A 56,406-nucleotide genomic window follows, 5' to 3' on the forward strand; every position below is an offset into this window, starting at 1 on the left:
ACTCGGGCGGATGCCAAAATGCTCGGCGAAAACCGTCGCCAGCATGATGTGCGGCGAGACCGTCGAGTAGCCGCAGAGGACGCCGTCGATCTCGGCGCGCTTCAGCCCGGCGTCGTCGAGTGCGGCCTGCGCTGCTCTGCTCATCAGGTCGAGCGAGGACGAGCCTTCGTGCTTGCCGTAAGGTGTGAGGCCGACGCCGGTGATGAAGCTCATGGGCGCACCTGTGCATCGTCATTCGGGGGCGGTGAACGGGTCACACCATCGCGGACCATGGCGGCGATCTCGTCGGCGGAATAGCCGATCTCACGTAGGATCTCCGCGCCGTGCTCGTTGAGCTGCGGTGCCAGCCGCACCGGCTCGGCCTCGGTCTCCGACCAGTTCGCTGTCACCTTCATGCTTCGGATCGGGCCCTCGGTCGGATGGTTCACGACCGGGAAGAAGTTCGTCGCCTCCAGATGCTCGTCATGCAGGATCGATGTGAGGTCGTGCATCGGCATCACGGGCACGTCCGCCTTGGTCAGCAGATCGATCCACTCCGCCGTCGTGCGCGCCTCAAAAATGCGCGCGAGCTCGGCGTAGACGACGTCGATGTTGGCGGCACGGCCCGCGAAGGTCGCGAACATCGGATCGGCGCGCAAATCGTCGCGCCCCGTCGCCTTGAAGAAGTTTTCCCACTGCTTGTCGTTGTAGACGATGACGCTGAGATAACCGTCCGACGTCTTGTAGGGCCGGCGGTCGCGCGAGAGGTGGCGGGCATAGCCGCCCTTGTCGAGCGGCGGCTCGTAGGTGAGCCCGCCCATGTGGTCACCCATGACGAAACCCGCCATGGTCTCGAACATCGGAATGTCGACGCGCTGGCCGCGCCCGGTGCGATCGCGATGCACGAGGCTGGCGCAGATCGCGCCGACGGCGGTGAGGCCGACGATGCGGTCGACCAGTGCGTTCGGCACGTAGCGTGGCACGCCGTCGCCAGTCTGCGCCATCAGCGCCGGCAGCGCGGTGGCGCCCTGGATCAAATCGTCATAAGCGGGCTTTGCGGCATACGGACCGTCCTGCCCGAAGCCGAACACACCGGCATAGACGAGGCGCGGATTGATTTTTGAGACGACGTCATAGCCGAGCTGGAGCCGCGCCATGGCCTGCGGGCGGACATTGTAGACGAGAACGTCGGCGTCCTTCAAAAGCCGCAGCACGGCATCGCGCCCCGAAGGCTTCTTCAGGTCGAGACAGATCGAGCGTTTGCTGCGGTTGGTGTTGAGGAACACCGGGCCCATGCCGGCGTGACGCATCGGGCCGATCAGGCGGGTAACGTCGCCATCGAGCGATTCCACCTTGATGACGTCAGCGCCGTAGTCGCCGAGCATCTGGGTGGCATAGGGCCCCATCAGCACGGTCGTCATGTCGATGACCTTGACGCCCTTCAGCGGCCCCATCGTTCACTCCCGATTGCGCGGGCTCGGTCGGCCCACGATTTCGGTCCAGCTAACGGCAGCAGCTGGGCGCGCGCAAGGGCAGCCGGGGTATGGCCGCATGCGCGGCGGGGCGAAACGGCCGCTATTTCTTCTGGCGGGATTCGCGGACCTTCAGCAGCCGGTCGAGCTCGTCGTTCTGCGCATTGATGCGATCGGCGATGCGAGCCTCGTTCTGCTCGCCCGAGGCGGCCGCCGCCTGCTCGATGAGCTGCCGGATATTGTCCTCGAGGATCGCGATGCGATCGTTGAGTTGGTCCAATGAGAGGTAGTCGTCGTTGCTCATGATGCACCTGCAAATCAATCAAGAGCCGTAGGGTGGGCAAAGCGAAGCGCGCCCACCATGATCTAGCGCAAAGGCCGTAGGGTGGGTTAGCCGAAGGCGTAACCCACCTCTTTGCTTTCCACGCATAGGGCGAAATGGTGGGTTACGCTAGCGGACTGCGATTCGCGCAGCCGCCAGCTAACCCACCCTACAAGAAACTTACTTCAAGGGCTCCAGCACCGAGACGTAGTTGGCGACGGCCGCGCCGCCCATGTTGAAGATGCCGCCGAGCTTGGCGTTCTTGAGCTGCATGCCCTCGGGCGCCTGGCCTGCGAGCTGCATCGCGGTCATCACATGCATGGAAACGCCGGTGGCGCCGATCGGATGGCCCTTGGCCTTCAACCCGCCGGACGGATTGACCGGCAGCTTGCCATCCTTGAGCGTCCAGCCTTCCTTGATGGCGCGGGCGCCCTGCCCCTTCGGCGTGAGGCCCATCGCTTCGTACTCGATCAGCTCGGCAACCGTGAAGCAATCATGGGTCTCGACAAAGGAGAGATCGGTGAGCGCCACGCCCGCCTTTTCCAGCGCGCGCTGCCAGGCAACCGTGCAGCCCTCAAACTGGAGGATGTCACGTTTGGACATCGGCAAAAAGTCCTGGGCGTGCGCGGTGGCGCGGAAGCCGATCGACTTGCTCATGCCCTTGGCAGTCTCGGCATCGGCCAGCACCAGGGCGGCTGCGCCGTCGGAGACGAGCGAGCAGTCGGTGCGCTTCAGAGGACCCGCGACATACGGGTTCTTCTCGCTTTCGGCGCGGCAGAACTCGAAGCCGAAATCCTTGCGCATCTGGGCGAAGGGATTGGCGACGCCGTTCTTATGGTTCTTGGCCGCGATCAGCGCCAGCGCATCGGACTGGTCGCCGTATTTCTGGAAGTAGGAGCTGGCGATCTTGCCGAACACGCCGGCGAAGCCGCCGACCGTGTCGCCGTCTTCCGGCAGGTAGGATGCCTTCAACAGGTTCTTGCCGATCTCGGCGCTCGGCGTGCGCGTCATCTGCTCGACGCCGACGACCAGCACGATTTTAGCCGCTCCTGCGGCGATCGCACGCACGCCCTGGTGCACGGCGGCAGAGCCCGTGGCGCAGGCGTTCTCGACCCGGGTGGTCGGCTTGAAGCGCAGTTTCGGGTCGGCCTGGAGCACCAGCGAGGCGGTAAAATCCTGCGGCGAAAAGCCGGCGTTGAAATGGCCGAGCACGATCTCGTCGACGTCGGAAGCGGAAATGCCGGCATCCGCAATCGCCTCATTGGCGACGCGCGTGACGAGGCTTTCGACGGTTTCGGTGTCGAATTTGCCGAACGGCGTATGCGCCCATCCGACGATGCTGGCGGTCATGGTCATTCTCCCTGGGTCTCCTACTGACCTAAGTCTTAGCCGATCGATGGCAAGACTTCACGCGGCTTTCAGGGCCTTGAGCGTGCGCTCACAGATGGCAGTTATGCCGGCCCAGTTCCCGGCCCTGATCTCCGCCGTCGGGCACAGCCAGGAACCGCCGACCGCCACCACGTTCGGCTCGGCAAGCCAGGTCGCTGCATTGGCCTCGCCGACGCCGCCGGTCGGGCAGAACCGCACATTCGGGAACGGACCGCCGAGCGCGCGCAGCCCCTTGATGCCACCGGCCTGCTCGGCCGGGAAGAATTTTGCGAGGTCGAGACCGTGCGCCAGCGCCATCATCAGCTCGGAGGCGGTGGCGATGCCCGGTGCGAACGGCAAGGCGCTGTCGGCGGCAGCCTTCAAGAGATCGGGGGTCAGGCCCGGGCTGATGCCGAACTTGACGCCGAGCTTCTCGACACGGGCGAAGTCGGCCGGATTGAGAATCGTGCCGATGCCGACGATCGCCTCGGGGACTTCGGCCATCATCGCCCTCGCTGCCTCGATCGCAACAGGGGTGCGCAAGGTCACCTCCAGCGTGCGGACGCCGCCGGCAACCAACGCACGCGCCAGCGGCACAGCATCCTGGATACGCTCGATGGTGAGGACGGGAATAACGGTCGCGGCCTTGAACAGCGCGACGAGGTGGTTCTGTTGGGCGGTCGTGGTCATCGTTGTCGCTTCTTTACTTGGTCGCCTGGCGAGAGGTCGCCGGCCGGTGCCGCTTCTTCGGCGGCATGGCATAGCCCGGAATGATGGCGCCGGGATAGCAGATCACGAGGCTCGCCAAGCGATGGCCGGCCTGCGCGGCCTCGACCGGCTCGGAACCGGCAAGCCGGGCGGCGATATAGGCCGCGGCAAAACTGTCGCCAGCGGCGGTGGTGTCGGCCACGGGCCTGGTCATGGGTTCGGCGCGGACCTCGCGGGTGGCCCCGGGGAAGCGCAGCAGGCTGACGGGCTCGGCCAGCCGGAACACCAGTTCCGGGCTTGGGATCCGCGCCATCAATTGGTCATGGCTCTCGCCCGGATAGAGCGCGAGCAAATCCTCGGTCGAGGTCAGCACAATGTCGGCGGCCGCGAAGGCCGCGGCAAAGACCTCGCGGGCGACGTCGCGATCGGGCCAGCCGCGTGCGCGAAAATTGGTGTCGAACACGAAGCGGGTGCCGAGCAGGCGCGCGCGCTTGATCGCCGCGAACAGGCGCTCGCGCCCGGCCGCATCGTAGATCGAGAGCGTGATGGCGGAGAGATAGACGATGTCGTAGCTCATCAGCGAGTTGAGGAGCTCGTCCGTCTCCGGCAGATCCATCAGCCGGCGCGCCGCCGCACTGTCGCGCCAGTGGAAGAACTGCCGCTCGCCCCTCGCATCGAGCTGGATCATGTAGAGGCCGGGCAGCTTGCCCGGCAGGCGCACAACGCGCCTCGTGCCAACGCCCTCCGCGGTCCAGGCCGCGATCATCTCATCGCTTAAGGCATCATCGCCGAGTGCGGTGAGATAGTCGACCTTGACCTCGAGCCGCGCGAGATAGACCGCGGTGTTGAGGGTGTCACCGCCGAAGCCGCGCGAGTACAGGCCACCGCCCTGCCCGGCAGACTGTCCCGCGGATTGTCCCCCTTGGGCCTGCCGGAGCTCGACCATGCATTCGCCGATGCAAGCAACGCTCGCCATCACTCTACCCGCTCAGTCACAGATCACGCGACGAAATTGCCGCCAAGCTCGTCTTCGATGTGAATGCGGATGATGTCGTCAAAGGTCCTCTCGGCGGTGGTGAAGCCGAGTTCGAGTGACCGCTTTGCATTGAAATTGCGCGGCCAGCCGCCGACGATACCGACGATGAAGGGATCGGGCTCCCGCTTGATGCGGGCGGCGACCTTGTCGCCGGCAACCCGCTTCAGCGCCGCGATCTGCTCGCCGACCGTGGCCGACAGGCCGGGCATGGTGAGGTTGCGGCGCGGGCCGACGGTGGCGAGATCCATGGTGCCGGCATGGAGCAGGAAGCCGACGGCGGAGCGCGGCGTGGCGTGCCAGTGGCGAACGTCCTCGGACACCGGCAGGATCACGTCCTTGCCGGCCAGCGGCTCGCGCAGGATGTTGGAGAAGAAACCGGATGCCGCTTTGTTGGGCAGGCCGGGCCGGATGCAGATGGTCGGCAGGCGAATGCCGATGCCGTCGAGGAAACCGCGGCGCGAATAGTCGGCGAGCAGCAATTCGCCGATCGCCTTCTGGGTGCCGTAGCTGAGCAGCGGCGTGTGGAAGAACTCGTCCTCGATCGCCTCCGGGAACGGCGCGCCGAACACTGCGATCGACGAGGTGAAGACCACGCGCGGCTTGTAGCCGCCGCCCACGAGCCGGACGGCGTCGAGCAGCATCCGCGTGCCGTCGAGATTGATGCGGTAGCCCTTGTCGAAATCGAGCTCGGCTTCGCCCGAGACGATCGCCGCGAGATGGAAGATCACGTCGGGGCGGCCGGCGATCAGCTTTTCTGCTGCGCCAGGCACGGCGAAATCGCCTGACACGGTCTCGACGGCGAAACCGGCCTTTTCCGGCTTTTTGGGCTCGACCACGTCGTGCATGGTCAGCTTGGTGATCTCGCTCTTGCCGAGCCGGCCGTCGCGCAACAGCCGTTCACACAATTTGCGGCCGACCATGCCGGCGGCGCCCAGAACCAGAATGTGCAAGAGCCTACTCCTTCTTATTGGCCGGAACGCGCCGCTTCCGGCCCGTTCTCTTGGCGCGCTCTCAACGCAGGCCCCGCGATCATTCCTTCACGGCGCCGGTCATCGCCGACACATAGTACTCCACGAAGAAGGAATAAAGGATAACTACGGGGACCGAGCCGGTCAGGGCTGCCGCCATCAGCGCGCCCCAATGGTAGACGTCGCCATTGACGAGTTCGGTGATCGCGCCGACGGGGATGGTCTTGTTCTCGGACGAGGAGATGAAGGTCAGCGCGTAGATGAACTCGTTCCAGGACAACGTGAAGGCGAAGATGCCGGCCGAGATCACCCCCGGCAGCGATAGCGGCAGCGTGATCTTGGTGAGGATCTGGAGCCGCGTCGCCCCGTCGATCAGCGCGCACTCCTCGAGCTCGTAGGGAATGGTGCGGAAGTAGCCCATCAGCAGCCAGGTGCAGAACGGGATCAGGAATGTCGGATAGGTCAGGATCAGCGCCAGATTGCCGTCGAACAGGCCGAGCTGGAACACGATCGCGGCGAGCGGAATGAACAGGATCGACGGCGGCACGAGGTAACCAAGGAAGATCGCCAGGCCAACGTAACGCGAACCCTTGTAGCGCAGCCGCTCGATCGCGTAGGCCGCACACACGCTGGCAAACAGCGAGATGCAGGTCGAGGACACCGAGACGATCACGGTGTTCCACATCCATTGCGGATAATCGGTCTCGAAGAACAGCTTCTGGATGTGCTCGAACGTCGGATGCAAGATCCAGAACGGATTGTACTTCTCGTAGTCGTACATCTCCGCGTCCGGCTTGAATGTCGCAACCGCCATCCAATAGAACGGGAACAGCAGGAAGAACATGATCAGGCCGAGCGGAAGGTAGACGCGGAGAAACCTCCGCGGAAAACTCTCCAGGTAGGACATTCCGACGCTTTGGTCGTCCGCGGTGGTCATGGTCAGTCCCTTCCGCCCTGCTGCCAGCGGGAGCGCTGAAGTCCGAAGAAGCTGAGCAGGATCGCCGCAACCAGGAACGGAATCATCGCGTTCGAGATTGCCGCACCCTCGCCGAGATTGCCGCCGGTGATCGCGCGCTGGAACGACAGCGTCGCCATCAGGTGCGTGGCGTTGATCGGCCCGCCCCGCGTGATGGTGTAGATGAGCTGGAAGTCGGTGAAGGTCATCAGCACCGAGAACGTCATCACCACGGCGATGATCGGCGACAGCATCGGCAGCGTGATGTGACGGAAGCGCTGCAAATTGGTGGCGCCGTCGAGATTGGCGGCTTCATAGAGCGAGGGCGAGATCGTCTGCAATCCCGCGAGCAGCGTGATCGCGACGAAGGGCACCCCGCGCCAAATATTGGCGACGACCACCGACCAGCGGGCATTCCAGGGATCACCGAGGAAATCGATGTAGCGCGTGATCAGGCCGGCCTTGATCAGCACCCAGGAGATGATCGAGAACTGGCTGTCGTAGATCCACCAGAACGCGATGGCCGAGAGCACGGTCGGCACCACGAAGGGCAAGAGAACGATGGCCCGGATCATCGACTTGAACGGCAGCCGCTCGTTGAGCAGCAGCGCCAGGTAAAGCCCGACGGCGAATTTCACGATGCTGGCAGCCACCGTGTAGAAGATGGTGTTGAACACCGACAGCCAAAACACCGAATCCTTGGAGAGCGAGACGAAGTTCGCAAAGCCGATATAGCGCCCGGCGCCGCCGATCTTGGTATCGGTCATGCCGAGCCAGAAGCCCAGCGCGAGAGGATAGGCGAGAAACAGAATGAGAATGGCGATCGCCGGCACCATGAACATCGCGCCGAGAAAGTTCCGGCTTTCGAACGCCCTGGACCACAGGCTGCTGCGCTTGACCTGCGCGGCGATCGGCTCAGCCATAACTGCCATGTCGGACTCTCCTCACGGAAACGACGACGGCGGCGCCCAGCGAGCTGGACGCCGCCGTCTGTGGCTGATCAGACCTGGTAGTAGCGCTTGGCGCGCTCGGCGGCGCGGGCGGCTGCTTCCTTCGGCGTGGCCTGTCCGGAGGCCGCTTCCGCGAACATGTCGACCACGACGAAGTCGCCCATGACGGCGGCCGAGGCATATCCGAGATCACCGGCATAGCCGTTGTCGCGGCAGCGCTTCAGGCAGTCGCGGTACGGTGTGATCTTGGGATCGGAGGTCCACACCGGATTGTCGTTGTAGGCCGGCAGCGGCGGCGAAACGTAGCCGTTGGAGGCGACCTCCCACGCGTCGTAGTTCTCCTTGTCCATCATGAACTTGATGTATTCCTTCACCGACTTCGGGTACTTCGAGTGCTTGTAGCCGTAGTAGACCAGCACGTTCTGCTGCTCGGTGGACACGCCGACGGGACCGATCGGCATCGGCGCGTGGTCCATGTCCTTGGCGATCTCCTGCTGCTTCGGATCGGGCGAGTTCTTGCCGACCGTCCAGATCGAGATGCCGTTCAGGGTCAGACTGAGTTCGCCGTTGAGGAACGCCTTGTTGTTGTTCGAGTCGTTCCACGACAGCACACCCGGGATGAACGTCGCATAGAGCTGCTTGACGTATTCGAGCGCGGCGATCGTCTCCGGCGAGTCGATCACGACCTCGTTCTTGTCGTTGACGACCTTGCCGCCGAACGCCCACAACGCCCACTGGCACCAGCCGTTGGCGTCGCCGGTGGCATGGCCGAGCGCGAAGCCGGCCGGCGTGTTGTTCTTCTTCAAGGCCTGGCACAGCTTGAGGAAGCCGTCGGTATCCTTGGGGAATTGCTCGAAGCCCGCAGCCTTCACGTGGCTGATGCGGTAGTTCAGGCAGCCGCCGGTCGCGCCTTGCGGGATAGCGATCCAGCTGTTGCCCTTCTTGCCGTAGCGCTCGGCAACCGGATACCAGCCGCCATACTGCTTGCCGAGATAGTCGGCGATGTCAGTCATGTCGATCAGCTTTTCCGGGAATTTGTGCGGATCGTCGAGCGTGCCGATGATCAGGTCGGGACCGGCGCCGACATTGGCGGCGACCGCAGCCTTCGGACGGATGTCCTCCCAGCTCTCGGCCTCGAGCTTCACCTTGATGCCGGTCTTTTCCGAGAATTTCTTGGTCTGCTCGGCGAACTTGTCGAACTCGGCCTGGATGAACTGCTTCCAGCGCAGCACGCGAATGGACGCATTCGGCTCCGGCGTGTTGGTCCACTCCGCTGCGCGGACTGGCACGATGCCGGGGCCGGCGAGCAATGCTGCGCCGCCCAGGCTGGCTTTAAGCACACTACGCCTGTTGAAATCGCTCATCGTTCTCTCCCTGATTTTTTATATTTGTATTGGTTTGGTCTTACGTCGCTACATGCGTTTACCGGTCGGCTCATCAAACAAGTGAACCAGGGACGGGTCGGGCTTCAGCCTGATCTTGTCGCCGGGATTGAACTGGTGGCGTTCGCGAAAGATGGCGACAACCTGCTCGCCGCCGACCTTGGCAAACACCTGAGTCTCCGAGCCGGTCGGCTCGACCACGACGATCTCGGCCTCGGCGCCGTCGTCAGCGATGGTGAAATGCTCGGGACGGACGCCATAGACCGCGGGCCGACCGTCGGACGCGGTCGGCGCAGTCGCGAGCGGCAGCTTGACGCCGTTCGGCCCCTCGAAGGTGGCAACACCGTTGACCCGCACGTGGCCCTTGAGGAAGTTCATCGCGGGGGAGCCGATGAAGCCGGCGACGAACTGGTTTTCCGGCTTGTCGTAGAGCTCGAGCGGCGTACCCATCTGCTCGACGATGCCGTCATGCATGACGACGATCTTGTCGGCCATGGTCATGGCCTCGATCTGGTCGTGGGTGACGTAAACGGTCGTGGTCTTCAGCCGCTGGTGCAGTTCCTTGATCTCGGTGCGCATGGCGACGCGCAGCTTGGCATCGAGGTTCGACAGGGGCTCGTCGAACAGGAACACCTGCGGATCGCGCACGATGGCGCGGCCCATGGCGACGCGCTGGCGCTGGCCGCCGGAGAGCTGGCGCGGATAGCGATCGAGCAGCGGCGACAGCGCCAGAATTTCCGCGGCGCGCTTGACGCGCTTGTTGATCTCATCCGAGCCCGCATTCCGCAGCTTCAGCGAGAAGCCCATGTTCTCGCCGACGGTCATGTGCGGATAGAGCGCGTAGTTCTGGAACACCATCGCAATGTCCCGCTCCTTGGGCTGGACATTGTTGACGACGCGGTCGCCGATCGAGATCGTGCCGGAGGTGATGTTCTCGAGGCCTGCGAGCATGCGCAGGAGCGTCGACTTGCCGCAGCCGGAGGGGCCAACCAAGACGACGAACTGACCGTCCTCGATCGGAATCGAGACGCCGTGCAGGACTTCAAAGTTGCCGAACGATTTCCGCACGTCGCGGATTTGCACAGACGACATCTAGCTCCCTCCTCCGACTCGACGACGCAACTGTCGCGCCGCCACCGTCTTGTTTTTTCTGAACTTCGCCGAAACGAAGCCCGGTCTTAGCAGGCGACATTGTCGGCAGTTTGTGCGGTTTTGGCAATTTGTCTTTGGTTAGTCGTTGCTGGTAGCGCTGTCAACGTTCCTTTGTTTGCGGGAGTGACTGTGTTAAGAGCAGCAAATGGGTCGAAAGCGCACCAAGTCTGGCAAAATCCGGCTGGCGGAAGTCGCCGAACTCGCTGGCGTCAGCCCGATCACCGCCTCCCGCTTCTTCCGCAATCCCGAGGCGCTGTCGGTCGCCAAGCGGACGCGGGTCGACAGCGCGGCCAGAGAGCTCGGCTACGTGCCCAACCTTGCGGCACGCGCGCTGGCTTCGCAGCGCACCGAAGTGATCGGTGTCTTGATTCCGTCACTGACCAACAACGTATTTTCCGACGTGCTACGCGGCATCTATGACGCCTCCGAAGGCAGCCGGTATTCGATCCAGCTCTCCAACACACGCTACAGTATCCTCCAGGAGGAGAAACTTCTGCGCATCTTTCTTGCGCAGAAGCCGGCCGGGCTGATCGTCACCGGCATCGATCAGACCGCGGAATCGCGCGCGATGCTCGAGGCCACCGACTGCCCGATCGTGCAGATCATGGAGATCGGGCCGAACCCGGTCGACATGATGATCGGCTTTTCGCACTATGATGCAGCGCGCGCGGCGATCGCCCACCTGTTCGGACAAGGCCACCGCAAGATCGGATTCGTCGGTGCGCGCATGGACCCGCGGGTGCAGCGGCGGCTCGACGGCTACCAGGCCGCCATGAAGGACGCAGGCCTGTTCGACCAGCGCCTGATCGTCGCCACCGCAACGCCAACCTCCGTCACGCTCGGCGGCACGCTGTTCACGGATCTCCTGGCCAAGTCGCCCGATCTCGACGCCGTGTTCTGCGCCAATGATGATTTGGCGCTCGGCGTGCTCTTCGAATGCCGCCGCCGCGAGATCGCGATCCCCGAGCAAATCGCGATCATCGGATTCAACGACCTCGAATTCATGGCGTCCGCCGTCCCGACCCTCACCAGCGTGCGCACCAACCGCTATGAAATGGGCCGGACCGCCGCCACCATGCTGATCGACGCGATCGAAGGACGGCGCCCGGAGCGGCCGGTGCTCGATCTCGGCTTCAAGGTGATGGAGCGCCAGAGCTCGTCGTTGCGGCGTTCGGACAGCAGGCCAGCCCCAACCGGCGCGGGCGCCGCGAACAAAATGGTAGCGTTACCAAGTGGCCATGATTAGTATCGGACTTGTGAGGAAACGACCCGCCAACGGGCAGGCAGACCATCGCTCACGCCGTTGGGCATCGCACAAGCCGACACGCTAAAACGGACGCCGGTGCGTTTGCATTGCAGGAGAAACCAATGACAAAAAAGCCAACCAATGGGCACCCGCCCGCCGGTAACGGCACTCGCCGCCATCTTCGCTCGCAGGAATGGTTCAACAACCCGCATAATCCGGGCATGACGGCGCTCTATCTGGAGCGCTATTTGAACTACGGCCTGACCCGCGCCGAGCTCCAGTCCGGCAAACCGATCATCGGCATCGCGCAAACCGGCAACGACCTCTCCCCCTGCAACCGCCACCATATCGAGCTTGCGCATCGCGTCCGCGAAGGCATCCGCGAGGCCGGCGGCATTGCGATGGAATTCCCGACCCATCCGATCCAGGAGACCGGCAAGCGCCCGACCGCGGCGCTCGACCGCAACCTTGCCTATCTCGGCCTGGTCGAGATCCTCTACGGCTATCCGCTCGATGGTGTGGTGCTGACCACCGGCTGCGACAAGACCACGCCCGCCTGCATGATGGCGGCAGCGACCGTCAACCTGCCCGCGATCGTGCTGTCGGGCGGCCCGATGCTCAACGGCTGGCACAATGGCGAACGCACCGGCTCCGGCACCATCGTCTGGAAGTCGCGCGAGCGGCTTGCCGCCGGCGAGATCGACTATGACGAGTTCATGGAGATCGTGGCCTCATCGGCGCCCTCGGTCGGCCATTGCAACACCATGGGCACCGCCTCCACCATGAACGGGCTCGCCGAAGCGCTCGGCTTCTCGCTGCCGGGATGCGCGGCAATCCCCGCGCCCTATCGCGAGCGCGGCCAGATCGCCTACGAGACCGGCAAGCGCGCCGTCGAGATGGTCTGGGAGGATCTGAAGCCCTCCGACATCCTGACCCGCAAGGCGTTCGAGAATTGCATCGTGATCAATTCGGCGATTGGCGGCTCGACCAACGCGCCGATTCACATCAACGCGCTCGCCCGCCACATCGGCGTGGAGCTGTCGATCGACGACTGGCAGAAGGTCGGCCACGACGTGCCGCTGCTCGTCAACATGCAGCCGGCCGGCTTCTATCTCGGCGAAGAATTCCACCGCGCCGGCGGCGTGCCGGCGGTGGTGCGTGAATTGATGAAGCACAAGCGCATCCACGAGGACGCAGTCACGGTCAACGGCCGCGGCATCGGCGAGAACTGCGCCAATGCGCCGAAGCCGGACAATGATGTGATCTGGGCTTACGACAAGCCGCTGGTGAAGGACGCCGGCTTCCTGGTGCTGAAGGGCAATCTGTTCGATTCCGCCATCATGAAGACCAGCGTGATCTCGAAGGAGTTTCGCGACCGCTATCTCAGCAACCCCAAGGACCTCAACGCCTTCGAGGGCCGCGCCGTCGTGTTCGAAGGACCGGAGGACTACCACGAGCGGATCGACGATCCCTCCCTCGACATCGACGAGCGCTGCGTGCTGTTCGTCCGCGGCACCGGCCCGATCGGCTATCCCGGCGGCGCCGAGGTCGTGAACATGCAGCCCCCGGCAGCGCTGATCAAACGCGGCATCCACTCCCTGCCCTGCATCGGCGACGGCCGCCAGTCCGGCACCTCGGGTTCGCCGTCGATCCTGAATGCTTCACCCGAAGCCGCCGCCAATGGCGGGCTTGCGATCCTCAAGACCGGCGACAAGGTGCGCATCGACCTCAACAAGGGCAGCGCCAATATCCTGATCTCGGACGACGAGGTGAAGAAGCGCCATGCCGAGCTCAAGGCCAATGGCGGCTTCAAGCATCCGCCGAACCAGACGCCGTGGCAGGAGCTCTACCGCAACACCGTCGGCCAGCAGTCGACCGGCGCCTGCATGGAGCTTGCCACGCGATATCAGAACGTCGCCGGCACGTTCGGCGTCGCGCGGGATAATCACTGACAGCCACACCGTCATTGCGAGCGAAGCGAAGCAATCCAGTCTGCCTCTGCGGAGAGACCCTGGATTGCTTCGTCGCAAGAGCTCCTCGCAATGACGTGGGGTTGGCATTCGAATGAACACAAGGGAAAAGAAAATGGCAGACCGCCTCAAGGGAAAGCGCGCCGTCGTCACCGCCGCAGCAGCCGGCATCGGGCGCGCCTGCGCCATCGCATTCGCGCGTGAAGGCGCATCCGTCATCGCCACCGACATCAATGAAAGCGGCATCGCGAGCCTGGTCAAGGAAGGCATCGCCGAGACGGCAAAGCTCGACGTTCGCAACACCGCCGACGTCAACGCCTTCGCCAAGCGCATCGGCAAGGTCGACATCCTGCTCAATGCGGCGGGCTTCGTGCACCACGGCACCATCCTGGATTGCTCCGAAGAGGATTTTGACTTTTCGTTTGACCTCAACGTCAAATCGATGCACCGGACCATCAGGGCCTTCCTGCCCGAGATGCTGGCAGGCGGAGGTGGCAGCATCGTCAACATCTCGTCCTGCGCGGCGCTGCGTCCGCCCGCCAACCGCTATGTCTACAGCGCCTCGAAGGCCGCGGTCTCGCTGCTGACGCGCGCGGTCGCGCTCGACTTCATCACCAAGGGCATCCGCTGCAACAGCATCTGCCCCGGCACCGTCGAGACGCCCTCGATGCTCGACCGCGCCGCCGCGCAGGGCCCGCAGGGCAAGGAGATGTTCGTCTCCCGCCAGAAGATGGGCCGGCTCGGCACCGCCGACGAAATCGCATCCATGGCGGTCTATCTCGGCAGTGACGAAAGCGCCTTCACCACCGGCGTCGACCTCGTCGTCGACGGCGGCTACATGCTCTGACGTCCAGGAACAAGGCCTCCAGCATGAACAAGATCGATCTCGACGGCCGCGTCGCCATCGTCACCGGTGGCGCGCAGGGTTTTGGCCGCGCCATCGTTCAGCGCTTCGTCGCCTCGGGCGCCAAGGTGGCGATCTGGGATTTCGATGCGGCGCTGGCGGAGAGGACCGCCAAGGAAATCGGCGGCGACGTTCGCGTTTTCAAGGTCGACATCACCGACACCGCAGGCGTCGAGCAGGCGCGCGACGCGACCCTTTCCGCCTTCGGCAAGATCGACATCCTCGTCAACAATGCCGGCATCGCCGGCATCAACAAGACGGTCTGGGAGACCGATCTCGATGAATGGCGCAAGGTGCTGCGCATCAACCTCGACGGCCCCTTCATCTGCTGCAAGGCGATCGTGCCCGAAATGCTCAAGCAGAAATACGGGCGGATCGTGAACATTGCCTCCATCGCCGGCAAGGAAGGCAATCCCAACGCCTCGCACTACTCGGCCTCCAAGGCCGGCCTGATCGCGTTGACGAAGTCGCTGGGCAAGGAGCTTGCCCAGCATGACATCCTCGTGAATGCGGTGACGCCGGCGGCGGCAAAAACCGCGATCTTCGACCAGATGACGCAGCCGCATATCGATTTCATGCTGTCGAAAATTCCCAAGGGTCGCTTCGTGCTGGTCGAAGAGCTCGCCGCGATGGTGGCCTGGCTTGCGTCCGAAGATTGTGCCTTCTCCACCGGCGCGGTGTTTGATATTTCTGGTGGACGGGCAACCTATTGAGAGAGCCATGATCCGGGAGGGTGGATGCCTGTGCGGCGCGGTGCGGTTCAAGGCGGAGGGCGACCCGCTCAACGTCCGCATCTGCCACTGCCGCAACTGCCAGAAGGCGATGGGCTCACCGTTCTTCGCCCGGGCGCTATTTCCGCAGACCGCACTGAGCGTTGAGGGAGAGACCGGGCGCTATCCATCATCGGAGAATGTCGATCGCGTCTTCTGCAAGCAATGCGGCACGCGCCTGTTCTCCTGGCGGCGCAACGGCACCGCCGCCGGTGTCGCGCTCGCAACCTTCGACGACCGCAACGCGTTTGCGCCGACCGAGCACATCTGGGTGCAGGAAAAGCCGGACTGGCTGAATCTCGACGACGGCCTGCCGCAATATCAGACGACGATTCCGTCCTGACGGCAAACACCTGCCGGGCAGCACTGACGGTTCGCCGTAGCGGGGGAAACGTGTTACGCCGAACTCATCAGGCACGAACCGGGCCCTCCGCAATTGAACATCTCCCTCTATGATCTCTCCGTCTGGGTGCTGCCGCTGCTGCTCGCCATCACCTTCCACGAGGCCGCGCACGGCTTCGTCGCGCACCGTCTCGGCGACAACACCGCCTGGCAGCTCGGACGCGTCAGCTTCAACCCGTTTCGGCACATCGACCCGTTCGGCACCCTGATCCTGCCCGCGATGCTGCTGTTTGCGCATTCGCCGTTCCTGTTCGGCTATGCCAAGCCGGTGCCGGTGAATTTTCGCAATCTCAACAACCCGAAACTGGACATGGTCTGGGTGGCGCTGGCCGGTCCCGTCACCAATATCCTGCTGGCACTGGTGGCGGCCCTAGCTGTCCACGCCCTGCCACTTGCGCCCGCGAACTCGGCGCAATGGATCGCCGACAACCTCAAGAACGCGATCCTGATCAACGCCGTGCTGGCGGTGTTCAACATGATGCCGATCCCGCCGCTCGATGGCGGACGGGTTGCGGTCGGGCTGTTGCCCCGGCCGCTCGCCCTGCCGCTGGCGCGGCTCGAGCCGTTTGGCATGCTGATCCTGATCGTGCTGCTGATCCTGCTGCCTTTGGCGGGTTCCCAGTTCGGTCTAAATCTTGATGTTATTTCAGCAATACTGCGAACGTTGACCGGTTATGTGATTCAGGCTGTTCTCTTGCTGACCGGCAATGCGTAGTTGAAGCAATACACTTGAAGACAAAGCCGAAGGGCTAGAGGCCAACTTGGTCAAAGCTGCCGATATGCTGATCGCGCGACGCGCCGACACCCGTGCCCGCGCCGATTTCGCCACCTGGAAGATGATGGCCAAGCTGAATGGATTGTCCGCGCTGCCTCCGGACGCACAGGGCTTCCTCGCCGGCTACAAGAAGCTGCTGGAGCAGACGAGCGAGGCCGAGGCGACCGAGGCCACCATCGCCGAACTCTATAAGTCCTACTATCTGGAGATGGGCGGTGCCGGGAACCCGCCCGACGTCCGCACGCGGTCGCCTGAGCCTGTGGCGGACAATGTTACCGCCTTCCGGCGCCCGGCCCCCAAGCCGAAGAAGACCGGCTTCTTCGGGGCGGCCGCGGTTGGCGGAACCCAGAAGCGCCCGCTCCCGGTAGCGCTGATTTTCGCCTGCCTGGTCGTGGTCTACGTCTCGATCAAGTACTACTGGCGCTAAGGCGGCCGCCGCGACGCGGCCTCAGCCCTTTCCGGCCTTCTCGTTCTTCCTGAAGATCACCGGCAGGACGAATGTCAGCCCGTCGTCCGCGACCAGCGGCGGCGGCGTCGGCACGGGATCGGAGCGCTTGACCATTCCGATGGCCGCGTCGTCGAAGGCCGGATCGCCCGAGCCCTTTTCGATGACGACCGAGACCACATGGCCGAGCCGGTCGAGCGTCATCCGAACCGAGAGTTCTGCCGCCTTGAACAGGCCCTTGGGGTAGCGCTTGTGCCGGTCGAGATGCGCGACCAGATCCTTTTCCCACCCCTGGCGAATGCGAACCGAGCGATCGCTCTTCTTCTCCACGTCGGAGGTCGGCATCGCGGTGGCTTCAGCGGCGGGCGAGGCCACCGAGGCAGCCGTCGGGACCACTGATTCCTTGGTTTCCTCCTCGACCGGCTTCTTGGTCTCGTTCATCGTCACGGCCCGGTCGGCGTCCTCGGCCTCCATCGGGATGTCCTTGGGAAGGCTGCTCTCCTTCAACTCCGCCTTCTGCTCGGTCAGCTCGGGTGATGCGACAGACTCGTTCGAGTCCGGTCCCGGCGGCAGCTCGCTGGGCTCGCCATTGGGCGACATCGCCTCAAGTCCGACCTCGATACCTTGCGGGTCTGCGATGACGTCCGGCTCGTCGGCGCGCAGATTGGCGAGCGCAAGCGCTGCGCCGCCGAGATGGAGCGCGACAGCGACCAACGCGGCGAGGACCCACGGCAATCGGGACGACTTCAGATCGAGATCGGACATCGGCTTCAGGCCTTGGTCACGGCTTCGGTGGCGTCGCCGGCGGCGGTGCGGCCCCCGGGACGCCCTCCAGCGTCACCAGCTTGACCTTGGAATAGCCTCCCTTGTTGAGGAACTCCAGCACCTCCATCAGCTCGCCATAGGGCACCGCGCGATCGGCGCGCAGGAAGATGTATTTGTCCTTGGCCATGTCCGGCGTGTTGTCGAGCGCACTGACCAGATCGACACGCTTGACGAAGGTCTCGCCGATTGCCACGGAAAGATCCGGCTTGATGGTGACATAGGTCGGCTTGTCCGGCTTCTTCTGCGGCGTCGATGTCGACGTCGGCAGGTCGATCGGCAGATCGACCGTCGACAGCGGTGCTGCAACCATGAAGATGATCAGCAGGACCAGAATGACGTCGATGAACGGCGTGACATTGATGTCATGCGTTTCGGTGAAATCGTCGTCATCGACGTCGTTGTCTGCGATCGAAGCGCCCATGGTTCACTCCGCCGCGCGCGAATGCACGCTGCCATGGCTGCGGTCGAGATCGCGCGACAACAGCCGCGCCGACGCGCCGGAGGCGCGGCTGACGAGCTCGAGATAGCCCTTCGTCATGCGCGCGAAGTGATTGTAGATGATCACGGCGGGGATCGCGGCAACGAGGCCGATCGCGGTGGCGAGCAGCGCCTCGGCGATGCCGGGCGCAACCACGGCGAGGTTCGTGGTCTGCGACTTCGAGATGCCGATGAAGCTGTTCATGATGCCCCAGACCGTACCGAACAGGCCAACGAAGGGCGACGTGGCGCCGATGGTCGCAAGCACGCCCATGCCGATGCGGATGCGCCGCTGCTCCGCGCGCACGATCTCGGCGAAGCTCGAGGCCGCACGCTCCTTGATGCCGGTGTCGCTGGAGATGCCGGCCGACATCCGCGCCTCGCGCAGCGCTGCTGCGAGGAAGGACGGCAGGACGCCCTCCTTGGCGCCGAGCGCCATCTGCGCTTCCGCAAGCGACCGCGCCTCGGCAACCTTCTTCAGCGCCGAACGCAGCTTGGCGGAGGCGACCGACAGTTCGACCGACTTCGCGATGAAGACGGTCCAGGTCATGAGCGATGCAAAGGCAAGCCCGATCATCACCCCCTTCACGATGATGTCCGCCGACATGAACATCACCCAGGGCGACAATTCCTTCATGGCTGGCGCAACGGCCGATTTCAAATTGCGACCGCTCGCCTCGGCCTGTGCTGCGTCGGAGGCCGGGGCCGTCACCGCATCGGTCGAAGAAGCGCCGGGCGCCGCGGTAGCGGGCGTCGAGGCCGCCGCCGTCGATGGTGCGGCCGGCGTCGCCACGCTTGGCTGTGCCGCGGTTGCGGAAGCAGCCGCAGGCGGTTGAACCGCCGTGGGTGCCTGCACCGCCGGCCGGGCTGGCGCCGCCGGCTGGGTTTGTGTCTGGGCAGAAACGGGGACTGCGAGCCAGGTGACCGTCAGCAGCACGGCTGCGGCGAAGCTTGCGTGGAAAGATGTGATCTTCATACTTCGGCCCAGTAGCGAATGAGGTTGTGATAGATACCCGTCAATTTGACCGTTTCGGGATCGTCACGCCCGAGTCGTTGCACCAGCGCCTGAATGGCGGTGTCGAGGTCAAAGATCATGCTGCGGGCTTGATCGTCCCGTACCATGCTCTGAAGCCAGAAGAAAGACGCAACCCGCGTTCCCCGGGTCACCGGGGTGACCAGATGGAGGCTGGTCGAGGGATAGAGCACGCAGTCCCCCGCTGGCAACTTGACTTCGTGCGAACCGTAGGTGTCCTCGATCACAAGTTCGCCACCGTCGTACTCCTCGGGCTCGCTGAGGAACAGCGTGACCGACAGGTCCGTGCGGATGCGAAGACCGGTGAGCCGGTCGCCGCGGATGGCATTGTCGACGTGGAGGCCGAAATGGTGGCCGCTGTTCGCCGCATAGCGGTTGAACAGCGGCGGAAAGATCTCGAGCGGGATTGCGGCAGCCAGAAACCGCGGATTCGACGTCAACGCCGAAATAATGCGGTTGCCCAGCTTGCGCGCGACCTCGCTGTCAGGAGGCAACTGCTCGTTGCGCTTGACCATTGCTGACTGCGCGCCCGCGGTGGAACGGCCGTCTTCCCATTCGCTGGCGTCCATGATGCGGCGGAACTCCGCCACATCTTCCTTGCTCAGGACGCCGTCTATGCATGTCAGCATGGCACCTCTTTATGTCTCCATCAGTAGCGCGCCGACAGAACCAGATAGGCGGCGCGTCCCGGTGCTTCCAGCACGAAGGGCGCAGCGCTCTGGTACAGCGCGTCGTAGTAGCGCTTGTCGAAGATGTTGTTCACGAACAGCTTCACCTGCCAGTTCTTGTTGATCTTGGCTTCCGCGAACACGTCGAAACGCCAGTAGCTCGGGATCGACGTGCCCTGGTTGGCCGCGAGCAAGGTGCCGCCGTAGATCTTGGAACGGTAGACCGCCTGCCCGCCCAGTTCCCAGATGTCGTTGATCTGATATTTCGAGAGCATGCTGAAGGACTGATGAGCAATATTCGCGAGCGGCAGGCCGACATTCGTTGGGTAGAGCGCCGTGTTGGGCGACGGTGCCAGCGACTTCGTGACCTCCGATTGCATCAGCACGAGGCCGCCGAACACACTCCATTTGTCGGTGATCTTGCCGCCGACGCCGAGATCGATGCCGCGAATGCGGTAGGCTGCGCCCGCCGTGATGCAGGACACGGTCGTTGTTCCGGCCGGCGGCGAATACGAACAGCCGGCCGGTATTTTGGCCGCTGGCGTCGCGGCGGTGATATTTTGCGCTTCGCGCGCATTTTCCTTTTCGGTCTGGAACAACGCCGCCGTCACGAGCAGACGACGGTCAAAGAGCTCCCACTTCGTGCCGATCTCAATCGCCTTATTCTTTTCCGGCCCGAAGATCTGGGTATTGCCGCCGGCGAGCACCGGATTGATGCCGCCATAGGCAGTGCTCGTACCATCGAACTCGGCGCCGACAGGATTGGCCGAAGTCGCATAGGCAGCGTAGACGCTTCCGTTCGGCAGCGGCTTCAGGGTCAAACCGAGGTTGAAGTCGGGAATGCCGAACTGGGCCTGCTGGCTGCCAGAGGTCGTTACACCTGAGATCGTGCCGTAGCCGGAAGTCTTGATCGAGTAATCGTCGTAGCGGAAACCGCCGTTGAGGATCAGGAGGTCGCGATAGTTCGCGCTATCCATCACGTAGCCGCTGACGGTCTCAATTCCGATCTTGGTTGGCCTGCCCGTGAGGCCTCCCGGTATCGGGAACGGATTGTCGGTGGCTTGCGGATTAAAGACGCTGACGCCGGACGTCGATCCGCTGCCGGTGAAAACTGTCGTCCCCGTCGTGATCTCAGAGCCAAGCCCCGTATAGCTATCAATCGACGATCGTTCATTGTCGTATTCGATGCCTGCAAGCAACGTATGCCTGAAGCCGACATAATCGTTGAACTTGTACGTCGCCTCGGTCTGATTGGCGAACACGTCCGTTGCCTGGTAGCGGCTCTGCGGGTTTGCAGTCAGCGTATAAGCCGTAAACGGAGCGCCAGCGGCCAGCGTCGGCGATTCCGGCAGCGTGCCGATATAGTTCTGCGTCGAGTGCGATTCCCGGATCTTGTTGGTGAGCAACAAATCGGGCGTGATCTGGACTTCCGCATTGATCGTGCCGATGTCCTGCCCGGTCCGATAAAAGTCGCGATTGACGAAGCCGTAGAAATTGTTGCGGTTGACGCCGAAGTCCGGGAACGGACCGCCAGCTGTCGATGTCATGCTCGGCCGGTAATACGGCACGCCGAAATCGGGAATGCCGGTCAGCTCTGTGTGGATGTAGTTGCCGGTGATCGTGATTGCGTCGGTCGGCTTCCAAGTCGTGGCGACGAAGGCACCATCGCGATTGTCCTTAACTCGGTCTCGGCCCGCGACATCCGCATCCTGGAACAGACCGCCGGCACGAATCGCGAGCGTCGGGTTGATCACCTGGTTGACGTCGAGCGTCACACGCTTGGTCTGGTCGGTGCCAAACGTGGTATCCATGTTATAGAAGCTCTTCTCCGTCGTCGCCTGCTTGGTCACGATGTTGATCGCACCACCGGCGACACCGCGTCCGGCGAAGGTCGAGCCGGGACCGCGCAGGATCTCGACCTGCTCGGTGAAGAAGTTCTCGCGGACACTCACGCCGGAATCGCGCACGCCGTCGATGAAGATGTCGTTGCGGGCATCGAAGCCGCGGATGAAGAAGCGGTCGCCGAAGGCGTTGCCACCCTCGCCCGTGCCCAATGTGACGCCGGCGGTGCTGAGGATCGCCTGCTTCAGTGTCGTGGCGTTCTTGTCCTCGAGCACATCCTTTGTAAGCACCGTGATCGATTTTGGCGTATTGAGGATTGGCTCAGGGAATTTGCCCGATGCCTGCACCCGAGTGGCCATGTAAGGCGCGGCGGGATTTGCGTACGGATCGCGATCCGCAGCCGGTGCATTCGTCGGGACGACCGGTGCCGTTGCAGCCTGCTGCCGCTGCGCCGCCCGCCGCAGCGCATTGCGCGCGCGAACCTGATCAGCCGTCGGCTTCGAAGCTGCAGGACGCGGCCGCTCCTGCGGCGCATCGACTGTCACGGGAGGCAGGTTGGACTGCTGGGCCTGCGCCCCGCTTGAAACCGACGCGACGGCAATCAAACTCGCGACGGCAGAAACAGTCCTGCCGGTTGCCGCGTCGAAATTGTCGCCTAGTGATCCCCGTGCCGCGGTCGAACGCAACGACCGCGGAGCCCTTGCCGTACCCATCTGACGCCCCACTTCATTTCTGCAATATGTCGCATTGCGACAATGCGACACATTGGTCGTATCGAGCGGGGCATATGGGGTCAACGCAATCACGGCAGTGGCATTCTTGAATCGGTCCAGATCAAAACGATTCTAAACTCCAGTTTGAAACGGTTCTAAACTCGAGTTTGTAAGTGTTCTAAAGTGGTGCCGACATTTGTCCTTGAGATGCCGATCCCGCGCATCGCGATCGGTTGCTGAAGCAATGGGATGCCTGCCATGGCAGACATCCGGATGTAGATCGGCGCAATCAGAACTTGGCCGTCGTGATGAGATAGAACGCTCGTCCCGGTGCGACCGCCACGAACGGCACGGCGCTGCGATAGAGGGTGTCGTAGTAGAGCTTGTTGGTGAGGTTCTGTGCGTAGAACTTCATGGTCCAGTTCTTGTCGATCTTCTTTTCGACGAACGCGTCGAAGCGCCAATAGCTCGGCAGCTCGTTGCCGGTATTGGCCGCGAACGTGCCGCCATAGACCTTCGAGCGGTACACCGCCTGCCCGCCGACTTCCCAGTCGCCGTCGAACTTGTACTTGGTGAGCATGCTGAACGACTGGTGAGCGACGTTGGCAAGCTGCAGACCGAGGTTTGAGGCGATGGTGCTCTGCGTGACCTTCGACTGCATCAGCACCAGCCCGCCGAAGATGCTCCAGCGGTCGGTGATCTTGCCCTCGGCCTCGATGTCGATGCCCTGGATCCGGTAGGCCGCGCCCGAGGTGAGCAGGCCCGCGGCGTTGGTCTCGCGCGCGTTGTCCTTCGTGGTCTGGAACAGCGCAGTGCTGACCAGCAGGTGACGATCCGCCAGCTCCCACTTGGTCCCGAGCTCGGCCGCCTTGTTGCGCTCGGGTCCCAGCAGAACAGTCGTATTGGCGGGAACACCACCGTAATCGGTGCCGGTTGCATCAAGCTCCGACCCGAACGGATTGGCCGAGGTTGCATAGGCGGCATAGATGCTGCCGATCGACGTCGGCTTGTAGACCAAGCCCAAATTGTAGTTCACCAGATCGGAGTTCATTTTCAGATAGGCGGAGTTGGTCGACGAGCTCATGTTGTAGCCGTCATAGCGGATGCCGCCGTTCAGGATGATCGTGTCCTGCCAGTTGGCGGTGTCCATGACGTACACGCTGCTGGTGTTGACGCCATAGCGCGTCGGATTGCCCGTCAGCGAAGGCGCGCCGAAGCCAGAGATATTCGTGTACTGAGGGGAGTAGAGATTGACCCCCGAGACCGCCCCGTTGCTCGTGAAGCCGGAGCCGGCCAGTTCCGACGCGAGACCCGAGTAACGGTCGATCGAGATGTTCTCGTTGGTGTATTCGACGCCAAACACCGCGGTGTGCTTGACCCCGCCGGTGTCGAGCTTGAAGGTGGCCTCGTTCTGGTTGGCCCACACATCCACGGTCTGGTAGCGGCTCTGCGCGCTCGCCGTCGTGGTCCACAGCAGCGGATTGAGGCTGGTCGTCACAGGGTTCTGCGGCAGCGTGCCGATATAGTTGAGCAGCGAGTGCTCGCCGCGCACCTTGCTGCTCAGGGTGATGGCGTCGTTGACCTTGTACTCGGCCGTCGCGGTGCCGAAATCCTGCCGCGCGGTCTGGAAGTCGCGGTTGAGGAAGCCGTACCAGCTACCGCGCGGAATGCCGGCCGACGTCACCGGCACGTTGCCCTGCTTGTAGTAGGGCACGCCGAAATCCGGCAGACCGCTGAGGTCGGTATGGACGTAGTTCGTCGTGATCTTGAGATCGTTGGTCGGGGTGTACTTGGTCGACAGGAAGGTGCCCCAGCGATCGTCAGTCACGTAGTTGCGGCCGGCGACGTTGGCGTCCTGGAACATGCCGCCGGTGCGCACCGAGAAGGTCGGATCGATGACCTGGTTGACGTCGAGCGTGACGCGCTTGGTCATGTCGGTGCCGAACTCGGTATCCATCCGCTTGAAGTTGACGTCGCCGGCCTGCTTGGTGACGATGTTGATGGCGCCGCCGGCGGTGCCGCGGCCGGCATAGGAGGATGCCGGTCCGCGCAAAATCTCGATCTGCTCGGTGAAGAAGTTCTCGCGAATCGAGACCGCGGGATCGCGGATGCCGTCGATGAAGACGTCATTGCGCGCGTCGAAGCCGCGGATGAAGAAGCGGTCGCCGAACGCGTTGCCGCCCTCGCCCGACCCCAGCGTCACACCGGCGGTCGAGCGCCCGATCTCCTTCAGCGTCGTGGCGTTCTTGTCTTCGAGCACTTCCTTGCTGAGCACCGTGATGGTCTTCGGCGTGTTCAGCATCGGCTCGGGAAACTTGCCGGAGGCCTGGACGTGGTCGACCTTGTAGGGCGCGGCCGGATCGGCATAGGGATTGCGATCGACGGCACCGCTCGCGCCCGGCGAGACGGCGGCGGACTGCTGCTGGGCCTGCTGGCGCTGTGCGGCACGCCGAAGCGCATTGCGCGCGCGGATATGTTCGGCCGTGGGCTTCGAGGCAGTCGGGCGCGGACGCTCGACCGGCGCATCGACCGTCACCGGCGGCAGGTTCGACTGCTGTGCCTGTGCACCGCTCGACACCGACGCCACCGCAATCAGGCCGGCGACGGCCGAGACCGCCTTGCCGGGATTTCCATCGAGCTTCTCGTCAACTGAATTTCCTCCCGCGATCGAACGCAACGATCGCGGAGCCATCGCCAGCCCCATTCCAACGCACCCCATCTCGAATTCGTCGATGCGCAACATGCGCGACGAACAATGAGGCGTTGCTATCGATCGCGAAAAATCAGGTCAATGCAGGGTGACCGGCAAGATCACTTGAATCCATCCAGTTCAAATCGATTCTAGAATTTCGATTTTGAAATCGTTGAAATGTCGCGCGACAAATCGATGCAGTCAGACACATCGGCGCTTGCCTTCGTGCATCACCTTGTGCCGCGCTCAGTCGCTGCTCGGCGGCTTCATCAGCGAGAACAATTCGTCGATGCTCTGCTGCGCGACCGCGCGTACGCGATTGCTGTTCTCCATGCCTGCGATGTTGACGCCGTTGACGACGGCTCTGATCTCGTCGCGGAAGTCGGTGAGAAAGCGCAAGGGATCGCGCTGCTCGTTGGCGACGCGCGCGATCAGCCCCGTGATCAGAATCTGACACGCGATCAGCTTGCCGTTCAGCTCGTCCATCCCGCACTCCATTTGTGGCGGCGTTGATATGGACGACGCTGATTTTCCTGACAACCGAAACGCCGCATCTCCGGATTAGAACCGTTCTCGCCAAGGCCAATCCGGCCAGCCCTTGCAAGCGCGGACGCTCGCTCCGCGCGCAGCCCTGCTCACGCGGTCTACGAGCACTGCCTATCTTTTGCACGCTACTCGTTCACGACGGGAAAATGCAGCACTGCACACCGTCGCGCCACCGGTTGCCTACGGGGTGCAAAGCTTTCCAATTGTTTAGGATTCTCAACCCATAGTGCTGTTTACACTGGAACTTGGCGTGTATTATACAAGCCTTGCTGGAACCCTTTGACAGCCCCACAATTCGTTGTTTTGGGCATACAAGCCGATACGATTAAAAATGAAAAAGTCACGGCCGATCCTGTGGATTCTCATCATCGCAGCCGTGGCCGTAGGTGGCTATTACGGCTGGCAGCGATTCTCGGCGCCTGAGGCCGGGAAAACCCAAACCGCGCAGAAAGGTCCGCCGCGGGCGCCCGCGGTGCCGGTGAGCGTCGCGCCGGTCCAGAAGGCCGACTTCCCGGTCTATCTGACCGGCCTTGGCACCGTGCAGGGCTTCAACACCGTACAAGTCCGGACCCGGATCGACGGCCAGATCGACAAGATCGCCTTCACCGAAGGGCAAATGGTCAACCAGGGCGACCTGCTGGTCGAGATCGATCCGCGTCCCTTCCAGGCCGTCCTCGACCAGGCCAAGGCCAAAAAGCAGCAGGACGAGGCCAATCTCGCCAACGCCAATCTCGACCTTCAGCGCTACACCAAGCTCGGCGAATTCGCGACGCGGCAACAGACCGATACCCAGCGCTCCACCGTGGCTCAGCTCACGGCCCAGATCGCCGCCGACGAGGCCGCGATCTCCAACGCCCAGACCCAGCTCGACTACACCCAGGTCAAGTCGCCGATCACCGGCGTCGCCGGCCTCCGCCAGGTCGATATTGGCAACATCGTCAACGCCTCGACCCAGACCGGCATCGTCACCATCGCCCAGGTCGAACCGATCACCGTGATCTTCACGGCGCCGGAGGATCAGCTTCCCTATATCAGCGAGGGCCAGAAGGGAGGCGCGCTCAAGGTGATCGCGCTCACAACCGACGGGAAAAAGACACTTGCCGAAGGTAAGCTTGCGGTCATCAACAACCAGGTCGATACGACCAGCGGGACTATTCGGCTCAAGGCGGTGTTCGTCAACAAGGAACACACGCTGTGGCCGGGACAGTCGGTTTCGACACGCCTTCTGGTGCGAACGTTGAAAGATGCGACCATCGTTCCCGATGACGCGGTCCAGCATTCAACCAATGGCCTCTACGCATATACCGTCGGCGCAGACAACAAGGCCGAGGTCCACAAGATCAAGGTGAGCTATTCCATCGACGGACGTTCGGTCGTCGACGAAGGGCTCAGCCCGGGTCAGCAGGTGATCACCGGCGGTCAATTCAAGGTACAGCCCGGAAGCATCGTCTCGACGGCGGTGGCGAGCTCGGATCCGGCACAGAACAAGGTTCGACAGGAATGACCGAGGGCGGGATTTCGGCACCCTTCATCCGTTATCCCATCGGCACCTCGCTGCTGATGGCCGGCATCCTCTTTGTCGGTCTTGTCGCCTATCCCCTGCTGCCGGTCGCGCCGCTACCGCAGGTGGACTTCCCGACCATCCAGATCACGGCCAACCTGCCGGGCGGCAGCCCGGAGACCATGGCTTCCTCGGTCGCGCAGCCGCTGGAGCGCCAGTTCGCCCAGATTCCCGGCATCGCGCAGATGACCTCCACAAGCTATCTGGGCACCGCGTCGATCACCATCCAGTTCGACCTCAACCGCAGCATCGATGGCGCCGCTAACGACGTGCAGGGTGCCATCAACGCCGCAAGCGGCCAGTTGCCGAAGAACCTGCCCTCGCCGCCGACCTACCGCAAGGTCAACCCGGCCGACGCCCCGATCCTCCTGTTGTCGGCGACGTCCGAGACTCTGCCGCTGACCACCGTCAGCGACGCGGTCGACGCCCAGCTGGCCCAGCAGATCAGCCAGCTTTCCGGCGTCGCGCAGGTCTTCATCGGCGGCCAGCAGAAACCCTCCGTCCGCGTCCAGGTCGATCCGGGCAAGCTCGTCGCCAAGGGCTTGTCGCTGGAGGACGTGCGCAGCGCGATCGCGATCACCACGGTCGACAGCCCCAAGGGCAATATCGACGGCGACAAGCGTGCCTATACAATCTACGCCAACGACCAGTTGCTGCAGTCCAAGGACTGGAACGACGTCATCATCGCCTATCGCAACGGCGGTCCGTTGCGGATCCGCGACATCGGCCAGGCGGTGACCGGCCCCGAAGACGCCAAGCAGGCGGCTTGGGCCAATGGCAAGCGCGGCGTGTTCCTGGTGGTGTTCAAGCAGCCCGGCGCCAATGTCATCGACACCGTCGACCGGATCAAGGCAACCCTGCCCCGTCTCGTCGCCGCGATTCCGCCCGCGATCAAGATCGAGGTCATCAGCGACCGAACCACGACAATCCGCGCCGCGGTCGAGGACGTCCAGTTCACGCTGCTCCTGACCATTTTCCTCGTGGTCATGGTCATCTTCGTCTTCCTGCGCAGCTTCTGGGCCACCGTCATCCCCACCATCACGGTTCCGCTGGCGCTGCTCGGCGCCTGCGCCCTGATGTGGGTGTTCGGCTATTCGCTCGACAATCTGTCGCTGATGGCGCTCACGATCGCAGTCGGATTCGTGGTCGACGACGCCATCGTGATGCTCGAGAACATCACGCGCTACATCGAGGAAGGCGAAAAGCCGCTCGCCGCCGCCTACAGAGGCTCGAAGGAAATCGGCTTCACCATCGTGTCGATCAGCATCTCGCTGGTCGCGGTGCTGATCCCGCTGCTGCTGATGGGCGGCATCATCGGACGCCTGTTCCGCGAATTCGCCGTCGTGCTGGCGATGACGATCTTCGTCTCGATGTTCGTGTCGCTGACGCTGACGCCGATGATGGCCTCGCGGTTCCTGCGCGCCCATGGCGAGGTGACCCACGGCAAGTTCTACCAGTGGAGCGAACGCGCCTTCGACGCGATGCTGCGCGGCTACGAATATGGACTCGATCACGCCCTGGCCTGGCGGCGCACCACGCTCACGATCTTCTTCGCGACCCTCGCCCTGTCGGTCTATCTGTTCATCCTGATCCCGAAGGGCTTCTTCCCGCAACAGGACGTCGGCCTGATCACCGCGACTTCGGAAGCCTCGCAGGACATTTCGTTCGCCGAGATGCAGCGGCGGCAGGTCGAACTCGGCAAGATTGTGCTGGAAGATCCCGACGTCGCCTCGTCGGCGATGAACATCGGCGGCAGCGGCCGGGCCGGCAACAACGGCAACATGTTCATCACCTTGAAGCCACGCAACCAACGCGAGGCGTCCGCGCAGCAGATCATCACGCGGCTGCGTCCCAAGCTCGAGAAGGTCGCCGGCGCCCGCCTTTATATGCAGGCGGCCCAGGACGTCCGCCTCGGCGGCCGTCCGACGCGCACGCAGTTCGAGTTCACCTTGCAGGACGCCGATCTCGGTGAGCTCAACGCGTGGGCGCCCAAGATTCTCGCCAAGATGCAAACGCTGCCGGAGCTGCGCGACGTCGCGACCGACCAGCAGACGCAGGGCACCACGGTCCAGCTCACGATCAACCGCGACACCGCCTCCCGCTACGGCATCCAGCCGCAGCTGATCGACGACACGCTCTATGACGCCTTCGGTCAGCGCCAGGTTGCCCAGTACTTCACGCAGCTCAACAGCTATCACGTGATCCTGGAAATCCTGCCGGAGATGCAGGGCAACCTCGATTCGCTGAACAAGCTCTATCTGAAATCGCCGCTGACCGGCGACCAAGTGCCGCTGTCGACGTTCGCGACCTGGACCACCGATCCGGTCCGGTCGCTCTCGATCAGCCATCAGGGCCAGTTCCCGGCGATCACGATCAGCTTCAACCTCGCCCAGGGCGTGGCGCTCGGCCAGGCCACAGAATCCGTGCAGAGGGCGATGGCGGATCTCGGCGCGCCGGCGACGCTCAATTCGAGCTTCCAGGGCACCGCGCAGGCGTTCCAGCAGTCGCTCGGCACCGTGCCGCTCCTGATCCTCGCGGCGCTGGTCGTGGTCTATCTGATCCTCGGCATCCTCTATGAGAGCTACATCCACCCGATCACGATTCTGTCGACCCTGCCCTCGGCCGGCGTCGGCGCGCTCGCGATCCTGATGGCTGCCGGCTTCGAGTTCAGCCTGATCGCGCTGATCGGCGTGATCCTACTGATCGGCATCGTGAAGAAGAACGGCATCATGATGGTCGACTTCGCCATCGCCGCCGAGCGCGACGGGCGCACGCCGGAGGAATCGATCCGCCAGGCCGCGCTGCTGCGCTTCCGTCCGATCATGATGACGACGATGGCGGCGCTGCTCGGCGGCGTACCGCTGATGCTCGGCCACGGCACCGGCGCCGAGATTCGCCAGCCGCTCGGCTACGCCATGGTCGGCGGCCTGATCGTCAGCCAGGCGCTGACGCTGTTCACCACCCCGGTGATCTATCTCTATCTCGACAAGTTCTCGAACCTGTTCTCGGGCCGCTCGGCCGAGGACGAAGGGCACGAGACGGCCGAGCACGGCACCGTCAAGGAAGCCGCCGAGTAAGCTTGCGCCGTCGCTTCCGCGACGCTACAGCGTGGCCCTCGGTTCACGCCAACGCGGTTACGCCATGCCCATGCAATCCAGACTTGTCGTCCTCGCCGCCGCTGTCCTGTTGTCGACCGGTGCTGCGTACGCCCAGCAGGGCGCCAAGAAGAACGCGGCTCCGCCGGCCCCGACGGCCGCACAACCCGCCCCGGCTCCGACCCAGCCGCCGGCTGATGGCGCGGCGGCCCCGCAGCCCGGCTGGATCGCGCGCTGCACCAGCGTCAGCCGCGACGCACCGCTGGAATGCGCGATCGAGCAGAACGCGGTGCTGACCAAGACAGGCCAGACCATCGTGCTGATCAATATCCGCATCGCGCCCGACACCCGCTCGCCGGTAGCGCTGCTTCAGTTGCCGCTCGGCCTCAATCTGCCCGTCGGCGCCAAGCTCCAGGTCGACGAGGGCAAGGCGGTCGACCTTCAAATCCAGACCTGCGAAAACCGTGGCTGCTACGCCTCGACGCCGATCGCACCGGATTTGCTTGCGGCCCTGCGGTCAGGCAAGCAGTTGAAGGTCTCCTTCCAGAACATGGCCAAGGAGACGATCGCGATCCCGATGCCGCTCAACGATTTTGCGACGGCCTACGACAAGATCAAGTAACAAACGTCTCCCTCAGCTACTGCCGCGCCATCTGCGCGTTGCCGACGGCCTCGCCGTCGAGCGTCTGGTCGTTGTGCATGGTGACGGTGACGCGCAACAGCCGGCCCTCGAACGCAAACGGCGCCGCGTAGTGCGATACGGGGCTACCGCGGTCGCGGCCGATATCGAGGCCGGACCACGAGATCAGCGTGTGGAAGCCGAGCTGGGTCTGGAGCGATCCGGCCGGCTCGCCGTCGATCAGCAGCGTATAGTCGGTCACGCCGGTGCGCGAGCCCTTGGCCGGCGCCTCTTTGCGCACGAGTCGCTCGACATGGACGCCGAGCCTCCGCCCGCCTGACGGTACCTTGCGCCCCGAGCGCACGATCTGGTGGCTGCCGCCGATATTGAGGTCGTGCACGAGATGGCCGTCCTTGACGTAGAGGCTATAGCCCGAGGTCGCATCGCCATGCGAGATCAGCACGCCATTTGCGCCCACTTCGTCGATCTCGACATGGGCCTCGATCGTGTAGCTGCGGCTGCGCACGTCGGGTGCAACGTCGGTCGGCACATGCCCCATGCCGGCGTGAAAAACGAAAAGATGTCGAGCGCCGTGGAAGCGTGCTGCGTTCTCCGCGAAGCGCGGCCCGAAACGATCATCGAGCGGCAGCACGTTGTGCTTCTCGGCCTCTCTCCACCACGTCGCAATCAGCTGGCCGAGGCGCTCCGGCTCCTTCGTCGCGAGATCATTGGTCTCGGAAAAATCCCGGTCGAGATGGAACAGCTCCCATTTGTCGTTCTCGAATGGCGTGCCCGGCGGATGATAGGCGACCGCCTTCCATCCGCCATGCCAGAGGCCACGATGGCCGAACATCTCGAAATATTGCGGCGAGCTTTTTGAGGGCGCGGCCGCATCCGTGATCGAACGCGCAAAACTCTCGCCTTCGAGCGGCATCTGCCTGCAGCCCGCGATCGCGCTGGGCGCCTCGATACCGACCAGCTCCAGCAGCGTCGGCGTCAGGTCGCTGGCATGCACGAACTGATGGCGTAACTCGCCTCTCGCTGCGATGCGCTTCGGCCAGTTGACGACGAAGGGATCGCGGATGCCGCCGCCATGGGTGTTCTGCTTGTAGCGCCGCAGCGGCGTGTTCGAGGCCATCGCCCAGCCATGCGGGAAATTGCTGTGCGTGTCCGGCCCGCCGATGTCGTCGATGCGGGCGAGCTTTTCGGCGATCGGCTCCGGCTTGAAGTTGAACGGCCCCATAGCGTTGACGAAGCCGAGCGGCCCGCCCTCCTGGCTCGCGCCATTGTCCGACATCACGATGATCATCGTGTTGTCGCGAATGTCAGCCGTCTCCAGGAATTCAACCAGCCGCGCCAGATGCCGGTCGGAATGGTCGAGCATGCCTGCGAAAGCCGCCTGCAAGCGCGTGAACACGCGGCGCTCGTCGGCTGAATGGTCCTCCCAGGCTTTGACGCCGTCATTGCGCGCCGGCATCCGCGTGTCCGGCGGCACCAGTCTCATCGCCTTCTGGCGCGCCAGACGCTGCTCGCGCTCGACGTCCCAGCCGTGCGCAAACGAAGCGTCGTAGCTTCGGATGATATCGGCCGGCGCTTGGTGCGGCGCGTGGCAGGCGCCCAACGCGACCCATGTGAGCCAGGGGATATCGGGGCGATCGGCGTGGTGATCGCCGATGAAGCGGATGGCCTGGTCGATCAGGTCCTCGGTCAAATGATAGCCGTCGGCGTAAGTGCCCGGAGGATCAATATGCGTGTTGTCGGAAACGAGCTCGGGCGCGTACTGGTCCGTTTCTGCGTCGAGGAAGCCGTAGAAGCGGTCAAAACCGCGGCCGAGCGGCCAGCCGTCGAACGGACCGGTGGCGCCGCTCTCGGTCAGCGGCGTGACGTGCCATTTGCCGATCATGTAGTTGCGATAGCCGCGCTCACGCAGCATCTCGGCGAGCGTCCCCGCCTCGCGCGCGATCTTGCCGCGATAGCCGGGATAGCCGGAATCGAAATTGGCGAGACAGCCGACGCCGACGGAATGGTGGTTGCGCCCGGTGAGCAGCGCCGCCCGCGTCGTCGAGCACATCGCCGTGGTGTGGAATCCACTGTAGCGCAGGCCCTCCGCGGCGAGCTTGTCGATGGTCGGCGTCTTGATCGCCGAGCCATAGCAGCCGAAATCGGAGAAGCCGACATCGTCGAACAGCACGACGAGGATGTTCGGCGCACCCTCGGGCGGCCTCGGCGCCTCCGGCCACCAGGGTTTTGACTCCGCGACCGTCTTGCCGACTGTGCCGCCAAACGGCGTGCCGCTGCCTGCGCTCATCGGATCCTCCCCTGCTTGCTGCGTGAGCCGCACGGTTGACCCGCAGCCCGGCTACGCCTAAATTATAATCCGAATTATGGTTATGATTTAGGCCGGATGCAAGCACGGATGCGGCTACGTTCAGACGAGCCCGAGCCTCGCGATCTCGACTTGCCGGGCGTCGCCCCGTCGCGCCAGAAGCGCAGCCGCGAAACCACGCTGGCGCTGCTGCGCGCCGGCGCCGACATGCTGCGCACGCGCAGCCTTGCCGAACTCTCGATAGAGGCCCTCTGTGCCGAGGTCGGTGCCACCGTCGGTGCCTTCTACAGCCGTTTCGAGAGCAAGGAGGCTTATTTCAACGCGCTGATGGCGCTGGCCGCGCGCGACGGCGAGCAGCGGCTGGTGGAGATCAGGCGGCCGTCACCCGGGACAGACCTCGACAAGCTCTGCCAAATCGTCGTCAGCGGCATCATCGTCTGGATGCGCAACCACGAGGGCGTGCTCCGCGCTGCGCTTCAGCATGACGACACCCGCCCGGACAAATGGACCGCGTTCAAGGCTCTCGCAAGAGCGACCACCGACCGCGCCACCCCTCTGCTGCTGCCCGCCATGGGCAAGAGCCGCATGGCCGCAAAGAGGCGCGCCATCGCGTTCGGATTCCAGGTCGTGCTGGGAACGCTTGTCAATGCGATCCTCAACGATCCCGGACCACTGTCGCTTCAGTCCAAGGAAATGGAGACGCGGCTCGCCAATTGCCTGTTGCTGCTGCTTCAGGTCGAGGTCAATCACCCCACTCCCAAATAGGCCTTCTGCACCTGCGGATCTTCCGCGAGCGCCGCCGCCGTGCCGGACAGCACGCTCTTGCCGACCTGGAGCACGGTCGCGAAGTCCGAGACTTCCAGCGCGAGCTCGATCGACTGCTCGGCGAGCAGGATGGTGAGGCCTTCGCGATGCAGGCGGCCGAACGTCTCGTACATGGACTCGACCACCGCCGGCGCGAGGCCGAGCGAGGGCTCGTCGAGCATCAGGAGCTTCGGGTCGCTCATCAGCGCGCGGCCGACCGCGAGCATCTGCCGCTCGCCGCCCGACATGGTGCCGGCGCGCTGATTGCGGCGCTCCTTCAACCGCGGAAAGATCTCGTAGACGCGCTCGAGCAGCGCGGCCTTGCGCGACTTGTCGTGCAGCGGCGTTGCGCCGAGCATGAGGTTGTTCTCGACGCTCTGCTGCACGAACAGTCGCCAGCCTTCCGGCGACAGCGCCAGCCCCTTGCGCACGATCGCGAACGCCCTCTCGCCCGCAATGTCCTCGCCGCGAAAGCTGATCGTGCCGGAATGCACGGGAATGAGGCCCGCGATGGCGTTCAGCGTCGTGGTCTTGCCGCCGCCGTTGGAGCCGAGCAACGCCACGACGCTGCCCTCGGGCACCTCCAGCGAGACGTCGGAGACGCCGATGAGGTCGCCATAGCGCACCTCGAGGTGCTCGATCCTAAGCAGCGGCCCGCTCATAGATCCGGCCCGCCCATCAGCTCGACCGGCGTGTGGCCGGCGGCCGCCTTCGCGGCGCGCGTGCCGAGATAGGCCGCGATCACGGCCGGATTGGACGTCACCTCGCGCGGCGAACCGTGGGCGATCTCCTTGCCCTGGTGGAACACCATCACGCGGCTTGCGAGCGACATGATCACTTCCATGATGTGTTCAACGATGACGAGGGTGATGCCGGAGCGATGGATGTCGCGCACGAGATCGATGGCGAGCTTGACCTCATGTGCGTTGAGGCCGGCCATGGCTTCGTCGAGCAGCAGCACTTTCGGCTCGGTCGCAAGTGCGCGTGCGATCTCCAGCCGCTTGCGGCCGGGTGTGCCGAGCGAACGCGCCGGCGTGTCCGCGAGTCTGCTCATACCGACGCGCTCCAACACGGCGCGTGCTCTTGTTTCGGCTTCCTTACGGTGCGAGGTGCGCAGAAAGGCGCCGATCATGACATTCTCGAGCACCGTCATGCCCTCAAAGGTCTGCGGCACCTGGAAGGTGCGAGCGAGGCCGAGCCCGGCGCGCAGCTCCGGCGTGAAGTCGGTGATGTCGTATCCCTCGAACATTACCCGGCCGGAGGTGGTCTTGAGATCGCCGGTGAGGCAATTGAAGAAGGTGGATTTTCCCGCGCCGTTCGGCCCGATCAGGCCGAGAATGTCGCCCTGCTCCAAGGTCACCGAAGCATCGTCCACCGCCTTGAAGCTGCCGAACGCCTTGATGATTGATCGCGCTTCAAGAAGCATGGCCTGCTCCCGCATCGGCACCAGGCTTTCTTCGCCGTGTGAACAGGCTGAGGATTCCGCCCGGCTGGAAGCGCGCGATCAGCACGATGATCGCACCATAGACCACGAAGGTCAGTCCGGCGCCCCTGCCACCGAGCCAGCTGTTGGAGATTTCCTCCAGCGGCACCAGGATCGCAGCGCCCACCAGCGGTCCGAACAGCAGCCCTGCTCCGCCGAGCGCCGCCATGATCAGGATTTTCACCGAGATCAGGATGCCGAGACCGGACTCAGGGTCAACAAAGCCGAACATCATCGCATAGAGCGCGCCGGCAACGCTCGTCAGCGCGGCGCTCAGCATGTACGCGTAGAGCTTGGTCCGGCTCGCAGGCGCGCCGAGCGAACGCGCAGCGCGCTCGGAATCCTTGATCGCGCGCAGATAAAATCCCATCCGGCTGTTGGTCATCCACCAGGTGATCAGAAGCGTGATCGCGAGGGTGGCCAGGAACAGATAGTAGTAGGGCAGCGACGACAGGAACGAGAGATCGAAGATGTTGCGCGGCACGGTCGGACCCGAGAGGCCGACGGCTGCGCCGAGCCAGTCGGTGTTGGTGACGATCAGCCGCATCGTCTCCGCGACTGCGATCGTCGCCATGCTGAAATAGTGGCCGGACAAGCGCAGCGTCGGCACGCCGATGATCGCGGCAAGCCCCACCGCCAGCACGATGCCGCCGGGGATGCCGAACAACGGCGACAGGCCGAACTTGGCGTAAGACCCCATCGCGGCATAGGCGCCGCAGCCGAAGAACACGACATGGCCGACCGAAACCTGGCCGGCATAGCCGCCGACGATGTTCCACGCGGAAGCCGCAATCGCATACAGCAGCACCAGCGCGCCAAGGCGCTGCTGGAACGGCGAGGACAGCAGCAGCGGATAGGCGATCGCAAATGCTGCGATGACCGACAGCCAGATCAAGCGCCGCATCAGATCTTCCCCATCAAGTCTTGCCCATCAGGTCTTGCCCATCAGGCCTTGCGGCCGGAACCAGAGGAAGAGCAGGAACAGGACATAGACGATGATGTCCTTGTAGACCGCGCCGATCAGATAGCCGGACAGCGACTCGATCACGCCGATCAGGAGCCCTGCGACGAGCGCGCCGGGCACACTGCCGAAGCCGCCGAGGGAGACCGTGACGAAGGCCACGATGCTGAGCGTCTCGCCGACCGTCGGCACGATGTAGAAGAAATTCGCGATCAGCGCGCCGGCAAGACCCGTCGCCCCTGCCGCGATTGCCCAGGCGATCGCTTGCATGGTGTCGGGCCGGATGCCCATCAGCTGCGCCGCAGTCGCATCCTCGGCCACCGCCAGCATTTTGGAGCCGAGCGAGGTGCGCGTCAGCAGCAGATGCAGGCCGAGCGTCACCAGCAGCGCGACCATGCCGGCCAGCAGCCGCGAGGCCTCGATGCGGAGCCCTGCGACCGCAAAAGTACCGCCGACGATGTTTTGCGGCATCGACAGAAAATTGGCGCCGAACCACCAGAACACCGAGTAGCGCAGCAAGAGCGCCAGCCCGAAGGTGCCGAGGATCTGCGCCAGCATCGGCCCCTTCATGATGTCGCGGATCAGGGCGAAATAGACCACGACGCCGACGGTCGCGAGCACCAGCGTGGCCAGCGGCGCGCCGAGGATCGGCCCTCCCCCCAACAGGGTGTAGACGACATAGGCGACGTACATGCCGAGCATGACGAAATCGCCATGCGCGAAATTGACGATGTTCATCATGCCCCACACCAGCGTGAGGCCCGAGGAAAACAGGGCGTAGACGGCGCCAAGCAGAAGCCCGCCGACAATCACCTGCACGAGTACAAAGGACATGAGCCGCGTTGCTCTGATCAAATCATCTTGGAAATGGCGAGGCGCGCGGTCCCGCCATCAAAAATCTCACCAGCCCTTGTAGGGCAGCACCGGTGCCTTCTCGGCGCTGGCCTTCGGCCACACCGCAGTGTAGTTCTCGCCGTCCTGAAGCTGGATGATCAGGCCGGAGGCAAGGGTGTTCTGGCCCTTGTCGTCGAACTTCACGCCCTTGTAGCCCATCATCAACTGCTCGGGCTTCAGGTCGGTCGCCTTCAGCGCCGCCTGGATCTTTGCAGGATCGGTCGAGCCGGCCCGGTCGATCGCGTCGGCCAGCACGAAGAAGCCTTGCATCTGGCGGCCGACCGTGTCGTCCATCTCCTCGCCGCTCTTCTTCTTGTACATGTCCGCGATGATGGCCGACGGCGAGCCGGCGGGACCGACCGACCATGACGAGCGGTTGAACACGCCCTGCGAGATCTTGCCGACAGCCTTGATGAAGGACGGATCGGAATAGCCGGCGTCGTCGGCGAGCAGGATCGCCGGCTTGTAGTCAAGCGACTGCATGGTCTTGGCGAACAGGATCGCATCCGACGTGTAGCTGATCATGATGATGACGTCGGGCTTCTTGTCCTTGAGCTGGAGCACCTGGCCCTGCACGTCGGTCGCGTTGACGGGGTAAGCGACGTCGAGCGCGACCGGCTGCCCCTTCTCCTTGAAGGCGGTGCTGATGGTGTTGGCGACCGAGGTGCCGTATTCGGTGTTGTCGTGGACCAGCGCGATCGCATCGGTCTTGGCGCCGGACGCCTTCATGTCGGCGAGGAAGTCGACATAGGCCTTGGCGAAATCGGTCGCGATCGGCGTGGTGCGGAAGAACCATTTGAAGCCGCGTTCGGTGAGATTGGCGGCGACCGACTCCGAGTTGAGATAGGGAATGCCGTATTTCTCGGCGATGGCGCTCGAGGTCAGTGTGATCCCGGATTGGTAAGCGCCGAACACGGCCGCGACCTTGTCCTCCGTGATCAGCCGCAGCGCCTGGTTCTGACCGGTTGCCGGGTTGCCCTGGTTGTCGGCAAAGACGGCCTCGATCTTGGCGCCGCCGAGGCCGGCAAGGCCTGCGTTCTTCGCCAGCGGGAGATTGCCGAGTTCGGGATGGGCGCTGTTGATGATGTCCATGGCGACTTCAATCGCCGCCTTGGCGTGAGCGCCGATCGAGGCAGTGCCGCCGGACATCGGCATGATCACGCCGATCTTGACCACCTTGTCCTCGGCCCGCGCGCCCGCGGCAAGCGCAAGGGACATTGCAGCCGCGCAAAGCAGCCCGGTGACGTGCTTCAATGTCATGAAATCAGACCTCCCAAAGGGCTTCCCCAACCAAGATTTTTTGGAAGCTGTGGGCTTAAGCGCCCGCTTCCGTTTGATTATGCCTGGCTGCGAGAGGATGGCATGCCAGCAGGGAACCGGCAAGGTGAAACGGATTGCGACGATGCTGCATAAGGAAGCACAGATTGCGGCGCGCGCAGGCGGCGTTCAATCTGGCGTCGATTGGTGTGAATGAGACAACTGCTCTGATGCGCAGGCTGGGTTAGCCTTGCGGCTGCGCGAAGCGCAGTCCGCTGGCGTAACCCACCGCTGTCTGTCTCCGCGGAAACGCAAGTTGGCGGGTTACGCTAACCTCCTACGAAGCGTGCCATCATCCCGCGCCATCGCGCGCCTGCAAGAGCGTCGTGAAGCCGCCATAGATCATGCGCTTGCCATCGAACGGCATGTCGGCTCCCTTGAGCCGCGGGTCCGCCATCACCTTCTTGTTGACGGCGTCGCGGGTCTCCCGGTCGCGGTAGACGATCCAGGAGAACACCACGACCTCGTCCTCCTTCGCCAGCACCGCGCGCGGAAACGAGGTCAGCTCGCCATAGGGCACGTCGTCACCGATGCACTCGACATAATCGAGCGCGCCATGCTCCATCCAGACCGCGCAGGCGATTCGCGCCAGCACCTTGTAGGCCTCGATCTTGTCCTTCGGCACGGCCAGCACGAAACCATCGACATAAGGCATCACGGATCTCCCTGGGTTGTGTGTCCCAAAGGACGATCCGATGCCCGGCAATCCGACTCGCGAAGGCGATGTTCAGATGAGGCAAACCGTCGCGAACGGCGGCGCGGCGAGCCGCCCGCAACCAGCGATCCCACGACCAACACGCCCCGATGTGGACTGCAAAACACCAGTGCACCGCAGCGCTTGCCAGCCCACGGCCGAGCGGGTAGAAACCCTCCACGCCTGAGCCGTGATTTGCGCGATGAGCGCCGTCGGCCGCAGTCGGACAAATCAGCAAGATATTGATTTTGTTCGACTATTCCGTTGGGGAATGGTGTAACGGTAGCACAACAGACTCTGACTCTGTTTGTCTTGGTTCGAATCCAGGTTCCCCAGCCAATCGCGCCCTCGTCCAGCTCGACCGTGCCGCGACCACCTGCAATCGCGCCACCAACGGATTCAATCAGGCCTCCAGCGCCATTTTGACAAAGTCCTTCAACTGGAAAACGGCGCCGGTCGGCGGCTTCCAATCTGGACTTTCGTTGAGGTAGGAGCCGCTGTCGGCGAACAACAGGCCGAGAAACACCTCGGCGACGATGCGACCGCCGACCGGACCAAGCTGCGGCGTGTTGACCTTCATATTTGCCTCAGTGACCGGCAGCGTGGGCGCCGGCGTTTGCAGGTTCTGCATGGCCTCCGCCAGGATGTAGGTCCACAAGGGACAATTCTTAGCGAAGGCGGCCCCGGCCACTTTGACGATGTTGTCCGGCTTTCCCCCATCAACGGCCTGCCCAATCAAAATGTGATCGTCATGGAGTACGGGCGCACCCATGCGGACCGCAACGTCCTGCCCCGTCGGCAGATTGAATTCGCGGCTGCGCTTCAAATTTCGCAGAGCCAGCGATGACGGATTGGAAGCGACTGCGGGCGGAAGACTGCCGAGCGGATCGACGAGCGCAGTGTCGATGCGATAGGCGAACTGCAAGCGTTTGAAGTTGGCGACCTTGTGCTTGTCGTCCAAGATCTTCGATCCGTAGCTTCGCGTGTCGATATCGATGAACCGGCCCCAGTCGATCCCCCAATCGGTGATCAGCTTGCGGAAGCCGGTGAACCCTTCCGGGAAGCCTGGCTCCTTCTCCGCCGGCAAAGGAAATATCGGCAGCAGAGTCGCATCGTTCAATCGATAGCCGGGCCGAACCATCGAATGTCCGAGCCGGTAGGCGGCGATGGAGAACTCCACCGGCATGAAGGGCGAGGCAAGCTTGGTGAAGAAGGCCAATTTCTTGCGGTCGTAGTGCGCACCTGTCTTCAGGGCTGACAGGACATCCTTGTTGATGATGCGCGGGAGAAAATCAGTCACCACCATGTATTGGTAGTGGTGCCGCACGAGCCTCTGAACTTCCTGGAATTCCTGATGCGGGTGTTTTGCTACGAAACGATTGTGAAATCGCAAGAACAACCCCTGGAGCTGGGAGACAATGCTGTTCTCGTCGTTTCGGGGGTCGCCGATCAGAGCCCGGCCCGCACCATTGCGCTGGAGATCTCGCGCACCGGCAGAACCGAGCGTCAACGGATCGCCGAGCAAGAAGGACTTCTGATCCGCATCGTACATATACGGCTGATCGCCGGGGCCCCGCCCGTAGACATTGTCGAGATCCAGCGCCGGCGTCCGGAAGTCGATCGTTGCAGTAGGATCCTTCTGCTTTTGAAAGCTCCCATCCGGGTCGAACGTCAGGTCGTGATCGATGAACTGGCCAAGATAGGTATAGAGCGCTGGAATGCCGCTCTCCTCATCGTCGGCACCGTCCTTCGGCGGATCAAATGGGGACACCATCGCGTCGGCAAGCTTGCGGAAATTGTGGTCCTCTTCTGTACTCGTACTTCCGTACGTCGCTCCCTTTAATTCTGGAAACAGGCGGCCGAACCTGCCCTGAAAGCTCGGATCGGCTCCCGCCGCCGCGAGTCCACGAATGAGCGAGCTGTGCTTTGCCACCATGACGGCGTTCCTATCGAAAAAGTGTTTGCGGAAAAATTGAATGCACGAATCTTCGACGCGCGAAGACAGCGCGAAATGCGCACATACGTCTTCGACGATCGATCGTTACTAGTAAAAGCAATTAACGCCCTTAGATTGTATCAAATCCAAGGAGCAATCAAGGTGGTGCCGCGCCTTTTTTGGGTCGCGGCGTGTCGTTTTATCGAGCAGACGCTAGGGAGGCTGCTGACCGACTAATGTTGGCCCCCACATCCCCGGGCCATAATTGTGTGATGCCACACGAGCGACTTTCGCCCCCTACTCCAGCTTGATGTTCGCGGCCGCGGTCACCTTCTTCCACCGCTCGGTCTCGGAGTCGATGTAGGCCTTGAAGGGTTCGGAATCGACCGCGACTGCGACGGCGCCGAGCTCGGCCATTTTCTGCACGGTGTCAGGCTGTTGCATGAAGGCGCGGATCTCGGCCGAGAGCTTTTCGACGATCGGCTTCGGCGTGGCGGCGGGGACGAAGAAGCCGTGCCAGGCCACGGCCTCGAAGCCCGGCAGGAATTCGGCGACTGCGGGGACCTCGGGATCGAACGCGGCGCGCTTGGGCGTTGCGGTTGCGAGCAGCGCAAGCTGGCCGGTCTTCACCTGCGGCAGCAGCAACGGCACGTTGTCGAAAGCGAGATCGATCTGGCCACTGAGGAGATCCGTCAGCATCTGGCTCGAGCCCTTGTAGGGCACGTGCACCATCTTGGTGCCGGTCATCTGCTGAAACAGCTCGCCGGCGAGATGCTGCGAGGTGCCGACGCCGGCCGAGCCGAATGAGACCTTGTCCGGGTTCGCCTTCAGATAGGCAATCAGCTCCGGCACGGTCCGCGCCTTGATCTTGTCGGGGTTCACGACGAGCACGTTGGGCACGACGCTGATCTGGGCGACCGACACCAGATCCCTGTCCGGCTGGTAGCTGAGCTTCGGCCCATAGAGCGACGGGTTGATCGCGAGCGCCGACGTACTGGCCAGGCCGATCGTGATGCCGTCCGGCGCCGACTTCGCCAGCCGCGTCACGCCGAGGATGGAGCCGGCACCGCCGACATTCTCGACCACGAACGGCTTGCCGAGTTTCATCTGCAAATGGTTGGAGACCATGCGCGCGAAGATGTCCGCGGTGCCGCCGGCGGCAAAGGGCACGATCACCGTCACCTGCTTGGACGGATAGCCGTCCTGCGCCTTCGCCGGCGACGTCGCCAGCAGCATGACTGAGGCAAGAACAAGCCACATCGATCTCATCGAAGTTTCCTCTACTTTCACTGTGTTGTTGATTGATTGCCGCGCACTGCGGGATTGCTAGAAAGCGACCTCGTACATCCTGAGGATCGCATCCCGGCCGAGCTCGCGCGGATTGTTGTCGAGCAAGCGGCGAATGGCATGCGCCTCATCGGCCATCACGCCGAGGTCATCTTTGGGCACGCCGAGTGCGGACAACCGCATCTCGATCCCGAGATTTCTACAGAACTCGTGAGTGGCATCGAACGCGAGCTTCGGATCGTTGCGCTCCGACAGCCCAAGTGCTCCCAGCACCGCGACCGTCTTCGCCTCGACGGCCGGCATGTTGAACGCCAGCGTGTGCGGGAAGATCACGGCGCAGGCAAGCCCGTGCGCCACATGGTGGCGGGTGCCGAGCGGATAGGCCACGGCATGGCCGGCGGTCGTGTTCACGGGACCGAGGCAATAGCCGCCGTAGAGCGAGGCCAGGGAAAGACCGGCGCGCGCCTCGCGATCGCCGCCGTCGGCCACCGCGCGCGCGAGATAACGCCCGACCAGCCGCGCGCCCTCGAGCGCATAGAGGTCGATCGCCGGATGCGCCTTGCGGCTGGTATAGGCCTCGACGCAATGCGCCAGAGCATCGACGCCTGTCGCGGCGGTGACCTCCTTCGGCACAGTCATGGTGAGATCGGGATCGATGATGGCGATGTCGGCCAACATGAAGCGGCTCTGCACCGCCTGCTTGTTCTGGCTGACGGGATCGGTGACGAGCGCACGGGTGCCGGCTTCGCTGCCGGTGCCCGACGTGGTCGGGATCTGCATCAGCGCGACGCTGCGGCCGGCCACACTCTCGGCCCCGACGATGTCGGCAAAGGCCACGTCACGCGTGCAGAGCACCGCGACCAGCTTGGCGAGATCCATCGCGCTGCCGCCGCCAAAGCCTATGACGAGATCTGGCGCAACCTCGCGCGCCATCGCGACCGCCTTCTCGAGATTGGGCAGGTCCGGCTCCGGCTTTACGTCGCCGAACACCTTGACTGCACCCGGCAGCCCAAGCGTGTCGACCCGGCGCGCATTGAACGCATCGGAAATCACCAGCGGCCGCTTGGCGCCGATCCGCTCGGCGAAGCGCGCCGCGGCCGTGATCGTGCCGCAACCGAACTCGAGGACGGTGGGACGGAGGATTTCGATGGGCGTGAAGGCGTTGGTCATAGGTAGCTTCGATCTCATGACTTGGATGCGGAGGCGCCAGCGGACAGCCGCTCGGCATAATCGATGGCCTCGATCAGGCTGTGCTCGTTGGCGATGCCCTTGCCGGCGATATCGAAGGCGGTGCCGTGATCGACGGAGGTGCGGATGATCGGCAGGCCCAGCGTGATGTTGACGCCGGACAGTTCCTGCCAGCGCCCGGTCGCGGGATCGACCTGGAAGCCAAGCAGCTTGACGGGGATATGCCCCTGATCGTGATACATCGCGACCACGGCATCGAACTGGCCAGCGCGCAGCTTGACGAAGACGGTGTCGCCGGGCACGGGACCGACGACGTCGAGACCGTCGGCGACCGCCTTGGCGATCGTCGGCGCGGAGACGTCGATATCCTGCCGGCCGAACAGACCACCCTCGCCCGCATGCGGATTGAGCGCGGCAATCGCGATCTTCGGCCTGTTGATGCCGAGCCGGCGCAGCGCGTCGTTGGTGAGGTCGATCACCAGGCGCAACCGCTCTGGCGTCAGACGCTTCGGCACGTCTTCCAGCGCCACATGGGTCGAGACGTGGCTGACGCGCATATTGCCGTGGGCCAGCAGCATCACCGAACCGCGCACGCCGGTGAGATGTGCGAGCATCTCGGTGTGCCCGGGAAAATGATAACCCGCCTTGTTGAGCGCTTCCTTGTTGAGCGGCGCCGTGACGATGGCCGAGGTCCGGCCGGCCTGCGTGAGACGCACGCCCTGCTCGATCGCCTTGTAGGCAAAGCGTCCGCCATCGGCGCTCAGCACGCCGGGCTTGATCGGGTCGCCTTCGACGTCAGCCTGGAGGAAGCAGAGGTTCGGCCAGTCACGATCCCCGGTGCTGACCTCCGGGATCGCAATGCCGGCACCGAGCGCGGCGTTTGCACCATCGAGCGCCGAGCCGCTGCCGATGATCAGCAGGCGCAGATCGCCGGTCGCGATCCGCTCCCTCAGCCCGACACAGGCCTTGACGATGATCTCCGGCCCGATCCCAGCGGGATCGCCCATGGTGATGGCAAGATGACGAGAGGTCATGTCCGACTCTCCATATTGAGCAGATGATTGTCCCGGAGCAGATCGCGCCACAGTTCGCTGGCGCCGAACGCTCCGGACTTCGAGATGATATCGACGCCGGCCCAACGGCCGCCTTGCAGCACCGAGCGCGGCAAGCCCGGCACGATACGCCCTGTCACCTCGAGCGCATGCGCGCCGAGGGCAACGCATACGGCCTTCAGGGTCTCGCCGCCAGCGACGATCAAGGTTTTGGGCGGATCGAGCGCTGTAATCAGTGCCGTCAATTCCCGTGCGATCCGCCGCGCGGCCTCGGCGCGCGACAGGCCTTCGGCGAGAGAGAATTTGACCAGCGCCACGCCGTCGTCAGTCAGCTTGCGTTGAACGCCCGCGCCCGCCTCGCCTTCGGCCAGCGCGACGGTGGCTTGGCCACATGCCGCGAGCTGGGAGGCGGTCGCGGCCTGGTCGGAGCCGAACAGCCCCAGCACCGGCCGATTCAGGTGCGACGGCGCGGCGGCACCGTGACGACGTGCGAGCGCGCCGGCTAATCCGCCGCTGCCGCACCATAGCACCGGTCCAGGCATGCGCCGGCCCATCTCGACGACACGGTCGAGATCGAGGTCGTTCTCGGCATCGAACACTTGAACGCCGCCTTGAAACAGTGCGTCGGGCCGCCCCTGTCGCGCCTCGATGCCGTCTTGTCTCAATTGATCCAGCAGGTTGTCGCCGACCCGGTGCCAGTCGCCTTGCACGGTGCGCGCGAATTGTTGGCTGTCAACGGTGCGGCGCCCCTGAAAGTCGAAGGCGGGCGCGACCACGCAGGACGCCCAGTGGTCGCCGCTAAGGCATGCGCCGAGCTCGGCGGCCCAAGCGCCACGGAGCAGACTATCGACCTTCTTGTAGGCGATCGCCCCGTCGCGAAGCAGCGGCGCCAGTCGTCCGACGATCTCGACGCTCTCGGCCTTCGAACGTTCGCGGGTGCCGCTGTCGATCGCAAGGCTCCGGGAGCTCAGCGCCGCAGGCGCATCCTGCCAAATGACGTCGAACGGTCCGCACAGGCCGACGAACTCCGCCGCGGCGTCGAGCGCACCGGTGAGATCGTCGGCAAGCAGGCGGACGCACGTCATCGTGATGCCGCTCCCGCGCCAAAGATCTTGCCCGGGTTCATCAGGCCGTGCGGATCGAGCAATCGCTTGATGCCGCGCATCAGCTCGAGGTCGAGGGGATCGGCGACGCGGGCGAGCCGGGCGCGATTGGTGATCCCGATGCCATGCTCGGCGCTGATCGCTCCACCCTGCGCTGCGGTCTCGTCGTCGACGATTTCGTTGATCTCAGCCACCAGCGCGGCGGTCGCTTGCGGATCCTGGCAATGCGCGCGATCGATCAGGGCAATGACGTGGATGTTGCCGTCGCCGATATGGCCGTGCATCACGACGTTCGCATGCGGCACGGCTGCCTTGATCCGGGCCTCGACGTTGTTGACGAAGACCGCCTGACGCTCCAGCGGCACCACGCTGTCATGCGAGACGACATAGCCGCTGCGCTTGTTGCCTTCGGACACGCTGTGCCTGATAGCCCAGATCGCTTTCGCCTGCGCGAGGTTGGAGGCCAATATGGCGTCTTCAGTGAGTCCCGCCTCCATCGCATCCGCGAGCACCGCGGCCAGCGGCTCATTGAGGTCGACGCCGGCAAGCGTATCGGTAAGTTCGACGATCAGATACCACGGCGTCGTCAGCTCGAAGGGAATGGTGACATGCGGCACGGTCGCGGCGATCGCCGCGATCTGTGATCGCGACATGATCTCGAGGCTGCCGAGCCGATCGCCGACCGCACCGCGCAGCCGCTGCATGATATCGAGCGCCTGCTCGACACCCTGCAACTTCAGCAGCGCCAAAGCGGAGCTGCGCGGCGGCGCAAACAGTTTCAGCACCGCCGCGGTGACGATGCCGAGCGTACCTTCCGCGCCGATGAAGAGCTGCTTCAGCGCATAACCCGTATTGTTCTTGCGCAGCGCGCGCAGGCCGTCAAAGACGCGCCCGTCGGGCAGAACGACCTCCATCCCGAGCACGAGATCGCGCGTCGGCCCGTAGCGCAGCACGGCGGTGCCGCCGGCATTGGTCGAGATGTTGCCGCCGATCTGGCAGGAGCCTTCGGCACCCAGGCTCAAGGGGAAATAGCGATCGACGGCCTTCGCCGCATTCTGCACCTCGGCGAGGATGCAGCCGGCCTCCACTGTGATCGTGTTCGCAAGCGGGCTGATGTCGCGCACGGCCCGCATGCGGTCGAGCCGGATCACGACATTCCCCGCGCCATCGTCAGGCGTCGCGGCGCCGCACATGCCGGTGTTGCCGCCCTGCGGCACGATTGCGAGCCGCTTCTCTGCGCAATATTTGACGATCGCTGCGACCTCGGCGGTCGAGCCGGGCTTCACCACCGCAACCGCACGGCCGTGATAGCGCCCGCGCCAGTCGACCACATAGGGCTCCTGGTCAGGCCCGGATGCGATGACGTGCTTGTCGCCGACGATGTCAGCGAGGCCGGCCAACGCATCCTGGAAAGAGTCGGACATTGGATCGCCTCGTCGCCCCGCGCCAGGCCTAGACCGCGGCGGCAGCGAATGCAGTAGCATTCGCGAGCAGCTCTTTCACATGAGCTGATGGCAAGGATTCCAGCGGCGGCCGCAGGCGCTGCCATCCGGGATGACCGGTGCGTTCGGCCACCAGCGCTTTCAGGGAGGCCATCTGCGGGAAGCGCGAGACCAGCTCGCGCGCCTTCACGATACGTGCCTGCGCCGCCTTGAGCGCCGCGTCGTCGTCGCCGTCGTGAAAGTGCTTGTAGACGTAGGCAAGATCGCGCGCGACGAGATTGGAGGTCGCGGTGATGCAGCCCGCGCCGCCCTTGCGCAGCAGCGGCAGCAGCAACGGATCTGCGCCGACCAGAACCGAAAAGCCCGGAAAGCGCTCGACCATCGCGGTCATGTTGGCGAAGTCGCCGGACGAGTCCTTGATGCCGGTGAACGTCGCCGGGTACGCCGTGCGCAGCCGCTCGATCAGCGCATGCGAGATCGGCTGGGCCGACATCTGCGGGATGTGATAGAGCACGACCTTGAGCCTGGCATCGCCGATGCGCTGCACGACTTCGCTGTAGGATGCGTAGATGCCATCGTCGGTGACGCCCTTGTAATAGAACGGCGGCAGCATCACCACGGTGTCGACGCCAAGCGAGAGCGCGTGGCGCGTCAGCGCGATGGTCTCGCTGAGCGCAGCGACACCGGTGCCGGGGAGAAGCCGCTGCGGCGCGATGCCGGCGGCCACCACCGCTTCGAGCAGCGCGGCACGCTCGGCGGCAGAGAAGGAGTTCGCCTCACCGGTGGTGCCGAGCAGCGCGATGCCGTCGCAGCCTTCGTCCAGCAGATAGCGGCAATGCGCGACGAAGCGCGCATGATCGGGGGCGAGCTCGGCGTCGAGCGGCGTCAGCGCGGCGGAGAACACGCCATGAGGGTGCAGCGATGATGTCGACAAACTTCCTCCGATCGCCAGATCGATGTTGTTCGGAATGCGAACATTTGTTATGATCTGACACGTTGGTAAGATCAGGCAGCCGCCGCGTCAAGGGCGCAGGCCGTCATGGCAGGGCATTCAGGCATGGCCAAGGTCGAAAAGAAGGCTGCAGAGCGCGCGGCGGAAACGACCCCGAAAAATCCCAAGAATAATCCAAAGAACTATGTCGCTTCTGTCGGCAAAGCCTTCGCTGTGCTCAAGAGTTTCACCAGTGAGGCCTTCGAGCTCACCTTAAGCGAAGTTGCAGCACGGGCCGATCTCGATCGCGGCACGGCGTTCCGGCTGATCAAGACCCTGATCGAGCTCGGCTATCTCCAGACCGTTCCGCAGAGCCGCCGGTTCCGCCTCGGCGTCGCCTGTCTTGACCTCGGCTACACCGTGCTGTCGCACGGATCGTTGCGGACCATCGTCGAGCCGCTGCTGCGCGATCTCGTGCCGGCGGCGGGCGACGCGGCCTCGCTCGGCATCCTCGACGGCGGCGACGTGATCTATCTCGCGCGCATCGGAGCGGGTCTCGATCGCCACAAGATGGATCGCCGGCCGGGCACGCGGATCCCTGCCTACAGCGCGGCGCTGGGCCATGCCATGCTGGCGAATCTGCCGCGCGAAGAACAGATCCGGCGGCTGGACGCGCGGCCGCGCGTCAAACTGTCGGAGCGAACGCTGACCGATCTGGACGCCCTGCTCGATCGGCTCGATCTGGTGAAGCGGAAAGGCCATGCCGTCTCCGACGGCGAGAACGCCTATGGCCTGCGCACACTCGCAACGCCGATCTTCGATGCCCAGGGCTTTGTGATTGCGGGACTGAGCGTCACGGTGGATGCCATGCGCATGGACATGCCCACCTTTCGCCACCAGGCGCTGCCGCGGCTGATGCAGGTGACGAGCCAGGTGCAGGACCTTGCGGTCAAGTCAGGACTTTCGGGCTGAACGCCTGCATCTCTGAAATGTGATCGCGACCGCGGCGGGTATGGTCGCGAGCTCGGTGACCGACACCTCGACGTCATTGTGGAAGAGCCTGCAAGAGCTATATCCTGAACAGCCGCCTTCCGAAGCTTGACCTTCCCTTGAGAAAAGCCGTGCTCACGTTTCTCCTGCTCGTATTCGTGCCGATCGGCGTCTCGGCGGCGCGGTATTACTGGCTTGGCGACGGTCGCGGCAACTGGCAGACAGCGGACCGGTCGAGCGCGGGCCTGTTACCACCGGCCGCGTCCAATCCCGATGCGCTGATCCGGGTCTACGCTGCACGCACAGTGCGGTGGCGCAGCATATTCGCTGTTCACACATGGATCGTCGTCAAGGAAAGGGACGCGACCAGCTACAGCCGTTACGACTACACCGCATGGGGCGAGCCGATCCGGAGCAACGGCTTCGCACCCGACGGCCGATGGTTTGGAGCGATGCCGCAGACCGTCGTGGCCGTCGATGGTCCACGGGCCGAATTATTGATTCCCAGGATTCGATACGTCGTCGAGACCTACAAATTCCGGACCTACGGTGACTACAGCGCCTGGCCGGGGCCCAATTCGAATACCTTCGTTCAGGCCACTCTGAATGCCGTGCCCGAACTTCGCGCGGTGCTGCCACCGACCGCGATCGGCAAGGACTATCCCTATTCCGGGCGGTGGATCGGACTGACCGCCTCCCGCACCGGGTTCTATGCCTCGCTCTCAGGCTATCTCGGGCTGACGCTCGGCTGGGTGGAAGGTCTTGAGATCAACTTTTTCGGCGCCGTGCTTGGCCTCGACATCCGACGCCCCGCCGTCAAGCTGCCCGGCATCGGTCGCCTGGGCGTCGCGGCCAGCCTTTAAGGCCAGGCACCGGGGCGATGTCGCGTACCTCGCGAGACAGCGCTTCGCTACTCGGCAAAAGTCGTTGATGACTCTTCGGCGTTGGCGGCTGGCGCTCCGCTTGCTTCACGATCTTCGGCATGGCGACGAAACCGAGCGATCTCAGCCACGACAATTAGATCACGACGTGATCGAAGTCGGCGGCAATCCGGCTGTTCGGGAAGATCTTTGACGCCTCGGCCAGGACTTCTTCGTCCCGATAACGTCCCGACAGGTGGGTCAGCACAAGCTGCCTGACGTTGTTTGCAGCCGCAAACGCAGCCGCTCCTGCCGCGGTGAGATGGCCATAGTCCCGAGCAGTCGGGGCATCGCGATCGAGGAACGTCGCTTCGATCACCAACAAATCGGCGTCGACGACGTGTTTTGACAGCCCTTCAATGGTCTCGATGTCGCCGATCACCACGAGCTTCCTGCCGCCGCTCGGCGGCCCCAAGACATCCTCCGGATCGATCGTTCGGCCGCCGGCGATCATGACCGATCGTCCTTCAGCCAGCTCTCCGCGGATGGGACCATCGGGGACGCCGAGCGCCGCAAGGCGGTCGGATAGAAGGTGACGGCGCGCTGGGCTTCGGAACGAGAAGCCAAAACTGTCGGTGTCACGATGTCGGACCGGAAAGCAGTCGACGACGAATTCGCCGGCGTCGATGACCGGTCCTTCCGTCAACGGCATGAACTCCACCGGGATCGGCGCCCTGCCCGCACCCCATAGGCCGGCAAGCATTCGAATGACGATGTCGAGCGTGCCAGGCCCGCCGTGGACGGTCGTCACGTCGGAGTTTTGCCGCAGCCCCAGCGTCGAAAAGAGACCGGGGATACCGAGCACGTGGTCGAAATGAGCATGCGTCAACAGGATGCGGTCAAGGCGTCGAAAGCCGGCGCCGCTCCGCAGCAACTGGCGCTGCGTCCCCTCACCGCAATCAATCAGGACGCGCTGGCCCGCGGCTTCCACGAGAAGGGCCGGATGGTTGCGTTCTGCGGACGGAACGCTGGCCGAGGTCCCGAGAAATGTCAGGGCGAACATTGTCGTCTCTTGTGCGAGGCCGGGGAGCTTCTCCGCCTTATACGGCCTGCGAGCTCAGAGCAAAAATTCCTTCATCGCATCGAGAAATTGTCGCGGCGATTGAAGCTGGGGCACGTGCGCGCACCCCGGAATGATCTTGAGTTCGGCGCGCGACAGTCCGGCGGCCAATTCATGCGACATTGGCGGAGGCGTCGCTTCGTCGTGCTCTCCAACCAGGACGAGAACCGGCACGTTCACCCCGGCAAGCTCAGCGCGGAGATCGAGGCTCGCCAACGCGTCGCACGCGGCGCGAAACACGTCTGGATCGGTCCGCAGAAAGGCTTCACGACGACCTCGCATCAGCTCCGGATGCTGCGCCTGAAAGTCGGGCGCAAACAGGCGCCGCATCGCGACGTCCGTGATCGCCTCCAGTCCCTTCTCCCGGGATATTTTTGCCATGTTGCGGAACGCCTCGCGACCAGGTTCCGAGAACGCCGCCCCGCAATCGGCGAGAACGAGCTTGCTGGCGATTTTTGGATGACGGATCGCCATCTGCAACGCGACGAACCCGCCATAGCCATTGCCGAGCACGATCGTCGGCGCGCCGTCCGCAGCATCGCGCACCGCGTCGGCCATCCGGTCCGCGACGGCGACAAGTCCGCCGTCCACCGCATGCGAGCGGCCGAACCCCGGCAGTTCCGGCACGATCGTCCGAAACGATTTCTCAAGTTCGGGCGCGATCGCGTCGAAACTCGCGCGATCCGACAACAAAGAGTGGAACAGGAAAAGCGGCGGCCCCTCGCCCGATAGCGCTGCGTTGACGGTGCCGTTGGCAAGAAGCCTGTCCATGTCCGGTCTTTCCAAACTGCGTCGGTCGGGTCACACACAACTGCGTGCCTCGGGGCCATTGATAAATCAAATCTCCTGAATTTCAAGCATTTAGCCCTTGACGTGATATATCATGAATGGAATCTTTGAGCATCGGAGATCTGGAATAATCATGCTTTTACGGGAAAACATCTACGATCTTCTCAGATCTGATATTTTAGCTTGTCGCCTTGCGCCAGGCGATGAAATGCGCGAGATGGAGCTGGCCGAGCGCTATGCAGTGAGCCGGCAACCGGTTCGGGATGCGCTTCTGCGGCTCCAGCGCGAGCACCTGGTGACGGTGCAACCGCGCCAGGGCTATCGGGTCACCCCGATCTCGCTCTCCGACGCCCGCGACCTCTTGCGCTTCCGCCTCGCGCTGGAGCCTGCCTGTGTCACTGAAGCGATCGAAAGCGCTCCCGACAGCGTTTTGAAATCGCTCGACGCATTTCGCCGCTTCGCGGGTAACCACGAAGACTTCATCGCCTACAACCGCGGTTTCCACTCCGCGCTGGCAAATGCGTCCGGCAATCGCCGCATGGCGACGGCGTTGTGCGACCTGATCGGCCAGGCCGACCGGCTGGTGCGCGTCAGCGTGTCCAATCTCAGGGGGCACGATCCGACGAAGCTGGTCGCCGAGCACGTCGCCCTGATCGACGCCATGCAGCAGCGCGAGGCGCGAACTGCGGCGCGCATCATCAAGGCCCACATCGCGGCCACCGAAAAACGCGTCCTGCCGGCGCTCAAGCGCAACGCCGTCATCGTCGAAGAGAGGTCATCATGAACATTCCGTCGAAACCGGCGTCGATCGACGTCGAAATCCATGGCAACTTCATCGATGGGCGTGAAGTCGAAGCCGGGAACGGCGCGATGCTCGACGTCCGCAATCCCGCGACCGGCGACGTGATCGCCCGAATTCCCAATTCGACCACTGAGGATATCGACCGCGCGATGAAGAGCGCGCGCGCGGCATTCGAAAGCAGGGCCTGGGGCGGCGTGGACACGCGCGCGCGTGCCAGACTGGTCAACAAATTGGCCGATGCCTTCGAGGCCAATCTCGACAGCCTGTACAGGCTGGAAACCCTCAACAACGGCCGCCCGATCAACGAGACGCGCGCACAGCTCTCCCGCCTGCCCGATTTCTTCCGCTACTTTGCCGGCGTTGCGCTGGCGCGCCGCGACTCCGTGATCCCCGTCGAGGGCGCCTATCTGAACTACACGCTGCGCACCCCCATCGGCATCGTCGCCAACTGCACGCCGTTCAATCATCCGCTGATGATACTGTGCAAGTCGCTCGCCGTGGTGCTGGCGACCGGATGCGTCACCGTGGTCAAGCCGTCGGAATACACCCCGCTGACGACACTGAAGCTCGCGCAGATCTTCACCGAAGCTGGCCTTCCGCCCGGCGTCTTCAATATCGTGCTGGGGCTTGGCCAGAACGCCGGCAAGATGCTGGCCGAGCACGGCGACATCAACAAGCTGGTCCTGACCGGCGGCACCGAGGCAGGCCGCATCGCCGGCAGCGCCGCCGCAAAGGTTTTTGCACACCAGACCATGGAGCTCGGCGGCAAGACGCCGGTGATGGTGTTCGACGATTTCGACGTCGATCGTGCGGTCAACTACGCCGCGTTCGGTGCTTTCATCGGCGCCGGACAAACCTGCGTCTGCGCCTCGCGCCATATCGTTCAGGCCACAGTCTATGACGAATTCGTCGAGAAACTGAGGGCCAAGACCCGCACGATCCGGATTGGCGATCCCTTCGATCCGAGTACGCAACTGGGGCCGGTGATCTCGGCCCGGCAGCGCGACCGCGTTCTCACCTATGCGGCCTACGGTCGCGAGGACGGCGCGCGTCTTCTCACCGGAGGCATTGCTGCGAAAGTGGCGGGACACGACAACGGTTATTTCGTCGAACCGACGGTGTTCGCCGACGTCACATCCGACATGCGCATCTTCCAGGAGGAAGTGTTCGGTCCGTTCACGTCGGTAACGCCGTTCAAGGACGAGGCCGATGCGCTGCGGCTTGCCAACAACTCACCCTTCGGCCTCGCCGCAGCCATCCGTACCCGCGACGTCGCGCGCGCTCATCGTGTCGCCGCGGCAGTCAAGGCCGGCATCGTCTGGGTCAACGATCATCACAGGCTCGATCCGGCCTCGCCCTGGGGCGGCGTCGACGATTCCGGCATCGGCCGCGAATGCGGCACCGAGAGTTTTGACGACCATTTCAACACCAAGAGCGTGATGGTCGCGACCCACGAGCAGCCGTTCGACTGGTATCGCGACACGGCCAGCCAGAAGCGGCTGAACTAGCAGACATTGCAAGCGGCAGTCCGCCCAGAGAAGGCGGGCCGCGTCAACGGGGACAACAGTCAAGGGAGAGCATCAATGTCGATATCGGTGAACGCTGGCAGCCGTCTTGATCGGCTTCCGATCGGCCCATTCCATCGCCGCATCATGCTGCTGATCGGCATCGGAATGTTTTTCGATGGTTTCGACATCTATATCGCCGGGACCGTGCTCAGCGTGACGCTGAAGACCGGCTTTTCGACGCTCGCCCAGAACGCAGCTTTCATTTCCGCGACCTTCGTCGGCATGATGCTGGGATCGTTCGGCACTGGATTCCTCGGCGATCGTTACGGACGCCGCTTTACGTATCAGTTCAATTTGCTCCTTTTCGGCATCGCTTCGCTGGCTGCTGCGTTCGCGCCCGACATGGCATTCCTCATCGCGTGCCGCTTCGTGATGGGCGTCGGGTTAGGTGCAGAGAACGTCGTCGGCTATTCGACGATGACTGAGTTCGTGCCCGCTCGCACGCGCGGCAAATGGCTCGGCCTTACGACTGTGTGCGTCGTGACGGGCTTGCCGGTAGCGCTGCTGGTCGCATCCGTGCTCGTGCCGCAATTTGGCTGGCGGTCCATGTTCGTCCTCGGCGGCATCGGCGCACTCATCGTGTGGTACATGCGCAAGTCGCTGCCGGAATCACCGCGCTGGCTGGAAGCGGTGGGACGCACCACCGAGGCGGAAGCGCTCATGCAAGCCATCGAAAAGGAGGCGGCCCAGGGTCGTCCCCTGCCTGCTCCGGCGACCACGACACCGGTCCTGGTATCCTCCGATCTCGGCACCTTGTTCACCGCCCCTCTGCTGTCGCGGATGATTGTCGGTGCGGTCTGCCTGATTACGATCAACACCCTGCTCTACGGCTTCGTGACCTGGCTGCCAGTGTTCTTCGTCAAGCAGGGCCTCTCGATCGCAACATCCTTCGGCTATTCGCTGCTGATGGCACTCGGCGCGCCGATCGGCTCGGGTATCGGCGCATTGACTGCTGACCGCTGGGGCCGGAAGCCGACTATCATTAGCGCGTCGCTGATCACGGTGATGCTCGGAATCATCTATCCGATGATCTCAGATCCGATCCTGCTGCCGGCCGTGGGCTTCGCCTTGACCGTGCCCATCTACGTATTGGTCGCGCTCCTGTTCGGCATCTACATCCCCGAACTGTTTCCGACCGAAGTCCGGCTGCGCGCATCCGGCATCGTCAATACGCTGGGGCGCGGCGCCACGATCGTCACACCGTTCCTTGTAGTGTCGTTGTTCGAGACGCGCGGCGTGGCAGGCGTCATGGCGCTGATGATCGGACTGCTGGTAGTGCAGATCATCACCGTCTGGGCCCTCGGCATCGAGCCTCGGCATCGCAGTCTCGAGGAGCTCAAGGCCGAAGAATCCGCTGCGCCGGTCCTTAGTGAAGCTTCCTGAGGGTATCGTTGGTCCTCGCTTTATCGCACTGCGGACGCTCCGATGCCTGCATCGGGGCGTCGCGTTCTGCGAGGCTCGTTGATCGCGCCCTACTCTTTCCCCGACTGCGCCTCCACCGCCTGCACCGCCACGCTCGCCACCTGCCGCAGCGCTTCGCGGTCGGCGCCTGAGGATGCCATTACGCCCATGCCGACTGACACCGCCGATACATAGCGCGCGAGCGCGGCGGGATCGGAATTCGACTTGAGATCACCTTCGGCCTTGGCGCGGATGAAGCGGTCGCGGAGCTGGTCTTCGTTCTGCGCGCGGCGGGCGGCGAGTTCGAAGGGGACGTTTTCGGAGCCGGTGCCGCAGGCGATGCCGCCTTGCACGAGCAGGCAACCGGGCGGGTTGGCGGGATCGGTCTGCTTTTCGGCAATTCCCATCAGCATCCGCTCGGCGACATCGCGCGCGGTGGGTGCTGCGACGACCTCATCGATCCAGGCGCCGCGCAGCTTGCTGTAGCGGTCGAGCGCGGCCTTCAGCAGACCTTCCTTGTTGCCGAAGCAGGCGTAAAGGCTCGGCGGATTGATGCCCATGGCCTCTGTGAGCTGGGCAATGG

General features: G+C 63.7%; 52 protein-coding genes and 1 tRNA gene (2 of these 53 only partly in view). 18 read left to right on the forward strand and 35 right to left on the reverse strand.

Going from position 1 to position 56,406, the window contains the following annotated elements:
• From ABIB73_RS04160 to ABIB73_RS04210, 11 genes are all read right to left on the reverse strand, one after another.
• Positions 1-213, reverse strand: partial view of a thiolase family protein gene (locus tag ABIB73_RS04160; protein ID WP_354221688.1) — the 5' end (the start) only. It extends 924 nt beyond the left edge of the window; only the first 213 of its 1,137 coding nucleotides appear in the window; the start codon lies at positions 211-213; its stop codon lies beyond the left edge, outside the window.
• A complete protein-coding gene (locus tag ABIB73_RS04165) occupies positions 210-1,433 on the reverse strand; it encodes a CaiB/BaiF CoA transferase family protein (RefSeq protein ID WP_354221690.1) in 1,224 nt (407 codons plus the stop codon). Before ABIB73_RS04165 ends, ABIB73_RS04160 begins: the two co-directional genes overlap by 4 nt.
• Positions 1,434-1,554: 121 nt before the next feature.
• Complete coding sequence (locus tag ABIB73_RS04170) at positions 1,555-1,755, reverse strand: hypothetical protein (protein ID WP_045000594.1); 201 nt, start codon at positions 1,753-1,755, stop codon at positions 1,555-1,557.
• A 198-nt stretch (positions 1,756-1,953) separates the two neighbouring features.
• Positions 1,954-3,123, reverse strand: coding sequence for an acetyl-CoA acetyltransferase (locus ABIB73_RS04175; RefSeq protein ID WP_354221692.1), 1,170 nt, complete (start codon positions 3,121-3,123; stop codon positions 1,954-1,956).
• A 57-nt stretch (positions 3,124-3,180) separates the two neighbouring features.
• Positions 3,181-3,831, reverse strand: a complete 651-nt coding sequence (eda, locus tag ABIB73_RS04180) for a bifunctional 4-hydroxy-2-oxoglutarate aldolase/2-dehydro-3-deoxy-phosphogluconate aldolase (protein ID WP_354221695.1) — start codon at positions 3,829-3,831, stop codon at positions 3,181-3,183.
• Between the two features lie 13 nt (positions 3,832-3,844).
• Entirely contained in the window at positions 3,845-4,825 is a 981-nt protein-coding gene (locus ABIB73_RS04185; protein ID WP_354221697.1) for a sugar kinase, read from the reverse strand.
• A gap of 23 nt (positions 4,826-4,848) precedes the next feature.
• Positions 4,849-5,835, reverse strand: coding sequence for a D-erythronate dehydrogenase (gene denD / locus ABIB73_RS04190; protein WP_354221699.1), 987 nt, complete (start codon positions 5,833-5,835; stop codon positions 4,849-4,851).
• 79 nt (positions 5,836-5,914) lie between these two features.
• Positions 5,915-6,790: a carbohydrate ABC transporter permease gene (locus ABIB73_RS04195; RefSeq protein ID WP_354221701.1), complete on the reverse strand. Its 876-nt coding sequence runs from the start codon at positions 6,788-6,790 to the stop codon at positions 5,915-5,917.
• 2 nt (positions 6,791-6,792) lie between these two features.
• Entirely contained in the window at positions 6,793-7,740 is a 948-nt protein-coding gene (locus ABIB73_RS04200; protein ID WP_354221703.1) for a carbohydrate ABC transporter permease, read from the reverse strand.
• Positions 7,741-7,808: 68 nt separating this feature from the next.
• Positions 7,809-9,122, reverse strand: coding sequence for an ABC transporter substrate-binding protein (locus ABIB73_RS04205; RefSeq protein WP_354221705.1), 1,314 nt, complete (start codon positions 9,120-9,122; stop codon positions 7,809-7,811).
• 48 nt (positions 9,123-9,170) lie between these two features.
• The gene (locus ABIB73_RS04210) at positions 9,171-10,232 is read right to left on the reverse strand and encodes an ABC transporter ATP-binding protein (protein WP_354221707.1); all 1,062 of its coding nucleotides are present in this window, start codon (positions 10,230-10,232) and stop codon (positions 9,171-9,173) included.
• 205 nt (positions 10,233-10,437) lie between these two features.
• Between ABIB73_RS04210 and gntR the strand changes: the two genes are divergently transcribed.
• The 7 genes from gntR (at position 10,438) to ABIB73_RS04245 (ending at position 16,786) form a co-directional block, all read left to right on the forward strand.
• Entirely contained in the window at positions 10,438-11,538 is a 1,101-nt protein-coding gene (gene gntR / locus ABIB73_RS04215; RefSeq protein ID WP_354221709.1) for an HTH-type transcriptional regulator GntR, read from the forward strand.
• Between the two features lie 122 nt (positions 11,539-11,660).
• The gene (locus ABIB73_RS04220) at positions 11,661-13,490 is read left to right on the forward strand and encodes an IlvD/Edd family dehydratase (RefSeq protein ID WP_354221711.1); all 1,830 of its coding nucleotides are present in this window, start codon (positions 11,661-11,663) and stop codon (positions 13,488-13,490) included.
• 133 nt (positions 13,491-13,623) lie between these two features.
• Entirely contained in the window at positions 13,624-14,355 is a 732-nt protein-coding gene (locus ABIB73_RS04225) for an SDR family oxidoreductase (protein WP_354221713.1), read from the forward strand.
• Positions 14,356-14,378: 23 nt separating this feature from the next.
• Positions 14,379-15,125, forward strand: a complete 747-nt coding sequence (locus ABIB73_RS04230) for an SDR family NAD(P)-dependent oxidoreductase (RefSeq protein ID WP_354221715.1) — start codon at positions 14,379-14,381, stop codon at positions 15,123-15,125.
• A gap of 7 nt (positions 15,126-15,132) precedes the next feature.
• Complete coding sequence (locus tag ABIB73_RS04235; RefSeq protein WP_354221717.1) at positions 15,133-15,525, forward strand: GFA family protein; 393 nt, start codon at positions 15,133-15,135, stop codon at positions 15,523-15,525.
• A gap of 93 nt (positions 15,526-15,618) precedes the next feature.
• Positions 15,619-16,299, forward strand: coding sequence for a site-2 protease family protein (locus ABIB73_RS04240; protein ID WP_354221719.1), 681 nt, complete (start codon positions 15,619-15,621; stop codon positions 16,297-16,299).
• 64 nt (positions 16,300-16,363) lie between these two features.
• On the forward strand, positions 16,364-16,786 hold the full coding sequence (locus ABIB73_RS04245) for a hypothetical protein (protein ID WP_354222558.1): 423 nt from the start codon (positions 16,364-16,366) through the stop codon (positions 16,784-16,786).
• A gap of 21 nt (positions 16,787-16,807) precedes the next feature.
• Here the strand turns inward: ABIB73_RS04245 and ABIB73_RS04250 are convergent, their stop codons facing one another.
• The 7 genes from ABIB73_RS04250 to ABIB73_RS04280 form a co-directional block, all read right to left on the reverse strand.
• A complete protein-coding gene (locus tag ABIB73_RS04250; protein WP_354221721.1) occupies positions 16,808-17,569 on the reverse strand; it encodes a TonB family protein in 762 nt (253 codons plus the stop codon).
• Positions 17,570-17,585: 16 nt separating this feature from the next.
• Positions 17,586-18,050, reverse strand: coding sequence for a TonB system transport protein ExbD (gene exbD / locus ABIB73_RS04255; RefSeq protein WP_354221723.1), 465 nt, complete (start codon positions 18,048-18,050; stop codon positions 17,586-17,588).
• A gap of 3 nt (positions 18,051-18,053) precedes the next feature.
• Positions 18,054-19,082 carry a tonB-system energizer ExbB gene (gene exbB, locus ABIB73_RS04260; protein WP_354221725.1) on the reverse strand — a complete coding sequence of 343 codons (1,029 nt, stop codon included), beginning with the start codon at positions 19,080-19,082 and terminating at the stop codon, positions 18,054-18,056.
• On the reverse strand, positions 19,079-19,768 hold the full coding sequence (locus tag ABIB73_RS04265; RefSeq protein WP_354221727.1) for a Fe2+-dependent dioxygenase: 690 nt from the start codon (positions 19,766-19,768) through the stop codon (positions 19,079-19,081). The genes exbB and ABIB73_RS04265 overlap by 4 nt, the downstream gene beginning before the upstream one ends.
• Before the next feature lie 20 nt (positions 19,769-19,788).
• Complete coding sequence (locus ABIB73_RS04270; protein WP_354221728.1) at positions 19,789-22,362, reverse strand: TonB-dependent receptor; 2,574 nt, start codon at positions 22,360-22,362, stop codon at positions 19,789-19,791.
• Positions 22,363-22,651: 289 nt separating this feature from the next.
• Entirely contained in the window at positions 22,652-25,066 is a 2,415-nt protein-coding gene (locus ABIB73_RS04275) for a TonB-dependent receptor (protein ID WP_354221730.1), read from the reverse strand.
• Positions 25,067-25,300: 234 nt separating this feature from the next.
• A complete protein-coding gene (locus ABIB73_RS04280; RefSeq protein ID WP_354221732.1) occupies positions 25,301-25,540 on the reverse strand; it encodes a hypothetical protein in 240 nt (79 codons plus the stop codon).
• A gap of 391 nt (positions 25,541-25,931) precedes the next feature.
• Here ABIB73_RS04280 and ABIB73_RS04285 point away from each other — a divergent pair, with 391 nt between their 5' ends.
• The 3 genes from ABIB73_RS04285 (at position 25,932) to ABIB73_RS04295 (ending at position 30,878) form a co-directional block, all read left to right on the forward strand.
• A complete protein-coding gene (locus ABIB73_RS04285) occupies positions 25,932-27,104 on the forward strand; it encodes an efflux RND transporter periplasmic adaptor subunit (RefSeq protein WP_354221734.1) in 1,173 nt (390 codons plus the stop codon).
• Entirely contained in the window at positions 27,101-30,238 is a 3,138-nt protein-coding gene (locus tag ABIB73_RS04290; RefSeq protein WP_354221736.1) for an efflux RND transporter permease subunit, read from the forward strand. The genes ABIB73_RS04285 and ABIB73_RS04290 overlap by 4 nt, the downstream gene beginning before the upstream one ends.
• Positions 30,239-30,302: 64 nt before the next feature.
• Positions 30,303-30,878 (forward strand): invasion associated locus B family protein, encoded by a 576-nt coding sequence (locus ABIB73_RS04295; RefSeq protein WP_354221738.1) that lies wholly within the window; start codon positions 30,303-30,305, stop codon positions 30,876-30,878.
• Positions 30,879-30,894: 16 nt separating this feature from the next.
• On the opposite strand, the gene ABIB73_RS04300 is transcribed toward ABIB73_RS04295, so the two are convergent.
• Positions 30,895-33,183, reverse strand: a complete 2,289-nt coding sequence (locus tag ABIB73_RS04300; protein ID WP_354221740.1) for an arylsulfatase — start codon at positions 33,181-33,183, stop codon at positions 30,895-30,897.
• Positions 33,184-33,291: 108 nt separating this feature from the next.
• Here ABIB73_RS04300 and ABIB73_RS04305 point away from each other — a divergent pair, with 108 nt between their 5' ends.
• Positions 33,292-33,966 carry a TetR/AcrR family transcriptional regulator gene (locus ABIB73_RS04305; protein ID WP_354221742.1) on the forward strand — a complete coding sequence of 225 codons (675 nt, stop codon included), beginning with the start codon at positions 33,292-33,294 and terminating at the stop codon, positions 33,964-33,966.
• On the opposite strand, the gene ABIB73_RS04310 is transcribed toward ABIB73_RS04305, so the two are convergent.
• The 5 genes from ABIB73_RS04310 to ABIB73_RS04330 form a co-directional block, all read right to left on the reverse strand.
• Positions 33,948-34,667 (reverse strand): ABC transporter ATP-binding protein, encoded by a 720-nt coding sequence (locus ABIB73_RS04310; protein WP_354221744.1) that lies wholly within the window; start codon positions 34,665-34,667, stop codon positions 33,948-33,950. The two genes, ABIB73_RS04305 and ABIB73_RS04310, sit on opposite strands and share 19 nt — an antisense overlap.
• Complete coding sequence (locus tag ABIB73_RS04315; protein ID WP_354221746.1) at positions 34,664-35,431, reverse strand: ABC transporter ATP-binding protein; 768 nt, start codon at positions 35,429-35,431, stop codon at positions 34,664-34,666. Before ABIB73_RS04315 ends, ABIB73_RS04310 begins: the two co-directional genes overlap by 4 nt.
• Positions 35,421-36,392: a branched-chain amino acid ABC transporter permease gene (locus ABIB73_RS04320; RefSeq protein WP_354221748.1), complete on the reverse strand. Its 972-nt coding sequence runs from the start codon at positions 36,390-36,392 to the stop codon at positions 35,421-35,423. The genes ABIB73_RS04315 and ABIB73_RS04320 overlap by 11 nt, the downstream gene beginning before the upstream one ends.
• Positions 36,393-36,419: 27 nt before the next feature.
• A complete protein-coding gene (locus ABIB73_RS04325) occupies positions 36,420-37,283 on the reverse strand; it encodes a branched-chain amino acid ABC transporter permease (RefSeq protein ID WP_354221750.1) in 864 nt (287 codons plus the stop codon).
• Between the two features lie 66 nt (positions 37,284-37,349).
• Entirely contained in the window at positions 37,350-38,603 is a 1,254-nt protein-coding gene (locus ABIB73_RS04330; RefSeq protein ID WP_354221752.1) for an ABC transporter substrate-binding protein, read from the reverse strand.
• On the opposite strand from ABIB73_RS04330, the gene ABIB73_RS04335 reads away from it, so the two are divergent.
• A complete protein-coding gene (locus ABIB73_RS04335; protein WP_354221754.1) occupies positions 38,602-38,817 on the forward strand; it encodes a hypothetical protein in 216 nt (71 codons plus the stop codon). The two genes, ABIB73_RS04330 and ABIB73_RS04335, sit on opposite strands and share 2 nt — an antisense overlap.
• Before the next feature lie 135 nt (positions 38,818-38,952).
• Here the strand turns inward: ABIB73_RS04335 and ABIB73_RS04340 are convergent, their stop codons facing one another.
• Positions 38,953-39,315: a DUF1428 domain-containing protein gene (locus tag ABIB73_RS04340; protein WP_354221756.1), complete on the reverse strand. Its 363-nt coding sequence runs from the start codon at positions 39,313-39,315 to the stop codon at positions 38,953-38,955.
• Positions 39,316-39,619: 304 nt separating this feature from the next.
• Between ABIB73_RS04340 and ABIB73_RS04345 the strand changes: the two genes are divergently transcribed.
• Positions 39,620-39,693: transfer RNA gene (locus tag ABIB73_RS04345), tRNA-Gln, on the forward strand.
• A 64-nt stretch (positions 39,694-39,757) separates the two neighbouring features.
• Here the strand turns inward: ABIB73_RS04345 and ABIB73_RS04350 are convergent.
• From ABIB73_RS04350 to ABIB73_RS04380, 7 genes are all read right to left on the reverse strand, one after another.
• Positions 39,758-41,290 (reverse strand): peroxidase family protein, encoded by a 1,533-nt coding sequence (locus ABIB73_RS04350; protein WP_354221758.1) that lies wholly within the window; start codon positions 41,288-41,290, stop codon positions 39,758-39,760.
• A gap of 297 nt (positions 41,291-41,587) precedes the next feature.
• Entirely contained in the window at positions 41,588-42,559 is a 972-nt protein-coding gene (locus ABIB73_RS04355; protein WP_354221760.1) for a Bug family tripartite tricarboxylate transporter substrate binding protein, read from the reverse strand.
• A 57-nt stretch (positions 42,560-42,616) separates the two neighbouring features.
• The gene (locus tag ABIB73_RS04360) at positions 42,617-43,747 is read right to left on the reverse strand and encodes an iron-containing alcohol dehydrogenase (protein ID WP_354221762.1); all 1,131 of its coding nucleotides are present in this window, start codon (positions 43,745-43,747) and stop codon (positions 42,617-42,619) included.
• Between the two features lie 14 nt (positions 43,748-43,761).
• Entirely contained in the window at positions 43,762-44,799 is a 1,038-nt protein-coding gene (gene pdxA / locus ABIB73_RS04365) for a 4-hydroxythreonine-4-phosphate dehydrogenase PdxA (protein WP_354221764.1), read from the reverse strand.
• A complete protein-coding gene (locus ABIB73_RS04370) occupies positions 44,796-45,902 on the reverse strand; it encodes a four-carbon acid sugar kinase family protein (protein ID WP_354221766.1) in 1,107 nt (368 codons plus the stop codon). Before ABIB73_RS04370 ends, pdxA begins: the two co-directional genes overlap by 4 nt.
• Positions 45,899-47,344, reverse strand: a complete 1,446-nt coding sequence (locus ABIB73_RS04375; protein ID WP_354221768.1) for an FAD-binding oxidoreductase — start codon at positions 47,342-47,344, stop codon at positions 45,899-45,901. Before ABIB73_RS04375 ends, ABIB73_RS04370 begins: the two co-directional genes overlap by 4 nt.
• A gap of 28 nt (positions 47,345-47,372) precedes the next feature.
• The gene (locus ABIB73_RS04380) at positions 47,373-48,296 is read right to left on the reverse strand and encodes a dihydrodipicolinate synthase family protein (protein WP_354221770.1); all 924 of its coding nucleotides are present in this window, start codon (positions 48,294-48,296) and stop codon (positions 47,373-47,375) included.
• Positions 48,297-48,401: 105 nt separating this feature from the next.
• Between ABIB73_RS04380 and ABIB73_RS04385 the strand changes: the two genes are divergently transcribed.
• A complete protein-coding gene (locus ABIB73_RS04385) occupies positions 48,402-49,265 on the forward strand; it encodes an IclR family transcriptional regulator (RefSeq protein WP_354221772.1) in 864 nt (287 codons plus the stop codon).
• A 149-nt stretch (positions 49,266-49,414) separates the two neighbouring features.
• Positions 49,415-50,146, forward strand: coding sequence for a DUF3750 domain-containing protein (locus ABIB73_RS04390; RefSeq protein ID WP_354221774.1), 732 nt, complete (start codon positions 49,415-49,417; stop codon positions 50,144-50,146).
• A gap of 154 nt (positions 50,147-50,300) precedes the next feature.
• Here the strand turns inward: ABIB73_RS04390 and rnz are convergent, their stop codons facing one another.
• Both rnz and ABIB73_RS04400 read right to left on the reverse strand, forming a co-directional pair.
• Positions 50,301-51,206 (reverse strand): ribonuclease Z, encoded by a 906-nt coding sequence (gene rnz, locus ABIB73_RS04395; RefSeq protein ID WP_354221776.1) that lies wholly within the window; start codon positions 51,204-51,206, stop codon positions 50,301-50,303.
• 54 nt (positions 51,207-51,260) lie between these two features.
• Complete coding sequence (locus ABIB73_RS04400; RefSeq protein ID WP_354221778.1) at positions 51,261-52,034, reverse strand: alpha/beta fold hydrolase; 774 nt, start codon at positions 52,032-52,034, stop codon at positions 51,261-51,263.
• A 151-nt stretch (positions 52,035-52,185) separates the two neighbouring features.
• Between ABIB73_RS04400 and ABIB73_RS04405 the strand changes: the two genes are divergently transcribed.
• The 3 genes from ABIB73_RS04405 to ABIB73_RS04415 all read left to right on the forward strand — a co-directional run bounded on the left by ABIB73_RS04405 (position 52,186) and on the right by ABIB73_RS04415 (position 55,805).
• The gene (locus ABIB73_RS04405; protein WP_354221780.1) at positions 52,186-52,836 is read left to right on the forward strand and encodes a GntR family transcriptional regulator; all 651 of its coding nucleotides are present in this window, start codon (positions 52,186-52,188) and stop codon (positions 52,834-52,836) included.
• Positions 52,833-54,362 (forward strand): aldehyde dehydrogenase, encoded by a 1,530-nt coding sequence (locus ABIB73_RS04410; RefSeq protein WP_354221782.1) that lies wholly within the window; start codon positions 52,833-52,835, stop codon positions 54,360-54,362. The genes ABIB73_RS04405 and ABIB73_RS04410 overlap by 4 nt, the downstream gene beginning before the upstream one ends.
• Before the next feature lie 75 nt (positions 54,363-54,437).
• On the forward strand, positions 54,438-55,805 hold the full coding sequence (locus ABIB73_RS04415) for an MFS transporter (protein ID WP_354221784.1): 1,368 nt from the start codon (positions 54,438-54,440) through the stop codon (positions 55,803-55,805).
• An 89-nt stretch (positions 55,806-55,894) separates the two neighbouring features.
• Here the strand turns inward: ABIB73_RS04415 and ABIB73_RS04420 are convergent, their stop codons facing one another.
• On the reverse strand, positions 55,895-56,406 hold the 3' portion of the coding sequence (locus tag ABIB73_RS04420) for a TetR/AcrR family transcriptional regulator (RefSeq protein ID WP_354221786.1). 91 nt of this gene lie beyond the right edge of the window; 512 of the gene's 603 nt are visible here — the last part of the coding sequence; its start codon lies off the right edge, out of view; it ends in the stop codon at positions 55,895-55,897.

The organism is Bradyrhizobium sp. F1.4.3, from assembly GCF_040548375.1.
Taxonomy (GTDB): domain Bacteria; phylum Pseudomonadota; class Alphaproteobacteria; order Rhizobiales; family Xanthobacteraceae; genus Bradyrhizobium.

What these genes read in the sequence shown, in the direction of transcription:
- ABIB73_RS04165 (WP_354221690.1), bottom strand. Translation starts at nt 1,433, where the DNA reads ATGGGGCCGCTGAAGGGCGTCAAGGTCATCGACATGACGACCGTGCTG.
- ABIB73_RS04170 (WP_045000594.1), bottom strand. Translation starts at nt 1,755, where the DNA reads ATGAGCAACGACGACTACCTCTCATTGGACCAACTCAACGATCGCATC.
- ABIB73_RS04175 (WP_354221692.1), bottom strand. Translation starts at nt 3,123, where the DNA reads ATGACCGCCAGCATCGTCGGATGGGCGCATACGCCGTTCGGCAAATTC.
- eda (WP_354221695.1), bottom strand. Translation starts at nt 3,831, where the DNA reads ATGACCACGACCGCCCAACAGAACCACCTCGTCGCGCTGTTCAAGGCC.
- ABIB73_RS04185 (WP_354221697.1), bottom strand. Translation starts at nt 4,825, where the DNA reads ATGGCGAGCGTTGCTTGCATCGGCGAATGCATGGTCGAGCTCCGGCAG.
- ABIB73_RS04195 (WP_354221701.1), bottom strand. Translation starts at nt 6,790, where the DNA reads ATGACCACCGCGGACGACCAAAGCGTCGGAATGTCCTACCTGGAGAGT.
- ABIB73_RS04200 (WP_354221703.1), bottom strand. Translation starts at nt 7,740, where the DNA reads ATGGCAGTTATGGCTGAGCCGATCGCCGCGCAGGTCAAGCGCAGCAGC.
- ABIB73_RS04205 (WP_354221705.1), bottom strand. Translation starts at nt 9,122, where the DNA reads ATGAGCGATTTCAACAGGCGTAGTGTGCTTAAAGCCAGCCTGGGCGGC.
- ABIB73_RS04210 (WP_354221707.1), bottom strand. Translation starts at nt 10,232, where the DNA reads ATGTCGTCTGTGCAAATCCGCGACGTGCGGAAATCGTTCGGCAACTTT.
- gntR (WP_354221709.1), top strand. Translation starts at nt 10,438, where the DNA reads ATGGGTCGAAAGCGCACCAAGTCTGGCAAAATCCGGCTGGCGGAAGTC.
- ABIB73_RS04220 (WP_354221711.1), top strand. Translation starts at nt 11,661, where the DNA reads ATGACAAAAAAGCCAACCAATGGGCACCCGCCCGCCGGTAACGGCACT.
- ABIB73_RS04225 (WP_354221713.1), top strand. Translation starts at nt 13,624, where the DNA reads ATGGCAGACCGCCTCAAGGGAAAGCGCGCCGTCGTCACCGCCGCAGCA.
- ABIB73_RS04230 (WP_354221715.1), top strand. Translation starts at nt 14,379, where the DNA reads ATGAACAAGATCGATCTCGACGGCCGCGTCGCCATCGTCACCGGTGGC.
- ABIB73_RS04235 (WP_354221717.1), top strand. Translation starts at nt 15,133, where the DNA reads ATGATCCGGGAGGGTGGATGCCTGTGCGGCGCGGTGCGGTTCAAGGCG.
- ABIB73_RS04245 (WP_354222558.1), top strand. Translation starts at nt 16,364, where the DNA reads ATGCTGATCGCGCGACGCGCCGACACCCGTGCCCGCGCCGATTTCGCC.
- ABIB73_RS04250 (WP_354221721.1), bottom strand. Translation starts at nt 17,569, where the DNA reads ATGTCCGATCTCGATCTGAAGTCGTCCCGATTGCCGTGGGTCCTCGCC.
- exbD (WP_354221723.1), bottom strand. Translation starts at nt 18,050, where the DNA reads ATGGGCGCTTCGATCGCAGACAACGACGTCGATGACGACGATTTCACC.
- exbB (WP_354221725.1), bottom strand. Translation starts at nt 19,082, where the DNA reads ATGAAGATCACATCTTTCCACGCAAGCTTCGCCGCAGCCGTGCTGCTG.
- ABIB73_RS04265 (WP_354221727.1), bottom strand. Translation starts at nt 19,768, where the DNA reads ATGCTGACATGCATAGACGGCGTCCTGAGCAAGGAAGATGTGGCGGAG.
- ABIB73_RS04270 (WP_354221728.1), bottom strand. Translation starts at nt 22,362, where the DNA reads ATGGGTACGGCAAGGGCTCCGCGGTCGTTGCGTTCGACCGCGGCACGG.
- ABIB73_RS04275 (WP_354221730.1), bottom strand. Translation starts at nt 25,066, where the DNA reads ATGGGGCTGGCGATGGCTCCGCGATCGTTGCGTTCGATCGCGGGAGGA.
- ABIB73_RS04280 (WP_354221732.1), bottom strand. Translation starts at nt 25,540, where the DNA reads ATGGACGAGCTGAACGGCAAGCTGATCGCGTGTCAGATTCTGATCACG.
- ABIB73_RS04285 (WP_354221734.1), top strand. Translation starts at nt 25,932, where the DNA reads ATGAAAAAGTCACGGCCGATCCTGTGGATTCTCATCATCGCAGCCGTG.
- ABIB73_RS04290 (WP_354221736.1), top strand. Translation starts at nt 27,101, where the DNA reads ATGACCGAGGGCGGGATTTCGGCACCCTTCATCCGTTATCCCATCGGC.
- ABIB73_RS04295 (WP_354221738.1), top strand. Translation starts at nt 30,303, where the DNA reads ATGCCCATGCAATCCAGACTTGTCGTCCTCGCCGCCGCTGTCCTGTTG.
- ABIB73_RS04300 (WP_354221740.1), bottom strand. Translation starts at nt 33,183, where the DNA reads ATGAGCGCAGGCAGCGGCACGCCGTTTGGCGGCACAGTCGGCAAGACG.
- ABIB73_RS04305 (WP_354221742.1), top strand. Translation starts at nt 33,292, where the DNA reads ATGCGGCTACGTTCAGACGAGCCCGAGCCTCGCGATCTCGACTTGCCG.
- ABIB73_RS04310 (WP_354221744.1), bottom strand. Translation starts at nt 34,667, where the DNA reads ATGAGCGGGCCGCTGCTTAGGATCGAGCACCTCGAGGTGCGCTATGGC.
- ABIB73_RS04315 (WP_354221746.1), bottom strand. Translation starts at nt 35,431, where the DNA reads ATGCTTCTTGAAGCGCGATCAATCATCAAGGCGTTCGGCAGCTTCAAG.
- ABIB73_RS04320 (WP_354221748.1), bottom strand. Translation starts at nt 36,392, where the DNA reads ATGCGGCGCTTGATCTGGCTGTCGGTCATCGCAGCATTTGCGATCGCC.
- ABIB73_RS04325 (WP_354221750.1), bottom strand. Translation starts at nt 37,283, where the DNA reads ATGTCCTTTGTACTCGTGCAGGTGATTGTCGGCGGGCTTCTGCTTGGC.
- ABIB73_RS04335 (WP_354221754.1), top strand. Translation starts at nt 38,602, where the DNA reads ATGAAATCAGACCTCCCAAAGGGCTTCCCCAACCAAGATTTTTTGGAA.
- ABIB73_RS04330 (WP_354221752.1), bottom strand. Translation starts at nt 38,603, where the DNA reads ATGACATTGAAGCACGTCACCGGGCTGCTTTGCGCGGCTGCAATGTCC.
- ABIB73_RS04340 (WP_354221756.1), bottom strand. Translation starts at nt 39,315, where the DNA reads ATGCCTTATGTCGATGGTTTCGTGCTGGCCGTGCCGAAGGACAAGATC.
- ABIB73_RS04350 (WP_354221758.1), bottom strand. Translation starts at nt 41,290, where the DNA reads ATGGTGGCAAAGCACAGCTCGCTCATTCGTGGACTCGCGGCGGCGGGA.
- ABIB73_RS04355 (WP_354221760.1), bottom strand. Translation starts at nt 42,559, where the DNA reads ATGAGATCGATGTGGCTTGTTCTTGCCTCAGTCATGCTGCTGGCGACG.
- ABIB73_RS04360 (WP_354221762.1), bottom strand. Translation starts at nt 43,747, where the DNA reads ATGACCAACGCCTTCACGCCCATCGAAATCCTCCGTCCCACCGTCCTC.
- pdxA (WP_354221764.1), bottom strand. Translation starts at nt 44,799, where the DNA reads ATGACCTCTCGTCATCTTGCCATCACCATGGGCGATCCCGCTGGGATC.
- ABIB73_RS04370 (WP_354221766.1), bottom strand. Translation starts at nt 45,902, where the DNA reads ATGACGTGCGTCCGCCTGCTTGCCGACGATCTCACCGGTGCGCTCGAC.
- ABIB73_RS04375 (WP_354221768.1), bottom strand. Translation starts at nt 47,344, where the DNA reads ATGTCCGACTCTTTCCAGGATGCGTTGGCCGGCCTCGCTGACATCGTC.
- ABIB73_RS04385 (WP_354221772.1), top strand. Translation starts at nt 48,402, where the DNA reads ATGGCAGGGCATTCAGGCATGGCCAAGGTCGAAAAGAAGGCTGCAGAG.
- rnz (WP_354221776.1), bottom strand. Translation starts at nt 51,206, where the DNA reads ATGTTCGCCCTGACATTTCTCGGGACCTCGGCCAGCGTTCCGTCCGCA.
- ABIB73_RS04400 (WP_354221778.1), bottom strand. Translation starts at nt 52,034, where the DNA reads ATGGACAGGCTTCTTGCCAACGGCACCGTCAACGCAGCGCTATCGGGC.
- ABIB73_RS04405 (WP_354221780.1), top strand. Translation starts at nt 52,186, where the DNA reads ATGCTTTTACGGGAAAACATCTACGATCTTCTCAGATCTGATATTTTA.
- ABIB73_RS04410 (WP_354221782.1), top strand. Translation starts at nt 52,833, where the DNA reads ATGAACATTCCGTCGAAACCGGCGTCGATCGACGTCGAAATCCATGGC.
- ABIB73_RS04415 (WP_354221784.1), top strand. Translation starts at nt 54,438, where the DNA reads ATGTCGATATCGGTGAACGCTGGCAGCCGTCTTGATCGGCTTCCGATC.